Source organism: Streptomyces sp. bgisy100, from assembly GCF_057709105.1.
This window is the reverse complement of the sequence record NZ_JBYITE010000049.1, coordinates 1-54,869: the sequence shown is the minus strand read 5'-3', so window position 1 is coordinate 54,869 and position 54,869 is coordinate 1. Positions and strand designations below refer to the sequence as shown.

At 72.9% G+C, this 54,869-nt stretch carries 45 protein-coding genes, 1 tRNA gene and 1 riboswitch; of the genes, 12 read left to right on the top strand and 34 right to left on the bottom strand.

Annotated features, from left to right (window positions below):
- Positions 1-396: 396 nt before the first annotated feature.
- Genes AC3EQ1_RS26000 through AC3EQ1_RS25985 form a run of 4 tightly spaced genes read right to left on the bottom strand, consistent with a single transcriptional unit; the run spans position 397 to position 3,769 of the window.
- Positions 397-1,722 carry an FAD-dependent oxidoreductase gene (locus AC3EQ1_RS26000; RefSeq protein WP_432096758.1) on the bottom strand — a complete coding sequence of 442 codons (1,326 nt, stop codon included), beginning with the start codon at positions 1,720-1,722 and terminating at the stop codon, positions 397-399.
- A complete protein-coding gene (locus AC3EQ1_RS25995; RefSeq protein ID WP_432096757.1) occupies positions 1,719-1,961 on the bottom strand; it encodes a 2Fe-2S iron-sulfur cluster-binding protein in 243 nt (80 codons plus the stop codon). The genes AC3EQ1_RS26000 and AC3EQ1_RS25995 overlap by 4 nt, the downstream gene beginning before the upstream one ends.
- Positions 1,949-3,142, bottom strand: coding sequence for an NAD(P)/FAD-dependent oxidoreductase (locus tag AC3EQ1_RS25990; RefSeq protein ID WP_432096756.1), 1,194 nt, complete (start codon positions 3,140-3,142; stop codon positions 1,949-1,951). The genes AC3EQ1_RS25995 and AC3EQ1_RS25990 overlap by 13 nt, the downstream gene beginning before the upstream one ends.
- Before the next feature lie 39 nt (positions 3,143-3,181).
- Positions 3,182-3,769 (bottom strand): helix-turn-helix domain-containing protein, encoded by a 588-nt coding sequence (locus AC3EQ1_RS25985; RefSeq protein WP_351506144.1) that lies wholly within the window; start codon positions 3,767-3,769, stop codon positions 3,182-3,184.
- An 80-nt stretch (positions 3,770-3,849) separates the two neighbouring features.
- Between AC3EQ1_RS25985 and AC3EQ1_RS25980 the strand changes: the two genes are divergently transcribed.
- The gene (locus tag AC3EQ1_RS25980; protein WP_432096755.1) at positions 3,850-5,262 is read left to right on the top strand and encodes a type III PLP-dependent enzyme domain-containing protein; all 1,413 of its coding nucleotides are present in this window, start codon (positions 3,850-3,852) and stop codon (positions 5,260-5,262) included.
- A 157-nt stretch (positions 5,263-5,419) separates the two neighbouring features.
- On the opposite strand, the gene AC3EQ1_RS25975 is transcribed toward AC3EQ1_RS25980, so the two are convergent.
- The 3 genes from AC3EQ1_RS25975 to AC3EQ1_RS25965 form a co-directional block, all read right to left on the bottom strand.
- Positions 5,420-6,280: a MurR/RpiR family transcriptional regulator gene (locus AC3EQ1_RS25975; protein WP_432096754.1), complete on the bottom strand. Its 861-nt coding sequence runs from the start codon at positions 6,278-6,280 to the stop codon at positions 5,420-5,422.
- 225 nt (positions 6,281-6,505) lie between these two features.
- The gene (locus AC3EQ1_RS25970) at positions 6,506-7,885 is read right to left on the bottom strand and encodes an acyl-CoA synthetase (RefSeq protein WP_432096753.1); all 1,380 of its coding nucleotides are present in this window, start codon (positions 7,883-7,885) and stop codon (positions 6,506-6,508) included.
- A 449-nt stretch (positions 7,886-8,334) separates the two neighbouring features.
- Entirely contained in the window at positions 8,335-9,720 is a 1,386-nt protein-coding gene (locus AC3EQ1_RS25965) for a cystathionine beta-synthase (protein ID WP_388859528.1), read from the bottom strand.
- A 172-nt stretch (positions 9,721-9,892) separates the two neighbouring features.
- On the opposite strand from AC3EQ1_RS25965, the gene AC3EQ1_RS25960 reads away from it, so the two are divergent.
- The 3 genes from AC3EQ1_RS25960 (at position 9,893) to AC3EQ1_RS25950 (ending at position 13,998) form a co-directional block, all read left to right on the top strand.
- The gene (locus tag AC3EQ1_RS25960) at positions 9,893-10,951 is read left to right on the top strand and encodes an SGNH/GDSL hydrolase family protein (RefSeq protein ID WP_432096752.1); all 1,059 of its coding nucleotides are present in this window, start codon (positions 9,893-9,895) and stop codon (positions 10,949-10,951) included.
- 529 nt (positions 10,952-11,480) lie between these two features.
- The gene (locus tag AC3EQ1_RS25955; protein ID WP_432096751.1) at positions 11,481-12,701 is read left to right on the top strand and encodes an acetyl-CoA C-acetyltransferase; all 1,221 of its coding nucleotides are present in this window, start codon (positions 11,481-11,483) and stop codon (positions 12,699-12,701) included.
- Positions 12,702-13,137: 436 nt separating this feature from the next.
- The gene (locus AC3EQ1_RS25950) at positions 13,138-13,998 is read left to right on the top strand and encodes a hypothetical protein (protein WP_432096750.1); all 861 of its coding nucleotides are present in this window, start codon (positions 13,138-13,140) and stop codon (positions 13,996-13,998) included.
- Positions 13,999-14,394: 396 nt separating this feature from the next.
- On the opposite strand, the gene AC3EQ1_RS25945 is transcribed toward AC3EQ1_RS25950, so the two are convergent.
- On the bottom strand, positions 14,395-14,742 hold the full coding sequence (locus tag AC3EQ1_RS25945) for a hypothetical protein (protein ID WP_432096749.1): 348 nt from the start codon (positions 14,740-14,742) through the stop codon (positions 14,395-14,397).
- A 121-nt stretch (positions 14,743-14,863) separates the two neighbouring features.
- Here AC3EQ1_RS25945 and AC3EQ1_RS25940 point away from each other — a divergent pair, with 121 nt between their 5' ends.
- Positions 14,864-15,094 carry a DUF4287 domain-containing protein gene (locus AC3EQ1_RS25940; protein ID WP_351506128.1) on the top strand — a complete coding sequence of 77 codons (231 nt, stop codon included), beginning with the start codon at positions 14,864-14,866 and terminating at the stop codon, positions 15,092-15,094.
- A gap of 136 nt (positions 15,095-15,230) precedes the next feature.
- Here the strand turns inward: AC3EQ1_RS25940 and AC3EQ1_RS25935 are convergent, their stop codons facing one another.
- From AC3EQ1_RS25935 to AC3EQ1_RS25905, 7 genes are all read right to left on the bottom strand, one after another.
- Entirely contained in the window at positions 15,231-16,139 is a 909-nt protein-coding gene (locus AC3EQ1_RS25935) for a Bax inhibitor-1/YccA family protein (RefSeq protein WP_432096748.1), read from the bottom strand.
- 430 nt (positions 16,140-16,569) lie between these two features.
- Positions 16,570-17,151, bottom strand: coding sequence for a hypothetical protein (locus AC3EQ1_RS25930; protein ID WP_432096747.1), 582 nt, complete (start codon positions 17,149-17,151; stop codon positions 16,570-16,572).
- A gap of 192 nt (positions 17,152-17,343) precedes the next feature.
- Complete coding sequence (locus AC3EQ1_RS25925) at positions 17,344-17,961, bottom strand: hypothetical protein (RefSeq protein ID WP_432096746.1); 618 nt, start codon at positions 17,959-17,961, stop codon at positions 17,344-17,346.
- On the bottom strand, positions 17,958-18,545 hold the full coding sequence (locus AC3EQ1_RS25920; RefSeq protein ID WP_488187177.1) for a hypothetical protein: 588 nt from the start codon (positions 18,543-18,545) through the stop codon (positions 17,958-17,960). Before AC3EQ1_RS25920 ends, AC3EQ1_RS25925 begins: the two co-directional genes overlap by 4 nt.
- Before the next feature lie 74 nt (positions 18,546-18,619).
- On the bottom strand, positions 18,620-19,912 hold the full coding sequence (locus AC3EQ1_RS25915) for a hypothetical protein (RefSeq protein WP_432096744.1): 1,293 nt from the start codon (positions 19,910-19,912) through the stop codon (positions 18,620-18,622).
- Positions 19,913-19,918: 6 nt separating this feature from the next.
- The gene (locus AC3EQ1_RS25910) at positions 19,919-20,185 is read right to left on the bottom strand and encodes a hypothetical protein (protein ID WP_432096743.1); all 267 of its coding nucleotides are present in this window, start codon (positions 20,183-20,185) and stop codon (positions 19,919-19,921) included.
- 700 nt (positions 20,186-20,885) lie between these two features.
- Positions 20,886-20,967: transfer RNA gene (locus tag AC3EQ1_RS25905), tRNA-Leu, on the bottom strand.
- 379 nt (positions 20,968-21,346) lie between these two features.
- Between AC3EQ1_RS25905 and AC3EQ1_RS25900 the strand changes: the two genes are divergently transcribed.
- Positions 21,347-22,126: an ABC transporter ATP-binding protein gene (locus AC3EQ1_RS25900; RefSeq protein ID WP_432096742.1), complete on the top strand. Its 780-nt coding sequence runs from the start codon at positions 21,347-21,349 to the stop codon at positions 22,124-22,126.
- Between the two features lie 259 nt (positions 22,127-22,385).
- Positions 22,386-24,920 (top strand): ABC transporter permease, encoded by a 2,535-nt coding sequence (locus AC3EQ1_RS25895; RefSeq protein WP_432096741.1) that lies wholly within the window; start codon positions 22,386-22,388, stop codon positions 24,918-24,920.
- Between the two features lie 86 nt (positions 24,921-25,006).
- Here AC3EQ1_RS25895 and AC3EQ1_RS25890 read toward each other — a convergent pair whose 3' ends face one another.
- On the bottom strand, positions 25,007-26,314 hold the full coding sequence (locus tag AC3EQ1_RS25890; protein ID WP_432096740.1) for a class I SAM-dependent methyltransferase: 1,308 nt from the start codon (positions 26,312-26,314) through the stop codon (positions 25,007-25,009).
- 422 nt (positions 26,315-26,736) lie between these two features.
- Positions 26,737-28,128: an NAD(P)/FAD-dependent oxidoreductase gene (locus AC3EQ1_RS25885; protein WP_432096739.1), complete on the bottom strand. Its 1,392-nt coding sequence runs from the start codon at positions 28,126-28,128 to the stop codon at positions 26,737-26,739.
- A gap of 570 nt (positions 28,129-28,698) precedes the next feature.
- Here AC3EQ1_RS25885 and AC3EQ1_RS25880 point away from each other — a divergent pair.
- Both AC3EQ1_RS25880 and AC3EQ1_RS25875 read left to right on the top strand, forming a co-directional pair.
- Positions 28,699-28,971, top strand: a complete 273-nt coding sequence (locus AC3EQ1_RS25880; protein WP_432096738.1) for a type II toxin-antitoxin system Phd/YefM family antitoxin — start codon at positions 28,699-28,701, stop codon at positions 28,969-28,971.
- Positions 28,968-29,237: a type II toxin-antitoxin system RelE family toxin gene (locus AC3EQ1_RS25875; RefSeq protein ID WP_432096737.1), complete on the top strand. Its 270-nt coding sequence runs from the start codon at positions 28,968-28,970 to the stop codon at positions 29,235-29,237. The genes AC3EQ1_RS25880 and AC3EQ1_RS25875 overlap by 4 nt, the downstream gene beginning before the upstream one ends.
- Before the next feature lie 98 nt (positions 29,238-29,335).
- On the opposite strand, the gene AC3EQ1_RS25870 is transcribed toward AC3EQ1_RS25875, so the two are convergent.
- From AC3EQ1_RS25870 to AC3EQ1_RS25805, 14 genes are all read right to left on the bottom strand, one after another.
- Complete coding sequence (locus AC3EQ1_RS25870; RefSeq protein WP_432096736.1) at positions 29,336-30,310, bottom strand: Ppx/GppA phosphatase family protein; 975 nt, start codon at positions 30,308-30,310, stop codon at positions 29,336-29,338.
- Positions 30,307-30,861: a DUF501 domain-containing protein gene (locus AC3EQ1_RS25865; protein ID WP_351506110.1), complete on the bottom strand. Its 555-nt coding sequence runs from the start codon at positions 30,859-30,861 to the stop codon at positions 30,307-30,309. Before AC3EQ1_RS25865 ends, AC3EQ1_RS25870 begins: the two co-directional genes overlap by 4 nt.
- Before the next feature lie 59 nt (positions 30,862-30,920).
- Positions 30,921-31,406, bottom strand: coding sequence for an FtsB family cell division protein (locus AC3EQ1_RS25860; protein WP_432096735.1), 486 nt, complete (start codon positions 31,404-31,406; stop codon positions 30,921-30,923).
- A gap of 130 nt (positions 31,407-31,536) precedes the next feature.
- Positions 31,537-32,826: a phosphopyruvate hydratase gene (eno, locus tag AC3EQ1_RS25855; protein WP_432096762.1), complete on the bottom strand. Its 1,290-nt coding sequence runs from the start codon at positions 32,824-32,826 to the stop codon at positions 31,537-31,539.
- Between the two features lie 220 nt (positions 32,827-33,046).
- Positions 33,047-33,718 (bottom strand): transglycosylase family protein, encoded by a 672-nt coding sequence (locus AC3EQ1_RS25850; RefSeq protein WP_432096734.1) that lies wholly within the window; start codon positions 33,716-33,718, stop codon positions 33,047-33,049.
- 4 nt (positions 33,719-33,722) lie between these two features.
- Positions 33,723-33,894, bottom strand: a riboswitch (cyclic di-AMP (ydaO/yuaA leader).
- 255 nt (positions 33,895-34,149) lie between these two features.
- Positions 34,150-35,151 (bottom strand): LysM peptidoglycan-binding domain-containing protein, encoded by a 1,002-nt coding sequence (locus tag AC3EQ1_RS25845; RefSeq protein ID WP_432096733.1) that lies wholly within the window; start codon positions 35,149-35,151, stop codon positions 34,150-34,152.
- A gap of 104 nt (positions 35,152-35,255) precedes the next feature.
- The gene (locus AC3EQ1_RS25840; RefSeq protein ID WP_432096761.1) at positions 35,256-36,512 is read right to left on the bottom strand and encodes a cytochrome P450 family protein; all 1,257 of its coding nucleotides are present in this window, start codon (positions 36,510-36,512) and stop codon (positions 35,256-35,258) included.
- A gap of 371 nt (positions 36,513-36,883) precedes the next feature.
- The gene (locus AC3EQ1_RS25835) at positions 36,884-37,654 is read right to left on the bottom strand and encodes a lysoplasmalogenase (RefSeq protein ID WP_432096732.1); all 771 of its coding nucleotides are present in this window, start codon (positions 37,652-37,654) and stop codon (positions 36,884-36,886) included.
- 182 nt (positions 37,655-37,836) lie between these two features.
- Entirely contained in the window at positions 37,837-38,241 is a 405-nt protein-coding gene (locus AC3EQ1_RS25830; RefSeq protein ID WP_432096731.1) for a DUF6479 family protein, read from the bottom strand.
- 28 nt (positions 38,242-38,269) lie between these two features.
- Entirely contained in the window at positions 38,270-39,259 is a 990-nt protein-coding gene (locus AC3EQ1_RS25825) for a nucleoside triphosphate pyrophosphohydrolase (protein WP_432096730.1), read from the bottom strand.
- Between the two features lie 279 nt (positions 39,260-39,538).
- Complete coding sequence (locus AC3EQ1_RS25820; RefSeq protein ID WP_432096729.1) at positions 39,539-40,198, bottom strand: SurA N-terminal domain-containing protein; 660 nt, start codon at positions 40,196-40,198, stop codon at positions 39,539-39,541.
- Positions 40,199-40,518: 320 nt separating this feature from the next.
- Positions 40,519-41,340: an HNH endonuclease family protein gene (locus AC3EQ1_RS25815; protein WP_432096728.1), complete on the bottom strand. Its 822-nt coding sequence runs from the start codon at positions 41,338-41,340 to the stop codon at positions 40,519-40,521.
- 269 nt (positions 41,341-41,609) lie between these two features.
- Positions 41,610-45,158 (bottom strand): transcription-repair coupling factor, encoded by a 3,549-nt coding sequence (mfd, locus tag AC3EQ1_RS25810; RefSeq protein WP_432096760.1) that lies wholly within the window; start codon positions 45,156-45,158, stop codon positions 41,610-41,612.
- A 360-nt stretch (positions 45,159-45,518) separates the two neighbouring features.
- Positions 45,519-45,983, bottom strand: coding sequence for a hypothetical protein (locus tag AC3EQ1_RS25805; RefSeq protein ID WP_488187176.1), 465 nt, complete (start codon positions 45,981-45,983; stop codon positions 45,519-45,521).
- Positions 45,984-46,673: 690 nt separating this feature from the next.
- Here AC3EQ1_RS25805 and AC3EQ1_RS25800 point away from each other — a divergent pair.
- The gene (locus AC3EQ1_RS25800) at positions 46,674-48,233 is read left to right on the top strand and encodes an MDR family MFS transporter (protein ID WP_432096726.1); all 1,560 of its coding nucleotides are present in this window, start codon (positions 46,674-46,676) and stop codon (positions 48,231-48,233) included.
- 191 nt (positions 48,234-48,424) lie between these two features.
- On the opposite strand, the gene AC3EQ1_RS25795 is transcribed toward AC3EQ1_RS25800, so the two are convergent.
- From AC3EQ1_RS25795 to AC3EQ1_RS25785, 3 genes are all read right to left on the bottom strand, one after another.
- Positions 48,425-49,354 carry a coiled-coil domain-containing protein gene (locus AC3EQ1_RS25795; protein WP_432096725.1) on the bottom strand — a complete coding sequence of 310 codons (930 nt, stop codon included), beginning with the start codon at positions 49,352-49,354 and terminating at the stop codon, positions 48,425-48,427.
- A 281-nt stretch (positions 49,355-49,635) separates the two neighbouring features.
- Positions 49,636-52,242 (bottom strand): SUKH-4 family immunity protein, encoded by a 2,607-nt coding sequence (locus AC3EQ1_RS25790; RefSeq protein ID WP_432096759.1) that lies wholly within the window; start codon positions 52,240-52,242, stop codon positions 49,636-49,638.
- 5 nt (positions 52,243-52,247) lie between these two features.
- Complete coding sequence (locus AC3EQ1_RS25785) at positions 52,248-53,225, bottom strand: SMI1/KNR4 family protein (protein ID WP_432096724.1); 978 nt, start codon at positions 53,223-53,225, stop codon at positions 52,248-52,250.
- Between the two features lie 301 nt (positions 53,226-53,526).
- On the opposite strand from AC3EQ1_RS25785, the gene AC3EQ1_RS25780 reads away from it, so the two are divergent.
- Positions 53,527-54,033: a YwqJ-related putative deaminase gene (locus AC3EQ1_RS25780; RefSeq protein ID WP_432096723.1), complete on the top strand. Its 507-nt coding sequence runs from the start codon at positions 53,527-53,529 to the stop codon at positions 54,031-54,033.
- A 1-nt stretch (position 54,034) separates the two neighbouring features.
- Positions 54,035-54,538 (top strand): SUKH-3 domain-containing protein, encoded by a 504-nt coding sequence (locus AC3EQ1_RS25775; protein ID WP_432096722.1) that lies wholly within the window; start codon positions 54,035-54,037, stop codon positions 54,536-54,538.
- Positions 54,539-54,869: the final 331 nt, after the last annotated feature.

Sequence of the window (54,869 nt, the reverse complement as noted above, 5' to 3'; positions counted from 1 at the left end):
GGAACGTATATTTACGGCCCGGGGGGCCACAAATACACGGAAGCTTCCGGAACCCCCCACCCCTGCGCCCCCACCCCCTTGCGCTCACCCGGCCCTGCGGCCCCCGCTGCCGTCATGTTTGGAGCGGGCCGGCGGCACCGCGCCGTCACGTTCACCTCGTCCCGCTGCCCTGTGCCCTTGCTTTCGCCCGGTGCCTGTGGCACCGCGCCCTGCAGCGTCGTCGCGTCCGCGCAGCGCCCCATGTGTTGGGTTCAACTGGTCCTGCGGGGCTGCTTCTTCACGCCGGCTGGGGTGCTGGTTCGTAGCGGTCGGCGTCGAAGCGTTGGAGTGGGTCTCGTAACCCTGAGGTCAGCGCTGCGGCGGGGCCTCCGTGCGGGCCTAGGTTTCCCTGGGGCGCTACGGCGGTTGCGGAGGTGGTTCGGCCAGGTCTCCGAGGCGGATCGGTTGGGCGATCGGGCGGCGGTCCGACGGGGGGAGGCCCGCGAGTTCGGCGGTGTTGCGGCCGCAGATCCGGCCCTGGCAGAGGCCGAGGCCGGCGCGGCTGGTGAGTTTCAGGACCCGCATGCCGTCGGCGCCGCGGTCCCGGAGTGCGGCCCGCAGGTCGCCGTAACCGACCTCCTCGCAGCGGCAGATGAGGGTGTCGTCGGTGAGCCAGCCGCGCCAGCCCGGGCGGACCGGGTGGGCCGCGGCGAGCGCGGCGGCGAACCGGCGGCCGGCCCGGACGCGGGCCGCCGCGCGCGGTGTGTTCGCGCCGATGGCGGCCGCGCCCGCCACGGTGCCCTCGGCCGCCGCGAGGTCCGCGCCGCCGATGCCGGTGATCTCGCCCGCCGCGTACACCCCGGGCACCGAGGTGGCCTGGCGGGCGTCGACCGCGACGACCGGGTGGCCGTCCGGGCCGGGGCGCAGGGAGCAGCCCGCGGCGACGGCCAGTTCGAGCTGCGGGGTGAAGCCGAAGCCGACGCAGACGGCGTCCACCCCGTCGACGCGCCGGAGAGCGCGGATGTTCCAGTCCCGGTCCAGGCGGGCCACGGTCACCGCCTCGACGCGGTCCGCGCCGTGCGCCGCGACCACCGCGGTGCGGTGGCGGTACGGGACGTTCCGGCGGGCCAGCCGGGCGGTGTACGCGGCGAGTTCGGGGAGTTTGGCGCGGCCGTCCCGGAGCGCGGTGACAGGCCGGCGCAGCCAGCGGGCCGGCGTGCCCGCCTCGTACACGCCGAGCACCTCGGCGCCCGCGTCCAGCAGGGCGGACGCGACGGGGAGCAGGAACGGGCCGGTGCCGGAGAGGACCACCCGGCGGCCCACCGCGAGCCCCTGTCCCTTGGCCAGTGCCTGGGCGGCGCCCGCGGTGCAGACGCCGGGCAGGTCCCAGCCGGGGAAGGGCAGCGCCCGGTCGTACGCGCCGGGGCAGAGGATCAGCGACCGGGCGTCCAGGGTGTCCACCGGCCGGGCGGCGTCGGCGGGCCCCTGCTGGGTGTGGATCCGGTGGGTGCCGTCCGGGCCCGGTTCGACGGCCCAGACGGACGTGTGCGGGCGGTGGTAGATCCGGGGATGGGCGAGCACCGCCCGGGCGGATGCGGCAGGTGTTCCGGTGGGCGCCTGCCGGTGGAACTGGCCGCCGGGGCGGGCGCCGTTGTCGAGCAGCACGACGTCCGCGGCGGCGCCGGCGGCGAGGGCCGCCGCCATCCCGGCGGGCCCGGCTCCCACCACGACCACGGCGTTCATGACGCGGTGCCGATGGCGTCGCCGTCGGCCGCCTCGCGGAGGCAGGCGCGGACGTCCGGCAGGCCGTTGACCGTCACCAGGCAGTCGTGGCAGACCCCGATCCCGCAGAAGACGCCGCGCGGCCGGCGGCCGGTCCGGGTGGTGCGCCAGGAGGTGCGGCCCGCGGCCAGGAGCACCGCCGCCACGGTCTGTCCCGGCCGGAAGCCGCGCGGCTCCCCGTCGACGGTCACTGTGGGCACGGCGGTTCCTCCAGTCCCGGACGGTCCACCCGGAACGGCTCCGGGTCCAGATGCGGCCGCTCCCCGGCGTACAGCTCGGCGAGCAGTTCGCCGGTGGCCGCGGCCAGGCCGATTCCCGCGCCCTCGTGGCCGGTCGCGTGCCACAGCCCCGGCCGCCGCGGGTCCTCGCCGATGACCGGCAGATGGTCCGGGGTGTACGGGCGGAACCCGCCGTAGGCGCGCATCACCGGGACGTTCCGCAGGCCGGGGAAGAGGACGGCCGCCCGGCGGGCCAGACGGCGCAGGACGTCGATCCGCACGGCGTCGTCGAAGCCGGCGCGCTGCCGGCTCGACCCGATGAGGACGGTGCCGGCCCGGGTCGACTCCACCACGGTCGAGGTGCTCAGGTCCGCGTCGTCGCTGCCGACCGCGCCGACGTACCCGGCGTCGTACACCTTGTGCCGGACGGTGCCGGGCGGCAGCGGGGCGGTGACCAGGATCATTCCGCGCCGCGGCAGGACGGGCAGCGGGGCGCCGGCCGCGGCGGCGAAGGTCGCGGTCCACGGGCCGCAGGCGCTCACCACCGCGCCGCAGGGGATGGTGCCGGAGCGGGTGACCAGGCCGGTGACCCGGTCGCCACTCCGGTCGACGCCGACCGCTTCGATGCCGGTCCGGACCTCCCCGCCGCGGGCGCGGACCGCGGCGAGCAGTGCGGTGGCGGCCAGCACCGGCTGGAGCTGGGCGTCCTCCGGATAGAACACCGCGCCGCGCACCTCCGGCGTCAGGCCCGGTTCCCGGGCCGCGGCCTCGGCCGGGGTGAGTGCCTGGGCGGTGACGCCGGCGGCGCGCTGGGCCGCGGCGAACTCCGTGAGGGCGCCGGCCTCCTCGGGCCCGGTGGCGACGACCAGCCCGCCCTTGGGCTCGTACTCGCAGGCGGCGTCCGGGCCCAGTTCGTCCGCGAGGGCGGCGAGCAGCCGCGGCCAGCGGCGCAGGGAGGCCTGGGCGAGGGCGAGTTCGGGGCCCGGCGGCTTGTCGGAGACCAGGAGGTTGCCCTCGCCGCACGCGGTGGTGCCGGAGGCGAGCGGACCGCGGTCCAGGACGGCGACCCGTAAGCCGCGGCGCGTCAGGGCCTCGGCGCAGGCCGCGCCGGTGATGCCGCTGCCGACGACGATCACGTCGGGGTGTTTCCGGAGGACGAGCATGCACCGCACCGCCGTTCTCTAGAAAGAACGGCAGTGACGTTAGTGCGGCGCCGTGGAGCGGTCAATGCCCTCGGGGTACTCGATCAGCAGCACCGAGGAGACCGGCGTGTCGCCCGCGGCCTCGTAGATGTGCGGACGCGCCCCGGGCAGGCAGACGTAGTCGCCGGGCCCCAGCTCGTACGGGTCCTCCGGCGGGCCGACCCGCAGCACCCCCGCGGTGACCACCACGTGCTCCACGCCGGGATGGCCCTCGGAGTGCTGCCGGGCCCCGGGGCGCACCCGCTGGTCGTAGACCTCCAGCACCCCGCCCCGGGGTTCGATCCGGCGCAGGATCCGCAGGTCCACGGCCTCGCTGCTCAGCACTTCGAGCCCGGCGGAGCGGACGAGCAGCACGTCCGGTTCGGTGCGCTCGGTCAGCAGATCGGAGACGGGCACCTTGAGAGCGTTCGACAAACTGAACACTGTCTGGATCGTGGGGTTGCCGAGCCCCGCCTCCAGCTGGGACAGCGCGCTCTTGGCCACGCCCGACCTGCGGGCGACCTCGGACAGCGACAGCCCCCGCTCCGTGCGCAGGGCACGGAGGTTCGCCCCCAGCATCCGCCCCGCCCGCCCCTGCTCCCCGGCCACGGCTCCTCCTCGGTCGGCGGCCGCCACTGTATCCGGGTCATTTCTGGCCAGAGGTGGCGGGCGGATGGTGGAGTGGCCTTATGAGCACCTCGGACAGGAACACCACGGCGGGGGACATCGCGGCGGGAGACATCACCGGCGGGGGCATCGCGGCCGGCGGCCACGAGCAGCGCGCGGCGCGGCGGGAGCGGGCCGTACGGGCCGCCGTCGAGCAGGGCCTGATCGGGACGGAGGAGCCGGTCGTCGGGCTGCTGGACGTGGCCGGCATCCGGGAGTCGGCCGCCGCGCTGCGGGCGGCGTTCGACGAGGTCACCGCCCCCGGCACCCCTGTACTGCACGCCTTCGCGGTGAAGGCCGCGCCCCTGGTGCCGGTGCTGCGGCTGCTCGCCGAGGAGGGGGTGGGCTGCGAGGTGGCCAGCCCCGGGGAACTGGCGCTCTCCCGCGCGGCCGGGGTGCCCGTGGGCGACACCGTGCTGGACTCCCCCGCCAAGACGCCCGCCGAGCTGCGCGAGGCGCTGGAGCTGGGCATCGCCCTCAACGCCGACAACCCCCAGGAGCTGGCCCGGATCGACGCGGCGGTCGCCTCCGCGCCGAGCCGCTCACCGCTCGGACTGCGGGTCAATCCGCAGGTCGGCGGCGGTTCCATCGGCGCGCTGAGCACCGCCACCGCCACCTCCAAGTTCGGGGTCGCCCTGCGCGACGAGGGGGCTCGCGACTGGGTGCTGCGCGCCTACGCGGAGCGGCCGTGGCTGACCCGGCTGCACGCCCACACCGGTTCCCAGGGCGTCCCGCTGGAGCTCATGGCGGAGGGCGTACGGGCCACGTACGAGCTGGCCGAGGAGATCAACGCGGCGGCCGGGCGGCGGCAGGTCGACACCCTGGACATCGGCGGCGGCCTCCCGGTCAACTTCGGCTCCGACGAGACGACCCCCACCTTCCGGGACTACGCGCAGGTGCTGCGGGACACCGTCCCCGGGCTGCTCGACGGCCGGTACGGGCTGGTCACCGAGTTCGGCCGGTCGCTGCTGGCCAAGAACGGCCTGGTCCTGGCGCGGGTGGAGTACACCAAGAGCGCGGGCGGACGCCCCATCGCCGTCACCCACGCCGGGGCCCAGCTGGCCACCCGCACGGTCTTCGTCCCCGACGCCTGGCCGCTCCGGGTGGAGGCGTACGACGCGCAGGGCCGGCCCAGGACCGGACCGGCCGTCGCCCAGGACGTCGCCGGGCCCTGCTGCTTCGCGGGCGATCTGGTGGCCGAGAACCGCCCCCTGCCGCCGGTCGAGGCCGGTGACCTCGTCGCGCTGCTCGACACCGGCGCGTACTACTTCACCAACCACTTCGCCTACAACACGCTGCCGCGCCCGGCGGTGCACGGCTTCACCGGCGGGCCCGCGGAACCGGTGCGCTTCGCGATGGCACGCCCCCAGCAGACGGTGGAGGAGCTGGTCGCGGAGAGCGGGGGCGGCTTCCGGGACGCCTTCACGGGGGCGTGACGGGGACGTGACGGGGAGGGGTGACGGCGGGCGTTTGACGGCGGCGATCCGACGGCCGGGCGCGCGACCGGACGTTCCCCCGGCTGCCTGGCGGACGGGCCGGGGCGTGACGGGCTGAGGCGTGACGGGCCGGGCCGCGCACCCCGGCGGGCGCTTCTCAGTCCACGAACAGCCCGCGCGCCGCGGCCCGTGCGTCGAACTCCTCCAGGCTCGCCTGCGCGTCCGGCAGCGCGTCGCACATCGCCTCCAGCAGGACCCGCCCCAGCAGCATCGGCGCGCAGGCCGTGTCGAAGGCGAGCCCGGTGCCGACGGCCGCCGGCAGCAGCAGATCGGTGTGCCCGGCCACCGGGGCGAAGGCGCTGTCGGCCACGGTGACCACGGTCAGGCCCGCCTCCCGGGCGTGTTCCAGGGCGTCCACGACCTCCCGCGGGTGGCGTGGCAGCGCGAAGCAGAGCAGGGCGTTCGCCCCTGCCCGCGCCGCGGCGTCGATCCGGTCGGCGAGCATCGTGCCGCCCTCGTCGAGCAGCCGGACGTCCGGGTGCACCTTGGCGGCGAAGTAGGCGAAGCCGCGGGCCTGCGCGGAGGCCGCCCGCAGCCCGAGGACCGGCAGCGGACGGGATCCGGCCAGCAGCCGTCCCGCGCGCTCCACCGGCGCGGGGTCGGCGAGCAGCGCCGCGAGGTGCCGCAGATTGCCGATCTCGGCCTGGACCGCCTGCTGGTACTCGTTGAGCGCCGCCGCCTCCGCCTCCGGCCGCTCCGCGGGGGCGACCTCGCGCAGGTGCCGGCGGAGCGCCGGGTAGCCGTCGAAGCCCAGGGCGACCGCGAACCGGGTCACCGACGGCTGGCTGACCCCGGCGAGTTCGGCCAGCTCGACGCTGGAGAGGAAGGGGACGTCCGCGGCCCGCCGCACCATGCAGTGGGCGATGCGCCGCTGAGTGGGCGTCAGCCGGTGCCCCTCGAAGAGCTGTTGCAGCCGGGCGGCCGCGCCCTCCGCGCCGCCGGTGTCCGCGTCGCTCATCCGGTCCTCCTGTCCGTCGTGCGCCGAGCTCCGCCCGCGGTCCGGTGGGCGAGCGGGGATCCGGCCGCGTCCCGCCGTCCGGCCCCGGGCCGGGAGGCCGTTGCCGTCCCGGCCCGGGTGCGGCGGCGGCAACTATTCAGCCACCATGAGCTCTGCATGACCATATACAGGCAGCCCCGCTCGGCGCACCCTTCCGCGTCGCCGTGACCCGCCCGCACCCGACGCTCAGAGCGGCGGCAGCAGGCGCTTCTGCGGCTTGCCCATGGCGTTGCGGGGCAGCGCCTCCAGGAAGACCACCCGGCGCGGGCGCTTGTGGGCCGACAGGTGCCCCGCCACGAAGTTGATCAGCTCGTCCTCGCCGGTCCCGTCGGCCACGACATAGGCCACGATCTGCTGCCCCAGGTCGTCGTGCGGGACGCCGACGACGGCCGCCTCCCGGACCGCGGGGTGGTCCAGCAGGGCGTTCTCCACCTCGCCCGCGCCGACCCGGTAGCCGCCGGACTTGATCAGGTCGGTGGAGGCGCGGCCCACGATGCGGTGGGTGCCGTCGGGCTCGACGGCGGCGATGTCGCCGGTGCGGAACCAGCCGTCGTCGGTGAAGGACGCGGCGGTCGCCTCGGGCCGGCCGAGGTAGCCGCTGAACAGGGTCGGGCCGGTGAGCTGGAGCTCCCCGATCCCGCTCCCCTCCTCGGCGACGACCCGGGTCGCGATGCCGGGCAGCGGGGTGCCGACGCAGCCGGGCCGGCGGTCGCCGTCGGCCCGCGCGCTGACGGTGATCAGCGTCTCGGTCATGCCGTACCGCTCGACCGGCCGGTGCCCGGTCAGCTCCGCCAGGTCGCGGAAGACGGGGGCGGGCAGGGCCGCGCTGCCCGACACCAGCAGCCGGGCGCCGCTCAGCGCCCGTGCGGCGCCGGCGTCCCCGGCGACCCGCCCCCACACCGTGGGGACGCCGAAGTACAGGGAGCCGCCCGCCGCCGCGTACGCCTCCGGCGTCGGCCGGCCCGTGTGGACCAGGCGGCTGCCGACTCGTAGCGCCCCCAGGACGCCCAGCACCAGGCCGTGCACATGGAACAGCGGCAGCCCGTGGACCAGGGTGTCACCGGGCGTCCACGCCCACGCCTCGGCCAGGGCGTCCAGATCGGCGGCGACGGCCCCGCGCGGGATCAGCGCGCCCTTGGGGGCACCGGTCGTGCCGGAGGTGTAGAGGATCAGCGCGGTGGTGTCCGGCGCGGGCTCGGCCTTGTTCCAGTCGGCCCGCTCCCGGACGTCCACCGGAACGCCCTCCACGCCGTCCGTGCCGTCGGCCCCCAGCAGCAGTTCGGCGCCCGAGTCCCGCAGGATGTGGCTCCGCTCGGCGGGCCCGGCGTCGGGCGGCAGCGGGACGACCGGAACCCCGGCCAGCAGCCCGCCGACCACGGCCACCACGGTCTCCAGCGAGGCGTCGGCCCGTACGGCGACGGCCGAGGCCCCCGCGATCCGTCCGGCGACCGCGCCGGCCGCCCCCACCAGCTCCTCCCGGGAGGAGGAGCGCCCGGCGACGGTGAGCGCGTCGGGACGGTCGGCGCCGTACGGCCCGGCCAGGGAGGGCAGCAGAACTCCGGTCACGGATGCGCTCCTTCACCCCGGGGACTCCCCCGGTTCGGATGGGGGCCGGGGCCCCCGTTGCGGTCACCGTGACCGTAGCGCGCGGGGCGCGGCGGGCCGGAGCCGGGGAACCGTGACGCCGGGAGCCGCGCACGCCGAAAGCCCTGCGGCCCCGGCCGGAGCCGGGGCCGCAGAGGGGAAGCGGATGAGCGGGGACCGCCGCACCCCGGCCGGGAGACCGGGGGCGGGACGACGGCGGTCCCCGCGGGGGACGCGGGCCGGGTCAGGGCCGGTCTGCCACGTCCGGGCGCCATGGAGGTCCGGGAGCCGCTCCGGAGGTCCTGGGCGCCGCCTGTGGAAGCCGGTGTCGTCCTTGCCGACATCCCCTACGGTGCCCCACCCGTGTTAAGTCCGTGCTGCGGGTGCGTGACGCATACGTACCTCTTACGCGAAGGCCCGGCCCGGCAGGGTCATTTGGCGTCCTTCGCCAGGAACGCGAGCAGGTCCTGCCGGCTCACCACACCCTTCGGCTTGCCCTCCACCAGCACGATCGCGGCGTCGGCCCGCTCCAGCACCGACATCAGGTCGGCGACCTGCTCGCCGGAGCCGACCTGCGGCAGCGGCGGGCTCATGTGCTTCTCCAGCGGGTCGGTGAGCGACGCGCGCTGGGCGAAGAGGGCGTCCAGCAGCTCCCGCTCCACCACCGAGCCGATGACCTCGGCCGCCATCACATCGGGGTGACCCGCGCCGGGCTTCACGATCGGCATCTGCGAGACGCCGTACTCGCGCAGCACGTCGATGGCCTCGCCGACCGTCTCGTCCGGGTGCATGTGGACGAGCGAGGGCAGCGCGCCCTCCTTGTACGCCAGCACGTCGGCGACGCGGGCGCTGGTCCCGGCCTCCTCCAGGAAGCCGTAGTCCGCCATCCACTCGTCGTTGAAGATCTTGCTGAGGTAGCCGCGGCCGCTGTCCGGCAGCAGCACGACCACCACGTCGTCCGGGCCGAGGCCCTCGGCGACCTTCAGCGCGCCGACGACCGCCATGCCGCAGGAGCCGCCGACCAGCAGGCCCTCCTCCTTGGCGAGCCGGCGGGTCATCTGGAAGGCGTCCTTGTCCGAGACGGCGACGATCTCGTCGGTCACCTTCGGGTCGTACGCGGTGGGCCAGAAGTCCTCACCGACGCCCTCGATCAGGTACGGCCGGCCGGAGCCGCCGGAGTAGACCGAGCCCTCCGGGTCCGCGCCGACGATCCGCACCCGGCCCTCGGAGATCTCCTTGAGGTACCGGCCGGTGCCGCTGATCGTGCCGCCGGTGCCGACACCCGCGACGAAGTGCGTGATCTTCCCCGCCGTCTGCTCCCACAGCTCCGGGCCGGTGGTCTCGTAGTGCGACCGCGGGTTGTTCGGGTTGCTGTACTGGTCGGGCTTCCAGGCGCCGGGCGTCTCCCGGACGAGCCGGTCCGAGACGTTGTAGTACGAGTCGGGGTGCTCGGGGTCGACGGCGGTCGGGCAGACCACGACCTCCGCGCCGTACGCCCGCAGCACATTGATCTTGTCGGTGGACACCTTGTCCGGGCAGACGAAGATGCACTTGTAGCCCTTCTGCTGGGCCACGATCGCCAGTCCCACCCCGGTGTTCCCGGAGGTGGGCTCCACGATGGTGCCGCCGGGCTGCAGCGCGCCGGACTCCTCGGCCGCCTCGATCATCCGGACGGCGATGCGGTCCTTCACGGACCCGCCCGGGTTGAAGTATTCGACCTTGGCCAGGACGGTCGCCTGGATGCCCTCGGTCACGTTGTTGAGCCGCACCAGCGGGGTGTTGCCGACGAGCTCAATCATCGAATCGTGATACTGCACGACGTTCTCCAAGTCAGGCGGGGTCTCCGCGGTCGGGCGGGCAGCCGCTCTCGCGGGCCCGTGCCTGCCCAGCCTATTCCGCCCGGGCCCGCCGTACGGAGGCGTTGCGGGACCGGCCGCACGGGGCACCTAACCAGTGGCACGGTCGGACAGCGGGAGGCGGGCCGGACACATGTCGATGTCGAGGGCGAGGGTGGCGCGGCGGATCGCGGCAGCGGCGGCATACGGGGGCGGGGGGATCGGACTGCTGGGCGGCGCCACGGTCGGGCTGCTGATGACCGAGGTGCAGCTGGCGCGACGGGTGGTGGGCGGCTCGGGCGACCTCCCGCCGAACGCGGACGGCCGCTACGGACTGGCCTTCGCCCGGCAGGCCGGGCGAAGGCCGCTGCGGCTCGCCCTGGCCGGTGACTCCACGGCGGCCGGACAGGGCGTGCACCGCCCGCGGCAGACACCGGGCGCGCTGCTCGCCTCGGGGCTGGCGGCGGTCGCCGAGTGCCCGGTGGACCTGCGGACCGTGGCGCTGCCCGGCGCCCAGTCCGACGACCTGGAACGGCAGGTCACGCTGCTGCTCACGGACAGCAGCCTGGTGCCCGACGTCTGCGTGATCATGATCGGGGCGAACGACGTCACCCACCGCATGCCGCCCGCCCGCTCCGTGCGGCTGCTCGCGGACGCGGTGCGCCGGCTCCGGGAGAAGAACTGCCAGGTGGTCGTCGGCACCTGCCCCGACCTGGGCACCATCGAGCCGGTCTACCAGCCGCTGCGCTGGGTGGCCCGCCGGATGAGCCGGCAGCTGGCCGCGGCCCAGACCATCGGCGCGGTCGAACAGGGCGGCCGGACGGTCTCGCTCGGCGATCTCCTCGGCCCGGAGTTCGAGGCGAATCCGCGGGAGCTGTTCGGCCCGGACAACTACCACCCGTCGGCCGAGGGCTACGCCACCGCCGCGATGGCCGTGCTGCCGACGCTCTGCGCGGCGCTGGGGCTGTGGCCCGCGGAGGAGGACCGGCCGGACACCTCGCGGCACGAGGGCATCCTGCCGGTCGCGGAGGCCGCGGCGCAGGCGGCCGCCGAGGGCGGCACCGAGGTCGCGGCGGCCGCGCCGGTCGGCATCCGGGGCCCCTGGGTGCTGCTCAAGCGCCGCCGCCGGCGGCGTCTCCCGCCCAGCGAGATGCCGGGCGCCGCCCGGGCGAAGGTGCGGGGACCGGACTCCACGGTGCACGGCCCGGACTGACTCGGAGGGCCGGCCGGACGCCCGGGCGGGCACCCCGTCCCGGCCGCTCCGGTGGGCGGACCGGGGGCGGCCGGTCGGCGATCCGGACGCGCCGGTGGGCGGACGGCGGACGACAGACGGCAGACGGCAGACGGCAGACGGCGGCGGACGGCAGACAGTGGCCGACGGGCAGCGGGCCCGCGACCGGCGGAAACTGGGGCCCGCGACCGGCGGTCCGGGCCTGCCGACCGGAGCCGACCGGCGGGGCCGGGTCCGTCGGCCGACGGACCCGGACCCGCCGATTGGCGTGGCCGGGCCGCGGGTACACCCCGGTCGGCGGAGCCGGGCCCGGGCCCCGGGCTCCCGCACTCCCACCACGACACACCTGAGCGGGCGCTTAGAAAAGAGGCCCGCGTCACAGCACCCAAGCCGTGACCTCGGCAGTACGTGCAGGTAACTTCCCACACAGTTCTGCCTTCCCGCCCGCCGTGGCCCGGCCGCGCCCCCGACGAGGCGCCCCGCGCGCCACCTCATTCCCTCTGGAGCCGTGATGCCCGAAGCCGTGATCGTCTCAGCAGCCCGCACACCGATCGGACGCGCCTTCAAGGGCTCCCTCAAGGACGTCCGCCCGGACGACCTGACCGCCGGGATCATCCAGGCCGCGCTCGCCAAGGTCCCCGAGCTGGACCCGCGCGACATCGACGACCTGATGCTCGGCTGCGGCCTCCCCGGCGGCGAGCAGGGCCACAACCTGGGCCGGATCGTCGCGGTCCAGCTGGGCATGGACCACCTGCCGGGCTGCACCGTCACCCGCTACTGTTCCTCCTCGCTCCAGACCTCCCGGATGGCGCTGCACGCCATCAAGGCCGGTGAGGGCGACGTCTTCATCTCGGCCGGTGTCGAGACCGTCTCGCGCAGCGTCAAGGGCAGCTCCGACGGCCTGCCGGACACCCACAACCCGCTGTTCGCCGACGCCGAGGCCCGCACGGCCGCCCGCGCCGAGCAGGAGGGCACCGGCTGGCACGACCCGCGCGAGGACGGCCTGATCCCGGACGCGTACATCGCGATGGGCCAGACCGCCGAGAACCTGGCCCGCCTCAAGGGCGTGACCCGCCAGGACATGGACGAGTTCGGCGTGCGGTCGCAGAACCTCGCCGAGGAGGCCATCAAGAACGGCTTCTGGGAGCGCGAGATCACCCCGGTGACCACCCCCGACGGCACGGTCGTCAGCAAGGACGACGGTCCGCGCGCGGGCGTCACCGTGGAGGGCGTCCAGGGCCTGAAGCCGGTGTTCCGCCCCGACGGCCTGGTCACCGCGGGCAACTGCTGCCCGCTGAACGACGGCGCCGCCGCCCTGGTGATCATGTCCGACACCAAGGCCCGCGAGCTCGGCCTGACCCCGCTGGCCCGCATCGTCTCCACCGGCGTCTCCGGCCTCTCCCCCGAGATCATGGGCTACGGCCCGGTCGAGGCGTCCAAGCAGGCCCTGCGGCGGGCCGGGCTGTCCATCGGGGACATCGACCTGGTCGAGATCAACGAGGCGTTCGCCGCGCAGGTCATCCCCTCCTACCGCGACCTGGGCATCGACATCGACAAGCTGAACGTCAACGGCGGCGCCATCGCCGTCGGCCACCCCTTCGGCATGACCGGCGCCCGGATCACCGGCACCCTGATCAACAGCCTGCAATGGCACGACAAGCAGTTCGGTCTGGAGACCATGTGCGTCGGCGGCGGCCAGGGCATGGCGATGGTCATCGAGCGGCTGAGCTGAGTCCCGACGGCGGCCGGGGCCGGCCCGAGGAACGAGGACCGGCCCCGGCTCACCGCAGGCCAAGCGGAACGCGACCGGCAGCAGCACGCGGCTGAGCCGAGCCGCCGCAGAGGGCAGAGGCCACCCGGGGCACCGGGACCGCTCCCGGCCCGCAGCGGAAGCGAAGCGGAACCGGACCCCGGGGGACGCGCCGCCGACCGGCGCCCAACGCCGGAACAGGGGCGTCCGCACCGGCCACTCGGCCGTGACCGAATCTCCCCCAGGATGTGATGTATGTCCTGGGGGAGCTTCATTTGCGCAGGTCGAGCCCTTGCCCGTGGACGGACAAGGTCGAAGGGCCCGACCCTTTCAGGACGTTTTGCACTGCCCGAGGGAGGCGGCGCACGACAAGCTGAGGTAGGAATTCGGGGGATCCAGTCGAATCGGGAGTACGTCAGTGAGCGCCATGTCCCTTGCCCTGCTGTTGGCCGCGGTCGCCGCCACGGCTCTGGGCGCAGCGGCCCTGCACACTGCTCGTGGTCTGCGGAAGCAGCTCACCGCCCTGCGCGCGGAGCTCGCCCGACCGGCCGCGGCGGAGTCCGCCGCCGTCCCCGCCGCCCGCGCGGTGCCCGCCGAGGAGATACGGGCGGCCGTGGCCGACGCCCTCGCCGAGGAGCGCGAGCGGGAGCTCGCCGAGGCGCGGGCGTTCTGGGCGGCACAGGAGGCCCGTGACGCGGCCGACTCGCCCCCGCTGCTGGGCCCGCTGACCGGCCCGGGCGACGAGGCCCCGCTGTACCTGCCGCGCCAGACCGACTTCGCCGGGGTGGAGCCGTTCCTGGGCGCCGAGGCGCTCGACGCGCTGGACGCCCTGGAGGCGGCCATCGAGGAGCCGGGCGTGCCGGCCGAGGACGTCCCGGAGTCCGCGGAGTCCCCGGAGCTGGCCGCGGCCCGCCGTCGGCACCCCTCGCACCCCGCCAACTCCCAGGACACGGGCGGCGGCACCCCGGTGCCCGCCGTCGCGGACCACGAGCGCACCGTGACCCGGCTGGAGCAGCTGGCGGAGGACGCCACCCCGCTCACCGACGTGCGCCCCGGCCCGCTCGGCACCCTGGACGTGTACGTCTTCGCGGACGGCACCACGATCTGCATGACGCCGGGCGACCGGGAGACCGCGGAACAGCTCGCCGCGGCGCTGCGCGCGGGCAACGCGCCGGTGCTGCTGGGCGGTTCCGGTGTCTCCGGCGCCTACGCCATGACCTTCGCCTACGGCGAGGAGAGCGTGTACGTCCTCGCGGACCGCGTCATCGCCTCGCTCTGACGCCCGCGGAAGCGGCCCTCGGGGCCGGCCGCACCCGCGGCGGGCCCACGAGCCGACCGCCCCGCGCCCGGCCCTTCGGAGGGCCGTTCGGCGGCACCGGCCGCCGCGTCACCGGCCCACTGCACCACCGGGGGCCACTGCCACACCGGGGGGGGCCACTGAACACCGGGGCCGGCGCCTGCCCGTCGGCCCCGGCCCGCCGGAAAGCCACCCGGCGCCACCGTCGACGCACCACCCGGCGCACCACCCGGTCCGCCGCACCGCCGGCCCCGGGCCACCTGGCGCCCGGCACCAGTGCCGCATTCGCCGGACCACCGGCACCAGCGCCCGCAACCGCCGGGTAGCCGGCAGCAGCACCCGTCGCGCGCCCGGCGACGGCGCCCGTACCGGCACGCGTCAGAGGCCGCAGCGCTCCGCTGCGGCCTCCACCAGTGCGACGGCGTCGTCGAGGTCGGCGCCCCCGGGCGCGGGGGCGGTCGGCTGTGCGCCGGACGCGCTCCGGAGTGCCTCCGCCAGATCGTGACCCGCCACCGCCACTTGGTCGGCCACCGCGAACATGCCCACCTCGGGCATCGGCCGGGGCTCCGCCCCGGGGGACTCGATGCCGTGGGCCCGGCGGGCCAACTCCCGGGCCAGCGCCAGCCCCTCGTCGGCGGCGCCCCGCTGGAGGCGGCTCTGCGGGGCCGACCGCAGCCGGTCGGCCAGACTGTCCACGGCAGCCACCAAGGGCGTCACATCAAGCACGGCGCGAGCCTATGCGCCGCCCCGGGCCTGTTGCCAACGGACGGCCAGTCGGGCACGGTGTCCGGAAGGACCAATCCGGCACACGCAAGTGAACCGGCAATGGACGCGTCCGGAGGCGCTGATGTCCCAAGTCTTCTCCGAAGAGACCCACCGGAACCTGCTCTCCCGTATCCCCCAGTGCACTGGTCGTGAAGTCTCCGACTGGCTGCGCACCGTCGATGACGGCCCCGCTCTCCTCCGCTTCGAGGAAAAGGTCAACTGGCTGCGCGGCGCGCATGAGCTCGCCTACGGCCACGCCAAGGCGATCATCCATGAACACGATCTGAGGCGCGCAGCGCGCAAGCGCGGCTAGGAGGCGCCCGGGAGCCCGGCCCGGCAGCGGCCGCGCGCACCACCACCCGTCCGAGCACAGGCCGAAGGGCCCGGAGGCAGTGCCTCCGGGCCCTTCGCGGTGTCCGTACGGCGCGCGGCGCGCCGGGACCCGTGCGTCAGTCGCCGCGCAGGATCGAGATCAGGCGCAGCAGTTCGAGGTAGATCCACACCAGCGTCAGGGTGAGACCGAACGCCGCGAGCCAGGACTCCTCGCGCGGCGCGCCGTAGGCGATGCCGTCCTCGACCTGCTTGAAGTCCAGCGCCAGGAAGCAGGCGCCCAGGACGACGCCGATGACGCCGAAGAGGATGCCCATGCCACCGGTGCGGAAGCCGAGACCGTCACCGCCGCCGAAGGCCATGAACAGCAGGTTCACGGCGGTCAGCAGCACGAAGCCGATCGCGGCCGCCATCACGTAGCGGTAGAAGCGCTGATTCACCCGGATGAGCCGGGTCCGGTAGGCGATCAGCACACCGACGAAGACCGCCATGGTGCCGAGGACCGCCTGCATCGGGGCACCCTCGAGCTGCGCGTTGATCGCGCCGCTGAGACCGCCGAGGAACAGACCTTCGAATGCCGCGTACGTCAGGATCAGGGCAGGCGACGCCTTGCGCTTGAACGCCTGGACCAGGCCGAGCACCATCGCGACCAGACCGGCGCCGATGGCGAGGCCGAGGCCCTGGCCGGACAGCACGATCCAGCCCGCGACGGCACCGACGATGACCGTGCCGAGCGTCATGCCCGTCCGCATGACGACGTCGTCCATCGTCATCCGGCCGGCCTGCGGCGGCGCTCCCTGTACGTAGGGGTCGGCCATCTGCGTGTGCTGGTCGACGGGCTGCGCGTACGGGTTGCCCGCCTGCTGGGCGTACGGGTTGCCGGGCGCCTGCGCGTACGGGTTGCCTGCGTACGGGTTGCCCTGCTGGGCTGCGGCGGGGCCCCCGGCCTGCGGCGGGGCGTTGAAGCCCGCGTAGCCGGTGTCGCGGCTGAACTTTCGTCGCGAGAAGACCGGGTTGCTGCTCCTCATCTCATTTCCTCCATGGCCGTCGGGCGCGACCTTGCCCCAAGAGTAATGGGTAAGCAAAGGATGCACTCTAGTACCGGAGGAGGATCTTTGGGAGGGGTCGGTGATCCCCCGAGAGGATCCCGGCGCCACGTGCGCGACCGGACGGGCACGAAGGGCGCGCCCCGGGGATTGGCGAGGCACCCCAGGAGGGACCTCGACCGCACCCGCCGCACCCGCACAGCAGGACGGGGTGTTGGCGAATTGCGCAGAATGCCCGAAACGCGCCCGCGCATCGGTGGACATTTCCCCGGGACGGCCAGGTGGGTTACGGCGGCTCTCTGCACACTCACCCGTACGGGCTCCGCAGAAGGCTGTCGGATCGCCCCACTCGGGCACCCCCGTGCGGGGGCCGGAGCGGCGTCGCGCGGGGGTCGGGCCTGGCATGCGGCGGCTACCCGCGGTCCTGCCGGGACATCCGCATACTGCCCCACACGCCGAACCCCACGAACACCGTCGCCAGACCGGCGATCAGATCTCCGTGGGACCCCGGCTTCCAGGACTCGTCCTCCGGGCCGGCCATCCCGGCGGGGTCGTACCGGACGCGCACCGTGTCACCTCGCGCGATCCCGTTCTCGCAGCCGTGGGTCTCCTCGAGATCCGGCTCTATCGCCTGCCCGTGCAGCGTGCGCAAGGTGCACTGAGCGGTCTTGTTGGAATTCTCGTTCTCCACCGCCACGACCTGGGCCTCGGCCCAGCGGCCGCGCTCCTTCAACGCTGCGTCCTCGCCCGCTCCGTGTGACACGAAACCCAGCAGGGCGCCGGTGACAAAGGGCAGCAGGAGCTGCCACGCCGGCTTCCGTCGGTGGTGGGGGGCACGCCGGAGCCAGAAGATCGGCACCGCGGACGAGGCGAGCGGGATGAGGAACCAGCCCAGCACAGGAGCTGCGCCGTCGCTGATCCACGGAGCGAGCGGGACCGCAGGCGCCGACCACGTGAGCCCGATGATCCCGGCCGCGCACACGAGGTGGAACAACAGCCATGGCAGAAGTACCGATCGGCCTGCCCGGGTTCGCTCCTCGGAAGCGGCCTCCGGGCCGACGGAGAACCCGCCTTCCTCCCGCACCATGTACCAGCCCATCTACTCGTGCCACTCATCAGCCGGATGTACGTTACGTGCCCGGCCTTCAAGACCACCCGGGGAACCGGTGGATGCAGCCCCCTGCCGTCAATCGACGACCACGTCGTTCGGGTGCACCACCTTCAGGCTGCGGGCGAACGCGTCGAACGCGTCGATGTTCGCGGACACCCAGCCGAGGTCGTCGCTGATGGTCCGCATGGACAGGTCGATGCCATGGGAGTCGACGCGCCACCCGTAGTTCACCGACATGCAGAGAGCCTCGCCACCCTTCGGCACGAAGTGGCGGATGGAGCGCCGCCCCTTGCCGAGGTTGTCGGTGTCGAAGTCCTCGATCTGCGGATCCTGCGCCGCTCCGGGCTCGTTGCGTTGCACCAGCGCGTCCAGAACCTGCTCCACGGGCCCTTCCGACCGAGCCGCGTAGAAGAAGAACGGCACGAGGTGCCTGCTGAGATCCGGCGCGTACACGAACATGTACTGCATGGGGATCTTCTGCGGAAACTGCTCGGAGAAGCCCTCGAGCATGCGCGCGAGCTCTTTCACCTGCGACTTGTCACGAGGACCCTCGTCCTCGAGGGCCCAGCGCAATTCGGCGGACTTCTTGGCCCACTTCCGCCGCTGCCGGTCGGCGCCCCTCCCTTCGAGAATGGGGACGGCAATCCATTCTTCCGGATCTTCGGTGAAGTCGAGTGCGTACGGAATGCTCATGCTGGGCTCCAACGGAAGGTGGTCAGGACGGCGTCGAAGAGCTCGGTGAGGATGTCGAGGAACTCCTGCGGGATGCCTTCGGGCGTGAGTGCGGTGAACGAGACGATGAGCCATTCGCTCACGCCCTCCGGATCCGGCACCGGCACCACGTAGTTGACTTGCCTGCTGGGCACCGAGTCTTCCTGCTTCGGGTCGGCGGGGACGGATCGTTGGCACCGAACGCCGGCCACTTCGTCCAGCGTGATGTCCTCCGACGGCCCGAAGTCCTTGGTCAGGTGGCCCATGGTCTCGCTCGGCGACGTCTGCGCGGCGAAACCCGGGGAGACCTTGGAGACCAGGAAGGAGGCGGGCACGATGAATCCGTGGATCGGCTCCACGGGAAGGTAGATGTCGATGCCGTTCCGGCGCCTGGCGTCGGCGACGGCCCGGTTGAGCCGACCGTGCAGCTCGAGCCGGGCCTGCGTCACCTTGTCCTTGGGGGTCCCGGAGTCCAGGAAGGTGACAGCGTGATCCACGATCCCCTTGATCGAGTCCTGCGTCTCGGACTTCGACCTCAGTGGGATGCGGTCCCATCCCGGGGGCATCAGGAGCGTATAGCCGCTCACCGCCGTCTCAGGGGTTTCCACAGTGCTCTTTCCTCGCGTTTCGAAGGGGCCGATTACCATGCCGACGAGGCAGGCACTTTCCAGGTGTCGCCCTTGAAATCGTTGTAGGCGCCCCAACTGGGCTTGTGGGCAATATCCGTATCGAACACGTCGTTGGTGAGGTCGACGCCCGCATTGAGAGTGTCATTGTCGCCGACGGCCTTGTCGCCGACGTCCGCGACGAATCCGGTCCACTGCATGCCGACCGCGGCGCCGTACGCCGCGTGTCCACCGGCCACTGTCGCTCCCGACACGGCACCCGGGTGCGCAGCGGCGTTCGACCGGAGCCCCTGGAGCATGCCGATGGCTTCGTCGTCACCCTGGTTCAAGGCCTTGCCCCACGTCCCGATATCGGCAGCGTCGTCCGCAACCTTTCCGCCGTCACGGGAGATCAGCTTCAGCAGGGTGTTCCGCTCCTGCCTGATGGCTTCCTTCGCGGCGTCGTCCTCGGCGCCGGCGAGGGCCTTGGCGATCCGGTTGCGCATGCCCTTGGTGGCCGCGAGGCCTTCCTTGAGACGAGCCGTGCGGCTCGTCGCGGCCGCGCCACGAGCGGTCGTGCTCGCTGTCTTCAGCCCCTTGACCGCGAGCCCACCGGCGGCGAACGTCACCAGACCGATGCAGTCGAACGCCACATCCATCCAGCTCGCCTCCCCAGCGGCCACCAGCATCGTTCGGCCGAGGACCACCGCGATACCGATGGCGAGGCCGATCCCGACGAGGATGTTCACTCCGGGTATGAACATCGACACGATGGCGAGTGCCGTCCCGATCCAACCGAGGATGTCGAGGAACAGCTTGAATCCCTCGGCATGGTCCTTCACCCAACCGACGGCATCGTCCCAGAGGCTGTCCTCGACGTCGTCATCGAGCGCATCCTCGATCTGGCCGCCAATTTTCGCGCCCAGGCTGATGTAGTGGTCCACGGCCTTGTCCATACGGGACTTGGCCTTCTCCACCGTGTCCTCGTCCTTCTCGTCCTGCTGCGCCTGGGTGCGCGCCTTCAGGGTCTCCCCCTGGGCGTATTCCAGCTCCTTCGCCCATTCCTTCAGCAGGCCGGACACCTTCTTGTACCTGCCCTCGACCTTGCTGAGCTTGTCGGCAAGATCCTCGGAGCCCTCTTTGAGCTTCTCCGTGTACTTGCCCTTGAGGTTCTCGGACTTACCGACCTCACGGAGGCCCCGTGACTGCTCCCGGATGGTCTCTGCGATGTTTGCCAGCCGCCGGGCTTCTTCGCGGATCTCGTAGGGGTCACCGGGAGTCGGGTCGCTCTCGGCTATGGGGGACCAGTCGACCGGACGCTTGGCCACGATTCCTCACTCCTTCTCGCCGTCGGCTGCCTTGAAGCCCTTGATGACTTCCTTGACCCGCTTTTCGGCGTCCCCCATCTGCTGCAGCAGCTCTTTCCGGTGGTCATCCCAGTTGTCGACGAATTCCTCCATCGCCGAGATGATGTTGCCGTTGCCGTAGGCGCCCGCCATGGAGTCCTGTTTGGCCCCGCACGACGTGAACTCCCGGCTGAGTTTGGCGAAGTTCTTCTTGATTTCCACCAACTCGTCGTAAGAGACCAGCAGGTCGCTCATCCAATGCCCCCCGTTCGGTTCTCTGGAACGAATTTCTTCGCGCGCTGAAGCCCGCGCCTCCACCCCACCGGAACCGTGAACGCCTCCCCGCTGCCCAGGTGCAGCAGGACCTTGCCCGAGGTCAGGCCGGTGAACGAGGGAGAGAATATCGCCCCGGTAACTCGGCCGCCCACCTGCGATATGCCACAACAATGTCTGATTTGGGATCGCTTAATGGCCGCCGTGACGGCGCCTATTGACCCGAAACTCACATGTCTCTATTCAAGGGCGTAGCAGACATGTGGGGGCCGCCGAAGCAGCCGCGGACGGTGGGCGGCTGCCCTGGGCGGCGATGGAAGGCACCCGTCCCAGGCTTCGATGACGGCGATCGGCACGCTCTCGGCACTGCCGTAGCGCTCGACGGCGCACCGGGAGACTGCGGCGGTGGCGGCCCCGCTCGCCGACGGCATCGCGGAACACGGCGCACACGTCGCCGCGAAGTCCTCATCGTCGAAGCGCTCTGCCTGCCGCGGCGGCGAACGGCCCACACCCAGTGGCCACTTCACCCGGTGACCGGCGCTCTCGCCATCCGCGTCCCGCCCGGTGTGACGTACGCCCTCCGGGCACGACCGCGCCGCGTGCTCCCATCGCGCTCCCGCAACGAGAACTCGCGGCGTTCCCCTCCTACCCTTCGCCCTGGTAGGCCCCGCATCCTGCGAGGTGCCCGGAGCCGGACTCGAACCGGCACGGCCCGAAGGCCAGTGAGGTTTAAGCTCACCGTGTCTGCATTCCACCATCCGGGCGGGCTTCCCGAACCGTCCGAACGTCTTACGGTCCTCCCCAGAGCGCAGCCCGAGCCTATCCGGGCCCGTCCCCCGAACAGCCCTGCCACAGAGCGAAGTTGTCTGATTTTATTGGCAGCTGAGAGGGCGTCAGCAAGGCGCTGGCAGTGGTAGAGACCTTGTCGGGCCGGATGGCCCGGGTCACCGCTTCGGCCGGGATTGACGGAAAATGGCCGCCCCTCTCAGGGGTGCTGTCATCCCCAAGGAGGACCCGGCGACGCCGGGCTACCTCCCAGGACTGCCGACGGAACCGGCGTCGGGACTGATTACGGAGGGCCCCCTCGGCCAGCACGATGGAGAGGTCCTCACGAACAGCACCGTCCGACAGGAGCACCCTCCCGTGACCACCACCTCTTCCGGCGTACAGACCGCCTCCCGCACCGCGGTGGCCGCCCGCGCCACGGATCTGACCAAGGTCTACGGCGCGGGCGAGACCCAGGTGGTCGCGCTCGACAGGGTCTCCGTGGAGTTCCGCAGCGCCGAGTTCACCGCGATCATGGGTCCTTCGGGCTCCGGCAAGTCGACGCTGATGCACTGTGTCGCGGGCCTGGACTCCATATCGTCCGGATCCGCCCTCATCGGTGACACCGAGCTGACGAGACTGAAGGACAAGCAGCTCACCCGGTTGCGCCGCGACAAGATCGGCTTCATCTTCCAGGCCTTCAACCTGCTGCCGACCCTGAACGCGCTGGAGAACATCACCCTTCCGATGGACATCGCCGGCCGCAAGCCCGACGCGACGTGGCTCGATCTGGTGGTGCAGACCGTGGGGCTGTCCGGACGGCTGAAGCACCGGCCGACCGAGCTCTCCGGCGGTCAGCAGCAGCGCGTGGCCGTCGCCCGCGCCCTGGCGGGCAAGCCCGAGATCATCTTCGCGGACGAGCCCACCGGCAACCTGGACTCGCGGTCCGGCGCCGAGGTCCTCGGCTTCCTCCGCAACTCCGTGCGCGAGCTGGGCCAGACCGTGGTGATGGTGACCCACGACCCGGTCGCCGCCTCCTACGCCGACCGGGTGATCTTCCTGGCCGACGGCCGGATCGTCGACGAGCTGCACGGCCCGACCGCGGACGGCGTCCTCGACCGGATGAAGCGCTTCGACGCCAAGGGCCGCACCAGCTGAGCCCACGGCCGATCCGCCGACCCGCACCACAGGCCGCCCGCACCACCGGCCCGCCTCGCACCACAGGCCGCCCGCACCACCGGCCGCCGAGCCCGACGCCTGGCACCTTCGCCGTTCCGCGTCGCGCCCTTCCGCGTCCGCCGTCGCGCGCCGCCCGGATCTCCCGCGGCTCCGCCGCGCTCCGTCGTCTGCCCTCCGCCCCTGCTGCCACCGGCACGTCCCGAGACCGGGGCGGGGGCTTCTCCCTCAGGAAAAGCCAATGTTCCGAACCGCCCTGCGCAATGTGCTCGCGCACAAGGCCAGACTGCTGATGACCGTGCTCGCCGTGATGCTCGGCGTCGCCTTCGTCTCCGGCACCCTGGTCTTCACCGACACCGTCGGCGACGCCTACAAGAACAAGATGTCCCGAAGCTTCGACCACACCTCCGTGTCGGTCCGCAGCAACGCCGCCATGCCCGAGGACGGCGCGTCCGAGCCCGAAGCCGTGCTCACCGACGGCCTGCTGACGAAGATCCGGAAGCTGCCGGGCACCGAGTCCGCCACCGGCGTCGTCTCCGGCTTCACCGCGCTCGCCGACAAGCAGGGCAAGCTGGTCGGCGAGGACTGGGGGACCACGGGCGCCAACTACGTCCCCGGCCCCGACGGCAAGGACGCCCGCTACTCCTTCTCCACCGGCCGGGCCCCCCGGTCCTCCGGGGAGATCGCGCTGGACAGCGCCACCGCCTCACGCACCGGCTACCGGGTCGGCGACACCGTCCGGCTGTCCACCAACGGACCGGTGATGAAGCCGAGGATCACCGGCGTCTTCCACACCGACGACGGTCAGGTCATGGCCGGCGGCAGCCTCGTACTGTTCGACAACGCCACCGCCCGCACGGCGCTCGACAAGACCTCCGAGTACGACGAGATCACCGTCGCCGCCGCCCCCGGCACCTCCGAGGCCGCCCTCAAGAGCGCCGTCGAGAAGATCCTGCCGAAGGACGCGGAGGCCGTGACCGGCCGGACCCTCGCGGCCGAGCAGGAGGAGATGATCGCCGAGCAGACCGCGTCGATGAGCAGCACGCTCCTCTACTTCGCCGCCATCGCGCTCTTCGTCGGCATCTTCATCATCGCCAACACCTTCACCATGCTGGTCTCCCAGCGCACCCGGGAACTCGCCCTGATGCGCGCGGTGGGCGCCTCCCGCCGCCAGGTGACGCGTTCCGTCCTGGTCGAGGCGCTGCTCGTCGGCGTGGTCGCGGCGGTCTCCGGCTTCCTGCTGGGCATCGGCGTCGCCGTGGGCCTGCGCTCGCTCATCAGCACGACCGGCGCCTCCCTGCCCGACGGGCCGCTGGTCATCGCACCCGCCACCGGGCTCGTCTCGCTGATCGTCGGTGTCGTCGTCACCATGCTCGCCGCCTGGCTGCCCGGCCGCCGCGCCGCGAAGGTGCCGCCGGTCGCCGCGATGAACAGCGTCCACGCCACGCCCACCACCCGCAGCCTGGTCGTCCGGAACATCATCGGCTCGGTCATCACCGCGCTCGGCGGCGCGCTGGTCTTCCTGGGCGCCTCGATGGGCGAGGACGGCAACCCCGTCATGGCGGGCGGCGCCGGGGCCCTGCTCATCGGTGTCATCGTGCTGACGCCCCTGCTGTCCCGCCCGGTCATCGCGGCCGCCGCGCCGCTGCTCGACCGCCTCGGCGTCCCGGGCAGGCTGGCCCGGCAGAACGCGCTGCGCAACCCGCGCCGCACCGCCTCCACCGCGGCGGCGCTGATGATCGGTCTCACCCTCATCACGGCGATGACCGTGCTGGCCACCTCCACGCAGAGCGCCCTCGACCGGATGGCCGCCGACTCCCTGAAGGCCGACTACACCGTCGGCATGGCCAACTACCAGCCGCTCGCCCCGGAGGTGGGCGAGAAGCTGGCGGAGCTGGACGGTGTCGCGGCGACCAGCCCGGTCCGCAAGGCGTACGGCGAGGCGGACGGCAGCTTCTCGGCCTTCAACGGTGTCGACCCGAAGTCCGTCGACCGGCTGCTCGGCCCGGACTTCACCAGCGGCTCGTTCGCCGGCCTGGCGGACAAGGGCGCGGTGATCGACCGTGAGACCGCCGACGACCTGCACCTCGGGATGGGCGACCCGCTCCCCGTGAAGTTCGACGACGGCAAGAAGGACCGGCTGAAGGTCGTCGGGATCTACCACCCCAACGACATGGTCCGCGGCATCTATGTGGCCACGTCCGTGGTCACCCCGCACCTGGAGAAGCCCGGCGACGAGCAGGTGCTGGTCAAGATGGAGAAGGGCGCCTCCGAGGCGGCGCAGACCGCCATCGTGAACGAACTGGGCAAGAACCCCGGCATCCAGATCATGGACAAGGAGGACATCAGCAACAAGGTCGGCGAGATGATCAACCTGATGCTGAAGATGCTGTACGGCCTGCTCGCCATGGCGGTGCTCATCGCGGTGCTCGGTGTCGTCAACACCCTGGCCATGTCGGTGTTCGAGCGGAAGCACGAGATCGGCATGCTGCGGGCGATCGGCCTGGACCGCGCCAAGGTCAAGCAGATGGTCCGGCTGGAGTCGGTGGTGATCTCGCTGTTCGGCGCCCTGCTGGGGATCGGGCTCGGCGTCTTCCTGGCCTGGGCGGCCGGCCGGTCCATCAGCGAACAGGTGAAGACCTACGCGATGGAGATCCCGTTCGACCGGATCGGCATCTTCCTGGCGGCAGCCGCGGTGGTCGGCGTCCTGGCCGCGGTCTGGCCGGCCCGGCGGGCCGCCCGGCTCAACGCCCTGGAGGCCATCAAGGCCGAATAGCCCCCGGCGGCAGGGCCCGTCCGCACGGTACGCACCGTGCGGACGGGCCCTGTCCGTTGCGCCGCCCGCACGGCAGGGGCGGCGGGTCAGCTCCGCCAGTCGCGGCTGCGCAACGGCAGCCCCGCGTCCCCGGAGCCGGAGGTCCGGACCGCGAGGACCTGGTTGACGCCGATCCGGTTGCGCTCGAAGGAGAGCGCGGACGCGGCCATGTAGAGCCGCCAGACCCGGGCCCGGCCGGGCGAGGTGAGGCGGACGGCGTCCGTCCAGCCCGCTTCGAGGTTGGCCACCCAGCGGCGGAGGGTGTGGGCGTAGTGCTCGCGGATCGCCTCCAGGTCGCGCACCTCGAACCCGGCCTCCTCCAGCAGCGAGACCGTGCGGCCGACCGGCGCCAGCTCCCCGTCCGGGAAGACGTAGGCGTCGATGAAGGCGTCGACCCGGTAGCGCTCCTCGTCGCCCACCGGACGACGGGCGATCTGGTGGTTCAGCAGCCGCCCGCCGGGCTTCAGCAGCCCGTACAGGGCCGCGGCGTAGTCCCGGTAGCGGGCGGCGCCCACATGTTCGGCCATCCCGATCGAGGAGACCGCGTCGTACGGGCCGTCGGTGACGTGGCGGTAGTCCTGGACGCGGATCTCCACCCGGTCGGTGAGGCCCGCGTCGGCGATCCGCTTGCGGGCGTAGGCCGCCTGCTCGGTGGAGAGGGTGATGCCGACGGCCTGCACGCCGTACTCGCGCGCCGCGTGCAGCACCATCGAGCCCCAGCCGCAGCCGACGTCCAGCAGCCGGTCCCCCGGCTGGAGCGCCAGCTTCCGGCAGACCAGGTCGAGCTTGGCCCGCTGCGCCTCCTCCAGCGACGCCCCCTCCTCCCAGTAGGCGCAGGAGTAGACCATGGACGGCCCGAGCACCAGCTCGTAGAAGTCGTTGCCGACGTCGTAGTGGTGGCTGATGGCGGCCTTGTCGCGGCGCGGGCTGTGCAGCACTCCGGTGCGGCTGCGCATCTCCTCGGGCGGCGGGGCCGGGGGCAGGCCCGGTCCGGCCAGCGTGATCAGCTCCCGGACCGCGGCCCGCGCCCCCGGGTCCCGCAGGGCGGCGAGCCGGCCGAGCGCCCCGCCCCCGTCGGTGCCGGGGTCGCGCTCCCAGAGGAGGCCGGCGAGCCGGTCGAGTCCCTCGTAGAGATCGCTCTCGAAGTCGAGTTCACCGGCGACCCAGGCCCGGGCGAGCCCCAGCTCCCCTGGCCGCCACAGCAGCCGGCGCAGGGCGCGGCGGTGACGCAGCACCAGGGTGGGGGCGCCCGGTGGGCCGGCCTCGCTGCCGTCCCAGGCCCGCAGGCGGACCGGGAGGGGTGATCCCAGCAGTTCCTCGGCAAGTGCGGTGAGCCGCGACGCGGCTTCGGCCATGTCGTACACCTCCGTGACGGCGGATCGACGGGGTCCATCACCTGTATCAACGCCAACGGACCCGGAACGCAGTCCTGTTGCCGCGTAAGAGAACGGCAAAGAGCACCTACAGTCCATACGCCGAAAAGCGCCCGCAAACCACCCCGCACCGGGGGCGCCCGGCGCAGAAGCCAGTGTCGGCTCGGGGCCCACGGCATCCGGCGAGGCTCGGGGCCGGGACCGCCAAAAGCACCCGAACGGGCGTCCGCACCGGAAGCGGCCCCCACGGGCCGAAGGGATCCCGCAGGCCGGGGTGCCGCCGGGGTGGCCGGACGCACCGCGGGACCGGTTCGGCGAACCGGCCCCGGAAACGCCCGAAGGGACGTCCGCACCACGGATGGCGGACGTCCCTTCGGACTACTGCTCTGTGCTGCCCTGCGGCGTCAGGCCTTGGCCTTCTCCGACGGGCCGGCGGCCTTCTCGGCGGACACGGCGGCCGGCACCGGGCGGGCGGCCTCGTAGAACTCCTCGCGGGGGTTCTCCATCGCGCCGAGGGAGACGACCTCGCGCTTGAGGAACATCGCGAGGGCCCAGTCCGCGAAGACCCGGATCTTCCGGTTCCAGGTCGGGACGGCCAGACCGTGGTAGCCACGGTGCATGTACCAGGCGAGGCGGCCACGGAGCTTGATCTTGGCCTTGCCCATCACGATCATCGCGACGCCCTTGTGCAGGCCGAGACCGGCGACGGCGCCCTTGTTCGCGTGCTTGTACTCGGTCTGCGGGAAGCCCCGCATGCCGGAGATCACGTTGTCGCCGAGGACCTTGGCCTGGCGCAGCGCGTGCTGCGCGTTCGGCGGGCACCAGGCGTTGTCGACGCCGGCGGACCGGGCGGCGAGGTCCGGCACCTGGGCGTTGTCGCCCGCGGACCAGATGTAGTCCGTGCCGTTGACCTGGAGGGTCGGCGTGGTGTCCACGTGGCCGCGGGGGCCGAGCGGCAGGCCGAAGCGGGCCAGCGCCGGGTTCGGCTTGACGCCGGCGGTCCACACGATGGTGCTGGAGTCGACCTCGAGGCCGTTCTTGAGCACGACGTGGCCGTCGACGCAGGACTCCATCGAGGTGCTGAGGTAGATCTCGATGCCGCGCTTCTGGAGGTGCTCCAGGCCCCACTTGCCGAGCTCGGGACCGACCTCGGGGAGGATCTTGTCCGCGGCGTCGACGAGCACGAAGCGCATGTCCTCGCGCTCCACGTTCGGGTAGTACTTCGCGGCGTCGCGGGCCATGTCCTCGACCTCGCCGATGGTCTCCGCGCCGGCGAAGCCGCCGCCCACGAAGACGAACGTCAGGGCCTTGCGGCGGACGTTCTCATCGGTCGTCGAGTCGGCCTTGTCGAGCTGCTCCAGGACGTGGTTCCGCAGGCCGATGGCCTCCTCCACACCCTTCATGCCTATGCCCTGCTCGGCCAGGCCCGGGATCGGGAAGGTGCGGGAGACCGCGCCGAGGGCCACCACCAGGTAGTCGAACGGCAGGTCGTACGCCTCGCCGACGAGCGGCGTGATCGTGGCGACCTTGCGGTCCTGGTCGATGGTGGAGACCCGGCCGGTGAGAACCTCCGCCTTGGGGAGCACGCGTCGCAGGGGGACAACGACGTGCCGCGGGGAGATGCTGCCGGCGGCGGCTTCGGGAAGGAAGGGCTGGTACGTCATGTACGAGCGCGGGTCGACGACCGTGACGGTCGCCTCGCCGTACCGCATCTTCTTGAGGATGCGGCGTGCCGCGTACAGGCCTACGTACCCACCGCCTACTACGAGGATCCTGGGACGCTCCGTGGTGCTCATGATTCGAGTATCCAGCACCCCTCGGGGGGGTGCTCGTGAGCCCCTTCACAAGCATCGGGCACCCCTCTGCTACACTCCGCCGCCGCCGTGACCGAGGTCATGGCGGCGGACGGAACCTCAGTGTAGGCAAGGGCGTTGAACACCCCCCTGAACTGGCATTGTGTCCACCGACACACCATGAGGCCCGAAGCGGACCGACGCGGCGCAACACTCCCGAAACCGGGCGGCGACCCTGACTTCGGAGGCGGAGCGGGCGCTTATCCGGGGTTTACAGCCCTCGAGGGCGGTCGCGGGGGCACTTTTTCATGTGAAGAGTTTCACGAAGCTTTTTCGGCAGGGGCCTCCCAGACCCCTTCCGGGGGCCCCGTCGGGGCGGTTTCCACCCCCGGCATCGGCCCGTCGGAAGAGGTCAACGGGCCGTTCACCAGGGGCCCGAAGGTGCGTCGGAACGCCGCCCCACCGACGCGCCTCCGGACCTCTGATCCCCGGGCGACTCGACGGCCGGCAGCCCTCCCGCCGGAGAGGCCGACCAGCGGGGCAGGTGTACACGATCCCGCGTACACTTTCTCCATGGATGAGAACGCGGTGACGGTGCGCGAAGCCCGCGCACACCTTGCGGACCACATCAACCGTGCCGAGCAGGGCACCCCGACCGTCATCACGCGCAACGGCGCTCCCGTGGCGGCTCTCGTACCGATCGCGGACTTCGACGCGCTGGAGGAAGCGGCCGACGAGTTGCTCGCGCGCCAGGCCGAAGCGGTGCTGGCCGAGGGCGGCCCGACCGTGACCATGGCCGAGCTGCTGGCCGACCTGTTCAGCGAGCGCAGCGAAGACGCGGCATGAAGTATGCGTTCCGGTTCACCGCGGCGGCACAGCGGCAGCTCCGGGCCATCGACCGGCCCGCCGCCATGCGCATCCTCGCGGCCCTGACCGCGCTCGGCGACGATCCGTACCGCGAGGACGCCGACATCAAGAAGCTCACCGGGCCCTCGGGGCTGTACCGGCTCCGGGTCGGCAGCTACCGGGTGGCCTACCAGGTCCTGGACGGCGAGCTGGTGGTCCTCGTCGTCAAGGTCGGCGACCGTCGCGACGTCTACCGCGCCCTCTGAACATCAAGGCCGCCCTCTGAACACCAGGGCCCCGCCGAACGCCGAGGGCCGCCCCCGAGCCCATGGCTCCGAGGCGGCCCGTGCGGCGCTGTGGACCGTCAGTGGGCGTCGGCCGCCACGCTCCACGCGATGCCGTCGAGAATGTCGTGCTCGCTGACCACGACGTCCCGGGCGCCGGTCCGCTCCATGATCGAGAGCAGTACCAGGGCACCCGCGGCGATCACGTCGACCCGGCCCGGGTGCATCACCGGGCTGGCGGCGCGCTGCTCGTGGGTCGAGGTCAGCAGGTCGCCGGTGATCTCCCGGACCTTCTCCACCGGGATGCGGGCGTGGTGGATCGCGGCGGGGTCGTAGGAGCTCAGGCCCAGGGCGACGGCGGCGACCGTGGTCACCGAGCCCGCCAGTCCGACGAGGGTGCGGGCCTCGTGCAGCGGGACCGTCTCCTCGACCAGGTCCAGGGCGGCGGCGATGTCGGCCTTGATCGCGGTGACCTGGCCGAGCGTCGGCGGGTCGACGACCTTGCCGTCCCGGACGAGGTGCCGCTCGGTCATCCGCACACAGCCGATGTCGACCGAGCGGGCCGCGCGGACCGTGCCGTCCCCCACCACGAACTCGGTCGAGCCGCCACCGATGTCCACGACCAGGTACGGCTCCTCGAAGGGCGACGTCCCGTCGCCCGCGCCGCCGAGCTCCTTGGTGGCACCGGTGAAGGAGAACTCCGCCTCCTGGTCGCCGGTGATCACCTCCGGCTCCACTCCGAGGATGCCGACCACACCCCGCACGAACTCCTCGCGGTTCTCCGCGTCGCGGGAGGCGGAGGTGGCGACGAAGCGGAGCCGGGCCGGGGCCTCCACACCGAGGTCGCGTATCACCTCGGCGTACTCGCGGCAGGCGGCGAAGGTCCGCTCCAGCGCCTCGGGCGCCAGCCGTCCCGTCCGGTCCACGTCCTGCCCCAGCCGGACGATCGTCATCCGGCGGTCCAGCTCGGTCAGGCTCCCGGTGGCCGGGTCGGCGTCCGCGACGAGGAGGCGGATGGAGTTCGTACCGCAGTCGATCGCGGCGACCCGGGTCACTGCGCCTCCTCCGCGGCCTCGGCCGGGCCGTCGGCGGGGCCGCAGCCCGCGCACGGGCCCTTCCGCCACCACTCGGGCAGCATCGCGATGGCCTCGTCGCCGAGCGGGTTCACCCCGGGACCGGCCGCCAGGGAGTGGCCGACCAGCACGTGCAGGCACTTCACCCGGTCCGGCATGCCGCCCGCGCTGGGGAAGCCCTGGAGCACCTCGATCGCGTCCCGGCGCCGGATGTAGTCCTCGTGCGCGGCCCGGTAGGCGGCCGCCAGCTCGGGGTCCTCGGCCAGCCGGGCCGTCATCTCCTTCATGACGCCGTCCGCCTCCAGCGTGCCGATGGCGGAGGCGGCGCGCGGGCAGGTCAGGTAGTACAGCGTCGGGAACGGGGTGCCGTCCTCCAGGCGCGGCGCGGTCTCCACCACGTCGGGCAGCCCGCACGGGCAGCGGTGGGCGATCGCCCGCAGCCCGCGCGGAACGCGGCCGAGCTGCTCACCGATCGCCGTGATGTCGGCGTCGGTCGGCGGGGTGGGGTCGGTCGGGGGAGGGGGCGTGTCCATGCCTGCGCAGATCTCTTCGTCGGTTCGGTCGGTTGATCGGGACCGGTGTCCCGCGTCGCCTATCGGGTTCGGTGCCCCGCGTCGGCGCGGTCGACGCCGTCCCAGAGCTCGCTGTACCAGGGGCGGGCGGCCGCCTCCTCGTCACGGCTGCGGACGGTGTCGGGGCCGCCCTCGCGGACCACGGTGTAGCCGGTCTCGCCGGGGCGCACATAGTGCAGGTGCTCGCGGGCCTGCCGCTCGACGTACGCCGGGTCCTGCCAGCGGGCCTTCTCGTCGCGCAGCCGCTCGACCTCGGCCCGCGCCCGCTCGGCACGGCGCTGCTGTTCGGCGATCCGGGAACGCTGCGAGACGAACTGCCGCATCGGGTAGGCGAGCGCGACGACGAGGGAGCAGACCACCAGGGCCAGCAGTGCCGCCCGGCCGGTGAGCCGGCTGCGGCGCGGCGGTCCGGCGCGCCGGCCGGCCCGGTAGACCCGGGCGGCGGCCTGCTCGCCGAGAGCCTTGAGTCTGGTCGCGGTGGAGAACCGCTCCCGGTCTCCGGCCACGTCGCCTCCCCTGTCGCTCCCCGTACCGGCTCTCCGTGTCCAGTACGAACGTCCCCGGCCACGGTACGGGACCGGGGACGGGGACGTCCGGATGCCGGGCGGGGCCGTGTGCGGCGGCCCCGTCGTGGCCTTACTGGAAGCGGAACCGCGGGAAGGCGGAGCGGCCCGCGTACACCGCGGCGTCGTCGAGGATCTCCTCGATGCGCAGCAGCTGGTTGTACTTGGCGACGCGCTCGGAGCGGGCCGGGGCGCCGGTCTTGATCTGGCCGCAGTTGGTGGCGACGGCCAGGTCGGCGATGGTGACGTCCTCGGTCTCACCGGAGCGGTGGGACATCATGCACTTGTAGCCGTTGCGCTGGGCCAGCTCGACGGCGTCCAGGGTCTCGGTCAGCGAGCCGATCTGGTTGACCTTGACCAGCAGGGCGTTGGCCGTGTTGCTCTCGATGCCGCGGGAGAGGCGCTCCGGGTTGGTGACGAACAGGTCGTCACCCACCAGCTGGACCTTGTCACCGAGCTGCTCGGTGATGGTCTTCCAGCCCTCCCAGTCCTCCTCGTTCAGCGGGTCCTCGATGGAGACCAGCGGGTACGCGGCGACCAGCTCGGCGTAGTAGGAGGTCATCTCGGCGGCGGAGAGCGACTTGCCCTCGAACGCGTACGCGCCGTCCTTGTAGAACTCGGTGGCGGCGACGTCGAGCGCGAGCGCGATGTCCTGGCCGGGGGTGTAGCCGGCCTTCTCGATGGCCTCGACGATCAGGTCGAGGGCCTCACGGTTGGAGTCCAGGTTCGGGGCGAAGCCGCCCTCGTCGCCGAGGCCGGTGGACAGGCCCCGCTCCTTCAGCACGGACTTCAGCGTGTGGTAGACCTCGGCGCCCCAGCGCAGGGCCTCGGAGAAGGACTCCGCGCCGATCGGGGCGATCATGAACTCCTGGATGTCCACATTGGAGTCGGCGTGCGAGCCGCCGTTGAGGATGTTCATCATCGGGACCGGCAGCAGGTGGGCGTTGGGGCCACCGAGGTACCGGAAGAGCGGCAGGTCGGACGCCTCGGAGGCGGCGTGCGCGACGGCCAGCGAGACGCCGAGGATGGCGTTGGCGCCGAGCGAGGACTTGTCCGGGGTGGCGTCCAGGTCGAACATCGCCTGGTCGATCAGCCGCTGCTCGGTGGCGTCGTAGCCGACGAGCTCCGGGCCGATCTGCTCGATCACGGCGAGGACGGCCTTCTCGACACCCTTGCCGCCGTAGCGGCTCTTGTCACCGTCGCGGAGCTCGAGGGCCTCGAACGCTCCGGTGGAGGCACCGGAGGGGACGGCGGCACGACCGGTGCTGCCGTCGTCGAGGCCGACCTCGACCTCGACCGTGGGGTTGCCTCGCGAGTCGAGGATTTCCCGGGCTACGACGACGTCGATGGACGGCACGAGCATCTCCTTCATGGGTGTGACGCAGATTCGCAGTGTCTGGGTGGCGCTGCGCCACGAGCCTAACCGGACCGGCCGCATCGGTCGGCCTCTGCCCGCCCGGCGAGACGAAAAGGCGCCCATAGACCCGCAAAAGCACGCCCCGGCCGGGCGCGTCCGGGGGCAGGGCGCTCGGCCGGGGCGGCACGCCCGCTGCCCCGGCCGGGCCGGGGCAGCGGGAGGCGGGTCAGCTCAGGTGGAGCCGCTGGCCCGGGTAGATCACATCGGCGTCGTCCACGATGTCCTTGTTCAGGTCGTAGACCTTCTTCCAGCCGCCCTTGACGTCCTCGGCCTTCGCGATGGTGCCGAGGGTGTCGCCGGACTTGACCTTGTACTCGCCGTCGCCCTTCTTGACGGGCTTGGGCGCGGCCTGCTTCTGCGGGGCCGCCGCCGGGCGGTCGCTGCGGTCGGCGTGCTCCGGGGCACCGCGGTCCTCCGTGGCGTCGCCGGAGGAGGAGCCGGTGTCGACACCGGCGGCCGGGCCGCCCGCGGTGAGGCCGCCGGCCCCGGCGCAGGACCAGGCGCCCGGACCCTGCTGGGCGAGCAGCTTCTCGGCAGCGGCGATCTGCTGCTCCTTGGTGGCCTGGTCGGCGCGCGGGGCGTACTGGGTGCCGCCCGCGGCGGCCCAGCTGGACTGGGAGAACTGCAGGCCACCGTAGTAACCGTTGCCGGTGTTGATGGACCAGTTGCCACCGGACTCGCACTGGGCGACCTTCTCCCAGGTGTCCACGGAGGCTGCGGAGGCCGAGGTGGCGCCGATCAGCGGGGCGGCCACGGCGGTGCCCGCCAGACCGGCGAGCGCGGCCATACGGACGGCCTTGGACGGACGGCGATGCTTGTTCTTGCCGGAAAGCAGCATGGAACGGTCTCCTCACCGACGCCTGCGAGGTGAGCTGTCGGGTTCGGGCTGTGAGTGCCCGGCCCGGTGCCTGCGCACCGGGCTTCACCCCTAGCCGGTCGGCCCGTTCATCCTTCAACGGACGTGTCCGGCACTTACCTTGGGTCCCCCGCTCCTGCCTACGGCGCTTTCGCGACGATTCCCTCCGGCCGCCGGCAGGATTCGGCGTGACGGTCGGAGGCGCCCGCGGTGGCGAGCGGACACGACGGTAAGCACACCCGCCCCGCAGGTTCAAAGTGCGACATCCCGCCCATCAAACCCCTCCCTGCCCGCCCGTCACTCACATCACCGCAGGTGAGGGCGGGTACAGGGCCATCCGACCGTCCAGACAGGTGCGTTGGGCCGATGAGATGCTTCTCTCACGCACCCACAACGGGCGGAAAGGGCTCGAACTACCCTTCGGAATCGCTCAGATCGAGGTCCTGGCCTGGGCGAATCACGTCCGCGTCGGAGCCGACGACGTCCTCGTTCGACGCGTACAGCGCGCTCCAACCACCGGGAAGGGCGTACTCCTGAGCGATATCCGACAAACTGTCACCCGGTTGGACGGTGTACCGGCCGTCCGCGGACGTGTCGGCCCGGTCCTCACCACGCGAGGCGTGCCGTCCGCTGTCGCGCTCCTCGTCCCCGGACTCCTGCTCGTCGGCGGGGGCGCCACGGTGCCGGCCGGTGCCGTCGCCGCCCTTGTCCGAGCCGTCCTCGTCCGAGCCACCCTTCCCGCCGGACGCTCCGTCACTTTCGTCGGACCGGTGGGCGTCGGCCTTGTCGTCGCCGCTCTTGCCGTCGTCCGCGTCGCCGTTCTTCGCGTCGTCGCTCTTCGCGTCGCCGTTCTTGTCGTCCTCGCGCTTCCCGCCGTCGCCCTTGTCGTCATCGGCGTCGTCGCTCTGCGCGCGGTCCGCGTCGTCGTCGGCTCTGCCGGACGACGACGCGCCGTCGGAGTACTCCGGGTCGAGCGGCAGCAGGGACTCCAGCGGGCCCGGCGGCTCGGTGCTGCCGGGGTCGACGTCGGGGGCCTCGCCCCCTTCCTGGAGCCGCGCGTTGGTGGCACAACTGGGCCAGGCCTCCGGCCCGCGGTCGGTGAGGATCTTCTCGGCCACCGATATCTGCTGGGAGCGGCTGGCCAGGTCGGCGCGCGGCGCGTAGTCCCGGCCGCCGTACTCCTCCCACATCTCCTGGGTGAACTGCAGACCGCCGTAGAAGCCGTTGCCGGCGTTGGCACTCCACAGCCCGCCGCTCTCGCACTGGGCGACCCGGTCCCAGGTGTCGGCGTCCGCCGCCTGGGCGCCGGTGGCCCCGAGCAGCGGCATCGCGATGCCCGCTCCGGTCATGCCGACGGTGACGAAGATGGCGGGTGCCTGGCGGGGGCGGCGGTGTCGACCGTTCCCGGAACGCATGCGGTTGCCTTTCGAGCGAGTGACAGAGGGCCGTGGGGGGACCGCTTGAAAGTAACGGCGGCCCACGGCAGTCACAAGACGATGTAGCCGAGATCACGTATTGGTCACGTAGTTGACAAACCTTCACTTCCCGTAGGGCTGAACTCCACCGGAAGGGTCCGCAGTCCCCGCATGATGAGCCCGCCACGCCATCGCAATTCATCCGTTTCCACCGCAAGTCGCATATCCGGCAGACGGCGCAGCAGGGTGGCCAGCGCGGTCTGTGCCTCCAGCCGGGCGAGCGGTGCGCCCAGGCAGTAGTGGATGCCGTGGCCGTAGCCGAGGTGCTGGTTGTCGCGGCGGGCGAGGTCGAGGGTGCCGGGCGCGTCGAAGCGCTCCGGGTCGCGGTCGGCCGCGGCCAGTACCACCAGCACCGGCTCCCCGGCGGCGATCCGCTGCCCGCCGAGGGTCAGCGGCTCGGTGGCGAACCGCCAGGTCGCGAGCTCGACCGGGCCGTCGTAGCGCAGCAGCTCCTCGACACCGGTGGCGAGCAGCTCCGTTTCGCCGGCCGCCAGGGAGCGCTGCAGCCGCTCCCGTTGAACGGGATGGCGCAGCAGCGCGTACATACCGTTGCCGATGAGATTCACCGTGGTCTCGAAACCGGCGAACAGCAGGATGAACGCCATCGCGGCCGCCTCGCCCTCGGTCAGGTGCTCACCGTGGTCGCTGGCGCGGATCAGGCCGGAGATGAGGTCGTCGCCCGGTTCCGCCCGCTTGCGGTGGATCAGTTCGGCCAGGTACGACCGCATCTTCTTGACCGAGCGGGCCACTCCCCCGCGCGGTCCGCCGCCGTGCCGGATCATCATCCCGGCCCAGTCCCGGAAGTCGTCCTGGTCCTCGGCCGGTACGCCCAGCAGGTCGCAGATGGCGTAGATGGGGAGGGGAAAGGCGAATTCGTGGATGAGGTCCGCGGAGCCCTTCCCGGCGAAGCCGTCGATGAGCCCGTCGGTCAGCTCCTGCACCCGGGGCGCGAACTCCGCCACCCGGCGCGGGGTGAAGGCCTTGGACACCAGGCGGCGCAGCCGGGTGTGGTCCGGCGGGTCGATATTGAGCAGATGGGTCATCAGATCGGCGCTGCGCTCGCCGGGAATGCCGACCTTGCCCTTGGCGTGGGCGGACTCGCTGTGGTGGACGGGGTTCTTGGAGAGCCGGGCGTCCGCGAGGGCCTGCCGGGCGTCGGTGTACCGGGTCACCAGCCAGGCCTCGACGCCGCTGGGCAGCGCGGTCCGGTGCACGGGGCTGTGCTCGCGCAGCCAGGCGTACGCCGGATACGGGTCGGCGGCGAACTCCCAGCCGAAGAGCTGGGGCGGGGAGTCCGTGATCGAGGCGTCCTGGGCCCGGGTGGCGGGGGTCTCGGGCGCCGGGGCGGTGACGTCCGGAGGCGAGACGTGCGGGGCGGTGGCCGCCGGTGGCCGGCGGTCCGCGGTGGAGGCATCCGGGGCGGTGGCGTCCGGGGTCTCGTGGGCCGGGGCGGTGACGTCCGGGGTCGGATCGGGGTTTTCCTGGGGCACGCTTCACCGTAACCGCCCCGCCGGGAGGCCCCGCGGCCCGTCCGCGGGGACGCCGGGGCCGGGGGCTTGGGAGCCGGGGCCGGAGGCCGGCGTCCGGGAGCCGAGGCCGCGGGGGCTTGGGAGCCGGGGCCGGAGGCCGGCGTCCGGGAGCCGGACCGGGACCCCCGGGAAGCCGGAGGGCGTTACGCGGTCTGCCGGGCGTCGTGGTGCTCCAGCCAGCCGGAGGTGAGGAGGTACTGGCCGAGGAGGTATCCGGCCATGATCAGCACCTCCTGGGAGGGGACTTCCCGGCCCGCCTCCTTGAGCCCGATCAGCAGGTCCGAGCCCAGGAAGGCGGCGGCGCCCGCACCGACCCGGCCACCCACACCGAGCGCGGTGACCGTCATCGCGACCAGCGCGAGGCTGTAACCGGCCACCGGCAGCCGCAGCTGCTTGTCGAGGGTCGGCGCGAGGGCGGCGTTCACCGCGGCCCAGCCCGCCAGACAGCCGACCGCCGGCCAGGGCTTCCGCGCGATCCCGCGGAGTGCGCCGAGTCCGGTACAGCCCGCGGTGTAGCTGACCTGGGTGCCCAGGAACGCCGCCATGCCGAGGAGGAACGCGGGCTTGTGCTCGTCGAAGAGGAGCGCCGTGTCACCGGCGGCGGCGAAGGCGAGCCCGGCGACGAGGGCCTTGGGGACCGGCGCGGAGGTGTCGGGCCGGCGGCGCAGCACATGGACCGCGAGCGCGGGCATGAGCAGCGGCTTCGCGGCCCGGCGCAGTCCGCGCGGGCTGCTGTTCACGCCCGCCAGGTCGGCCGCGGAGAGCACTCCGAACGCCGCGAGCGCGCCGCGCCCGTGACCGTCGGGCCGGGTCAGCTGCTGTGCGGCCGCGGCCGCCGCCCGGAGTACGCCCTGCCGCCGGGAGCCGCCCTGCCCGGTCCGCCTGCGCTGCCCGCCCTGCCCGAAGATCGCCATGGCAGGCAGTCTCGCGATGTCGCTGATGCCCCGTCAACGGTGGGGTGATGTGATGTGCCGCTCCCACCGGGCCCGTCGGGTGGGTGGGCCGTCGGTCCATGGGCGCAACTCTCCCCGGCCCGCGGCCCGAGGCGGGATCCCGCTGGGCGGGCGCGCCGTCCGGGCGCGTCCCGCGCGCCGGGTCATCCCGTGCCGTGGCCGCTGCCGCCGTGGTCCCACTTCCGGGGCTCCCCGTCGTCCTTGGTCCGCGACCCGGAGCCGAATTCGTACGGCATGTGCCGGATGCCGTCCCGCGGGACCTCGTCCCCTTCGCGGTACTCGGACACATCCGTGCGCGGCCGGGCCACGTCCTGGTGGCCGGGCCCGTGGTTGGGCGGGGCCTCCCCGCTGCGGTGTTCGACCTGGGTCTCCCAGGCACCGCCGCGCGGCTGGGGCTGCTGCGGCGGGTCGGGCTCCCGCGAGCGGACGCGGTAACCGAGCCACACGGCCCCGATCAACAGAATCACCACGATGATTCCGACCACCAGTGGGGCGATGCCGACCAGGTAGTCCCGGAGTGCGATGTCCGAGCTCAGCTGCTGGTACATATCGGACGAGTACCCGGGTCGCGGGGGGTCACTCGGCTTGTTCGGCCATCCGGATGGCGTCCCGGTAGGCGCGGGCCGCCGCCCGCAGCGCCGATTCCGGATCGATGCCCTCCGCCTCCGCCCGGACGGCCAGGGACAGCAGCCGCTCGCCGAGGTCGCCGCCGCCCCCGGACACCGGCGCGGCCACCTCCAGCCCCGCCGTCCGTACCCGGGAGGCCAGCTTGGTGGCGAGGGCCAGCGCGGGCTGCCCCAGCGGGATGCCGTCCGTCACGGACTCCCGCTGCTTCTCGGCGGCCTTCGTCCGGCGCCAGTGCGCCTTGACGTCCTCGGCGCTCTCGGCGGTCTCCGTCCCGAAGACATGCGGGTGCCGGTGGATGAGCTTCTCCACGATCGTGCCCGCCACGTCGTCGATGGAGAACGGCTCCTCCGCGTCGTCCTGCGCGATGCGCGCGTGGAACACGACCTGGAGCAGGACGTCGCCCAGCTCCTCCCGGAGCTCCTCGCGGTCCCCCGCCTCGATGGCCTCCACCAGCTCGTAGGCCTCTTCGATGCCGTACTTCGCCAGGCCCTCGTGGGTCTGGGCGCTGCTCCACGGGCACTCGGCGCGGATGGTGTCCATGACCTGTACCAGGTCCAGGAGGCGTGCGCCCGGAAGGTCGTAGGAGGCGGGCAGCAGTTCCAGGTCGGGCATCTGCACCCGCCCCGATCCGGCGAGCCGGGCGAGCCCGTCGGTCAGCCGGGCGTCGCCCTCACCGGACGGGATGACGACGAGGGTGCGGCCGCCCGCGCTGTCGTCGACCAGCTCCTGGGCGTCCGCCGCCGCCTCCTCGACCGTGATCCCGGCCTCGCGCAGATACGGCAGCTGCGGGTGGGCCGGGTCGGCGCACAGCACCCGGTCGGCGCCGTGCAGCACCTGCCAGGCGGGCCAGGACAGCAGCCCGGGGGCGACCCGGTGGCTGGTGGTGAGAAGGACGATTCGGCCGGGGGCATCTGCAGTCACGCGTCGAACGTAACCCACCGGGCGGGGGCCCCAGGCCCCGGTCGGGGGTCGGCAGGGGGCCGTACCCGGTGATTGCGGTGCGCCCCGGGCCCGGTGCTTGCCCGGTCCCTCTACTCCCCGGCCCCTTTGCTGCCCGGCCCCCTTGTTCCGCGGCCCGGTGGGCTCTGCGCCCCCGGCGGGCTCCGCAACCCCGGTGGGCTCGGTGGTCCGGGGCCCGCGGACCCGATGTGCGGTGGTCCGGAGGCCGCAGATCCGATGTGCGGTGGTCCGGGGGCCGGCGGTTGCGGCGGTGCGGCGTCAGGCCGGCTCGCCGGGGGCCGGCGGGGCCTTGCGGAGCCAGCTCTCCTTCACCGTGCCGAGCAGCACCTTCTTCTCGTCCCAGGTGCCGTAGCGCGGATTGACGTCGATGCCCATCGTGGCGGAGGCCCGCTGCAGGGCCCGGCCGAGCTTGGTCTGGCCCTTCGGGTCGTTGGGCTCCACGCCGAGCGAGCGCGCCAGCCGGTCCATCATGAGCTGGTTGCGGACGGTGTCCGTCACCTGGCCGGGGCCGATGGCGTACTGCTGGAGCCAGAGGGCCCGCAGCCGCGCCGCGCCGCCCGCGCCCTGTTCGGCGGCGGTCTGCGCCCGCTGGATGTCGCGCCGGCTGACCGCGATCCCGGCGTCCCCGGCCGCCCGGGCCAGCACCCTGTCGAAGATCATGCTGTTCAGGGTGGCCCGGCTGAGCTGCCCGGTGTCCTGGATGAGCTGGGCGGACTGCGGGACCTTGCGCTGCGCCTCCCGTACGCCCTCCACCGTGTCCTGGAGCTGGGACACCGTGATCCGGTCGCCGTCGACCACGGCCGCGGCCCCGGGGTGCGGATTGCTGCCGCAGGCGGTGAGCAGCGGAGACGCGGTGAGCAGTGCGGCGGCGGTCACGGAGAGCGCGGTCCAGCGGTTCCTCGGGCGGTACGGCAGCATCAAGCCTCCCGGCAAAGATCGGCACAGCGTGCGGGCGAAACCCTCCATGAGGGACGGTGGCGTGCGACGAGCGGGCATATCGATCCGGCGTTGATCGATGTTAGGGAGTCCGCGGGACCGTAGCCACTGATTCGACCAACGATTCCGCGGTCACTTGGGTACGCGGCCCGTCCGGAACGCCCGGTACCGGGGTACGGGCGGTACGGGCACGGGGTCTGGTCAGTAAGGGGACCGGGACAGAAGGCAGTACGGGACGGTACGGGGGCCGGGCACGGGGCAGCACTTGGCCCGGCCGGGTCAGGGCAGGGAGCGTGCCCGGGTCACCCGCCGCACTGCCGCAGCATCATCCGCTTGTCGGCGGCTGTCACCGGGAGGTCGTACTTCAGCGACACCTGGGCGAAACGGACCGAATACGAGCAGCGGATGCGCTTGTTCGGCGGCAGCCAGGACGCGGGGCCGGAGTCGCGCTTGGCGCTGTTGGCCGGCCCGTCGACCGGTATCAGGTTCAGCGGATCGTTGGCGATGGCCTGGCGCCTGCCCTCCGGCCAGCGGGCGGCGCCCAGCTGCCAGTCGTACGAGAGCGGCATGACGTGGTCGATCTGGACGGCGATGGCGTGGGACTTGGTCCAGTCGATCGTTCTGCCGGTGTACGGGTCGTGCAGGGTCAGGGAGGTGACGACGCAGTCCGATCCGGAACGGAAGCGGACCTGCTCCCCGTCGCGCTGGAGGAGATCGTTCCGGGTGTCGCAGCCGTTGCGCGCGAACGGGATGCCGCCGGGCGCCGAGTCCATCCACGCGTAGCCGAACGCGTCCCGGTCGTATCCGGTCCGCGGGCCGCGGCCTTTCGTCGTGAGCTTCTCGATGACGGCTCTGGCCTGCGCCTTCTCGGCCGCCGAGGTGATGGCGGCGAGCCCCGGTTTCGTACCGTCGGGATTCCGCAGCGGGCTGACGGCGCGTCCGGACCCGGTGGCCGGGGCCGATGCCGAGGAGCCGCCGTCCCCGGGTGGGTCGATCCCCTTGCAGCCGGTGAGCAGGAGCCCCGCCGCCAGCAGCACCGCGGCACCTGCCGCGCCGAGTCCCGCAGCAGGCTGTCCGTGATCCGCAGCAGACCGTCCGCGATCCGTGTACCCCTCGGTGTGCATGGCCCGGCCCCCCACGATGAGCTGCGACGATCCAGCGATCCGAAGGGCAGCATAGAGCGGTCCCGCCTGCGCACGGCGGCCGCCGGTCGATACTGCGGCACGGCTGTTGCGGGGGCGGCGGTAGGAGTGGCCGCGGGCACGAGGGCGACAGCGTGTTCAAGCCGGGGCCCCTGACGGGGAGTTGATGCCGGAGAGGCCCTCCTGAAGAGCCTGCCGGGTCGAGTCCGGCGCACCACCGGGGCATGCCGCCCCGGTGGCCACCCCCGGGATCAGGAGCCGAGGATCGTCGTCAGGAACTCGCCCGTCCAGGCCAGCAGATCGCGGCCGACCAGCGGCTTGCCGCCGATACGGGCCGTCGCCGGACGGGGCACCAGGATCTGCTGCGTGTTCGGCTTGAGCACCGTCCGCGGGTACAGCCGCTTGAGCCGCAGCTCCTGCGATTCGCGCAACTCCACCGGCGAGAAGCGGATGTTGGGGCCCTGGAGGGTGATGTCGGTGACCCCGCAGGAGCGGGCGAGCATCCGCAGTCCGGCGACCAGGAGGAGGTTCTCCACCGGCTCCGGCAGCTTGCCGTAGCGGTCGGTGAGCTCCTCGCGGACCGCGGCGATGTCCTCCTCCGAGGTGGCGGCGGCGATCGACCGGTAGGCCTGGAGCCGCAGCCGCTCGCCGGGCGCGTAGTCGTGCGGGACGTGCGCGTCCACCGGCAGCTCGATCTTGACCTCCAGCGGCGGCTCCTCCTCGGCCCCGCCCTCGATGGATGCCCGGTAGTCGGCGACGGCCTCGCCGACCATGCGGACGTACAGGTCGAAGCCCACCCCCGCGATGTGGCCGGACTGTTCGCCGCCCAGCAGGTTGCCCGCGCCGCGGATCTCCAGATCCTTCATCGCGACATACATGCCCGCGCCCATCTCGGTGTGCTGGGCGATGGTCGCCAGCCGCTCGTGGGCGGTCTCGGTGAGCGGCTTCTCCGGCGGGTAGAGGAAGTAGGCGTAGCCGCGCTCCCGGCCCCGGCCCACCCGGCCGCGCAGCTGATGGAGCTGCGAGAGGCCGAAGTTGTCGCCGCGCTCGACGATCAGGGTGTTGGCGTTGGAGATGTCGATCCCGGACTCCACGATGGTGGTGGAGACCAGCACGTCGAACTTCTTCTCCCAGAAGTCCACCACGACCTGCTCCAGGGCGCCCTCCGTCATCTGCCCGTGCGCGGTGGCGATCCGCGCCTCGGGGACGAACTCCCGCAGCCGCGCGGCGGCCCGGTCGATCGACTCCACCCGGTTGTGGATGTAGAAGACCTGGCCCTCGCGCAGCAGTTCACGGCGGATGGCCGCACCGATCTGCTTCTGCTCGTACGGGCCGACGAAGGTCAGCACCGGGTGCCGTTCCTCCGGCGGCGTGGTGATCGTCGACATCTCGCGGATGCCGGTGACCGCCATCTCCAGCGTCCGCGGGATCGGGGTCGCCGACATGGTGAGGACGTCGACATTGGCGCGGAGCTTCTTCAGCTGCTCCTTGTGCTCCACACCGAAGCGCTGCTCCTCGTCGACGATGACCAGCCCCAGGTCCTTGAACTTGGTCTCGGACGAGAACAGCCGGTGGGTGCCGATCACGATGTCGACCGAGCCGTCCTTGAGCCCTTCCAGAACGGCCTTGGCCTCGGTGTCGGTCTGGAACCGCGACAGGGCGCGGGTGACCACCGGGAACTGGGAGTACCGGTCCGAGAAGGTGCCCATGTGCTGCTGGACGAGGAGCGTGGTGGGGACCAGGACCGCCACCTGCTTGCCGTCCTGCACCGCCTTGAACGCCGCGCGGACCGCGATCTCCGTCTTGCCGTAGCCGACGTCGCCGCAGATCAGCCGGTCCATCGGGACCGACTTCTCCATGTCCTCCTTGACCTCGGCGATGGTGGTGAGCTGGTCGGGCGTCTCCGCGTACGGGAAGGCGTCCTCCAGCTCGCGCTGCCAGGGGGTGTCCGGGCCGAAGGTGTACCCGGGGGCCGCCATCCGCGCCGAGTACAGCTTGATCAGGTCGGCTGCGATCTCCTTGACGGCCTTCTTGGCCCGCGCCTTGGTCTTGGTCCAGTCGGCGCCGCCGAGCCGGTGCAGTGTCGGGGCCTCGCCGCCGACGTACTTGGTGACCTGCTCCAGCTGGTCCGTCGGCACGAACAGCCGGTCGCCGGGCTGGCCGCGTTTGGCCGGGGCGTACTCGACGAGGAGGTACTCGCGGGTGGCGCCCTGGACGGTGCGCTGCACCATCTCCACGTACCGGCCCACGCCGTGCTGCTCGTGGACGATGAAGTCGCCCGGCTCCAGGGTCAGCGGGTCGATGGTCTTGCGGCGGCGGGCCGGCATCCGGCCCATGTCCTTGCCCGCGGCCTTCTGCCCGGACAGGTCGGTCTCGGTGAGCACCGCCAGCTTCAGGCCCGGGTCGATGAAGCCGTAGTCGATGGAGCCGCAGGCCACATGGACCACGGACGGGGCGATCTCGCCGAGGTCGCCCGCCCGGCCCCCGGCGTCGGCGAGCCGGGCGGCGATGCCCTCGCCGCCCAGGACCTCGACGGTACGGACCGCCGGGCCGTGCCCCTCGGTGACGTAGACGGCGCGCCAGCCCTCGGCCAGCCAGCCCTTGGTGTCGGCCAGCGCCCGGGCGGTGTCGCCGCGGTAGCTCTCGGGGGCGTGCATGCCGAGCCGGAGCGCGTCCCCCTCCAGCTCGGAGTCGGTGGTGAACGGGCTCACCGTCCACCACATCATGCCCAGCTCGCGCGCCCGGTCCCGGACGTCGGCGATGCCCCACAGCGAGGCGGCGCCGACATCGATGGGGGCCTCGCCGCCGCCGGCGGTGGCCGCCCAGGACGCCTGCAGGAACTCCTGGCTGGTGGCCACCAGGTCGGCGGCCCGGGTGCGCACCCGCTCGGGGTCGCTGACGACGGCCATGCTGCCCGCGGGCAGCACGTCCAGCAACAGCTCCATCTCGTCGACCAGGACGGGGGCCAGCGACTCCATGCCCTCGACGGCGATCCCCTCGGCGATCTTCCCGAGGAGTTCGGTGAGCTCGGGGTGCCGCTCGGCGAGGGCGGCGGCGCGGGTGCGCACCTCCTCGGTGAGCAGCAGCTCGCGGCAGGGCGGCGCCCACAGACCGTGTTCGGCGACTTCGAGGCTGCGCTGGTCGGCGACCTTGAAGTAGCGGATCTCCTCGACGTCGTCGCCCCAGAACTCGATCCGGAGCGGGTGCTCCTCGGTGGGCGGGAAGACGTCGAGGATGCCGCCGCGCACCGCGAATTCGCCGCGCTTCTCGACCAGCTCGACCCGGGAGTACGCGGCCGCGGCGAGGGCGTCCGTCACCTCGCCGAGGTCGGCGCTGTCCCCGCCGCGCAGGCTCACCGGCTCCAGGTCGCCCAGGCCCTTGACCTGCGGCTGCAGTACGGAGCGGATCGGCGCCACCACGACGCTGACGGGCCCGGCGGTCGGGTCGTCCGGGGCCGGGTGCGCCAGCCGCCGCAGCACGGCGAGGCGGCGGCCCACGGTGTCGGACCGGGGCGACAGCCGCTCGTGCGGCAGCGTCTCCCACGACGGGTACTCGACCACGCCGTCCGCCGGCAGCAGCGACCGCAGGGCGGCGGCGAGGTCCTCGGCCTCCCGCCCGGTGGCGGTCACGGCGAGAACGGGCCGCTCGGCCGAGCGGGCCAGAGCGGCGATGGCGAAGGGACGGGCGGCGGGCGGGCCGACGAGATCCACCTGCGGGCGATTGCCGTCGGCGGCCGCCTTCACCGCTTCCGCGAGCGCGGGATCGTTGACGACGACGTCGAGCAGACCGTGCAGGCTCATGAAGCTTTCCCGTCCCGGGGTGGACATGACGAACGTGTGGACATGACGAACGCGGCGGACAACGCACGCCGCCCGACACGTGGAAACGGGCCGGGGTGGTCCAGAGTACGTCGCTGCACCGACAGCCGGGGGCGGGCAGCGGGAGAGGGGCGGGGGCCTGGGCTGTGACCTGCGGGGACACCGGGCAGCGGGCCTGGGGACGGGCTCGCGCCCTACGCCCCGACGTGCCGGGGTGACGGGCGCAGGGAACCGGGCGCGACAGTGAATCCCGAGCCCACGGCCGACGCCACGCCGCCAGGAGTGGGGTGACTCAACCGGCCTCGCCGGTGTGACCGACGGCGTTCGACGCCATGCGGACGGTCACGGCCTGCATTCCTTCACTCCCTCCGTCACGTAGACGGAGGAGACCTTCCAGACTCCTGCGGCGCCCTTCTCCAGACGCATCGTGTAGCGACTGGCGTTGCGCTTCGCGTGGGGGTCGTCCCTGTAGACCTTGTTCGTCTTCCTGTCCTTGCTGAACACCTTGCTCTGATCCCGGCACGTCACCAGTCCGGCGGTTCCGCCCTCGACAGCAACCTTGCCGTCGAAGTACCGGTCCTTCCCGGTGGGAGCCAGGTTGTCCTTGATGTTCAGACCGATCTGCGTAGCGGCGTACTTCGTGCCACCGGCCTTCGAGTAGAAGAGGTAGGCAGGGTCCTTGAGGTCATTCCGCGCACTGGCTCGCTTCATTGCCCGGAAGAACTGTTCGGCGTCCTTGAAAACCGCATCCTCGGCAGGTTTCCCGGTTCCGCCCCAGGCGAAGTTCATTTCGAGGTCGTCGGGCAATTCGACGCTCGGCCTACCCTCAGGGACCGAGGGCGACGCACTCGGAGTCTCCGATCCGGCCTTCTTTCCCGTCGATCCCTTCCGGGGAGGGGTCGGACTTTCCTCCGCAGGCTGTCAGCAGCATCGTCGAAGCCGCCAGCAGGACAGCCGCGGGGATTCGTGCTCGCTGTCGCATTTTCAACTTCCGTACTTTTGCTGGTAGTTGGACCGTCCAGCACGGTACTGCACACGCATCCGACGCCGTCCGTGAGGCTTCTCAGGCAGCTCGACAGGAAGGGGCGATATCCGCATCGCAGATCGCGCCGGGGCCGGGAACGTGCCGCGGCCCGGGTGCGCTCCCCCGCAGCGCACCCGGGCCGTCGTCATCGCGTTCAGTGCCGGCTTTGCTCGGCACCGATTGCGCCCCCGGTCGGGCCCCACCTCCGGGTCGGGCCCGCTCCCACAGGTTAGGGAGCGGCGGACATCGCCCACCTCCTCCGCCGGGACGAGACATGGGAGGGGAGAAGGCGTGGGCCTCCCCCTAAGGGATGACCGGCAGGAGATGACCGGCGGCAGGAGGTGACCCACAGGACACGTCGCCCACCCCGCCCTGACGGCCAGGGCCTCCCCCAGCGACGCCCCTCCGGACCGTTCTCCGGACTCGTCCGGCATGGAAGGGTGTGGGGTACACAGACCGGTGGAGGGGGAAGCATGGGCGGGACCGCGGGACGTATGAGCCGGGACGCGGCGCCTGCCTCCGGCTCCCCGCCGGCGGCCCGCCGCGGGCCCGTGGTCGCCGCGCTGATGCTCGCGATGGCGCTGGCCGCGCTCGACGGCACCATCGTCTCGACCGCCGTCCCGCAGATCGTCGGCGACCTCGGCGGCTTCTCCGTCTTCTCCTGGCTCTTCTCCGGCTATCTGCTGGCCGTCACGGTCACGCTGCCCGTCTACGGCAAGCTGTCCGACACCTTCGGCCGCAAGCCGGTCCTCGTCTGCGGGATCAGCCTGTTCCTCGTGGGCTCGCTGCTGTGCGCCGGGTCCTGGAACATGGCCGTCCTGATCGCCTTCCGGGTGGTACAGGGGCTGGGCGGCGGGGCGATCCAGGGCACCGTCCAGACCATCGCCGCCGACCTCTACCCGCTGAAGGAACGGCCCCGGATCCAGGCCCGGCTGTCCACGGTCTGGGCCGTGTCGGCCGTCGCCGGCCCCGCCGTCGGCGGGCTGCTCGCCGCCTACGCGGACTGGCGGTGGATCTTCCTGATCAACCTGCCGGTCGGCGCCGTCGCGGTGTGGCTGATCCTCCGTCACCTGCACGAGCCCCACGGATCCCGCGACCGGAAGCCGCGGATCGACTGGGCCGGCGCCCTGGGCGTGTTCGCCTGCGGCGGGCTGCTGCTCACCGCGCTCGTCCAGGGCGGGGTCGCCTGGCCCTGGCTGTCCACCCCGTCACTCGCCCTGTTCGGCGCCGGAGCGCTGTGCGCGGCGGCCACCGTGGCCATCGAACGGCGGGCGGCAGAACCGATCATTCCGGGCTGGGTCTGGAAGCGGCGCACCATCGCGGCCGTCAACCTGGCGCTCGGCGCGCTCGGCCTGCTCATGATCGCCCCGACGGTCTTCCTGCCGACCTACGCCCAGTCCGTCCTCGGCCTCGGCCCCATCGCCGCCGGATTCGTCCTCTCCGTCATGACGCTGAGCTGGCCGCTGTCCGCCGCGCTCAGCAGCCACGTCTACAACCGCATCGGCTTCCGGCAGAGCGCCCTCGTCGGCATCGGCGCGGCGGCCCTGATCCTGCTCGCCTTCCCCCTGCTCCCCTACCCCGGAGCCCCCTGGCAGCCCGCCCTGATCATGCTGCTGCTCGGCGCGGCCCTCGGCATCTTCCAACTGCCGCTCATCGTGGGCGTGCAGTCGACCGTCCGGTGGGCCGAGCGCGGCACCGCCACCGCATCCGTCCTGTTCTGCCGGCAGGTCGGCCAGAGCGTCGGAGCGGCGCTCTTCGGGGCCGTCGCCAACGCCACCCTGGCCCGGCACCTCGCCACCGCACCGGCCGCGATGCGCTCCGGACTCCCCGGCGACCTCGACTCCGTCTCCCACGCCCTGGAGCACCCCGGGTCGCTCAGCGCCCCGGCAGCGGACTACCTGCGGCGCGCGGTCGACACCGCCGTCGACCATGTGTACGTGGGGGCCGCCGCGGCGGCCGCCCTCGCCTTCCTCGTCCTGCTGTTCCTGGCGCCGCGCCGCTTCCCGGTTCTGCCCGACGGCGAGACGGACTGAGCGCGGGCCCGCCCGGCCCCCGTGACGTCCACGCCCCGCCGGACCTTCACCGGCAGGGGAGCCCGACGGAGTACGGCGTCGGCACGGCACCGCCGGGACCGGCACCTGCATGTCCTGGAGAACGCCCCGAGCAGCCGTCCGGAACACCCACGCCCACCGCTCACCGCCCGCCGCCCCGCCCCGCCCCGCCGTCAGCCTTCCGGGCGCGGCGCCGGACCCGGTACCGCGCCCGGATCCCGCTCCATCCCGCCCGCGAGCCCCGACAGCGTGCTGCGCACCCGCGCCATGTGCTCCCGCAGTTCCTCCCGCTGCTCCTCGTGCTCCTTCAGCAGCCGCTCGGTCTCCTGCTCCACCCGCTCCTCCCACGCCCGGGCCCGCGCCACCAGCTCCGCGCCGCGGGTCTCCGCGTCCTCCTGCCAGGCGCGCGCGGCCCGCTCCACCTCGGCGTGCGCCCGCTGCGCCTCCCCCAGCGTCGACTCCGCCCGCCCGAACAGGCTCTCGATCCGGGCGTCCGACTCCGCCTCCGCATCGGCGATCGCCCGCTCGGCCTCCGCCGCCCGCTCCGCGATCTCCTGCTCCTGCGCGGCGAGCAGGGTGGCGGTCCGCCGGCGCACCTCCGTCAGCACCGCCGTCGCGTCCGTACGCCACTCCTGGGCGTCCTGCCGGGCCCCGGTCCGCAGATCGTCGACCACCCGCTGGGCCGCCACCGCGCACCGCTCGGCCCACGCCTCCGCCTCGCCCCGCACCTCGACGGCATAGGTCCGCGCCCCGTCCTGGACCGCCAGCGCCTCTTCCTCCGCCTCCTCCCGGAACTCCCGCGCCGCGGCCTCCGCCCGCTCCCGCAGACCCACCGCCTCGGCCTCGGCGATGGCGAGCATCTCCTGCGCCCGCGGCCCCAGCGCCTCGTACGTCTGCGGCGGCAGGGCCGCGACCTCGGCCTGCAGCCGCTGGACTTCCTCCTCCAGCTCCTTGGCGAGGACGGTGAGCCGCGCCGCGCGCTCCCAGGCCTCGTCCCGGTCGGCCGACAGCCGGCTCACGGCACGGTCGACCTGCGCGGGACCGTAGCCGCGTTCCCGGCCGCGTACGACGGCGAAGCCGTGAGGTGACACAGACGCACTCATCTTGAAGCCCCTTTTGGTCCGTCATGCAACGCTCTGCGCGCCATCTTTCTGGATCGGAGCGATCCACTCATAACGCGACACTCCGCCACACTCCTGCCCAAGGATGCGCCGAGCGCACTCGAATACGGAACCGCCCCACCGGCCGCACCACGGCCGGACGGGGCATCCGGGGCGCCAACGGACCCGGCCCACCGGACACCGGCAGCACAAAAAGGACCGGGCGTCCGGCCTGTTTCCACAGGCCGGACGCCCGGTCCGGCACACCGTTCCGCGGGGCGGGGCTACAACAGCCCGTCCCACATCTGCTCGAGCAGCACCGCCCACCAGTTGTCCGGCGACGACAGCGCCGCCGGGTCCAGTGCGGCCAGCTGCGCCTGGAAGTCGACGGTCCAGCGGCCCGCCTGGTCCGGCGTCAGCCCGAACCGCAGCCGCCACATCCGGCCCAGCAGCGCCAGGCAGCGGACGAACTCCGGCAGCCCGGAATTGACGAACTGCGGCGCCACCGGCTGCCCGCCCGGACCCGCCTCCACCGGCACCGCCACGATGGCCGCCGTGCCGTACTGCACGCACAGCTGACGGCCGAAGTCGCTGCCCATCACCAGGTACGACGCCGCGTCCGGGGCCGGCTGCACCGCGCGCTCGGCGGCGAGCTCCGCCAGCGTGGGCACCGGGCGGCCCGGCTGGGCCTGCGCCCAGAAGAACGGGCCCATGTCCAGCGGCAGCCCGGCCCAGACGAGCGTCTGCCCGACCACGTCCGGAACGCCCTGCCGGGACACCGCACGCTGGTCGAAGCGGAACACGCCCTGCGGACCGAACGCCTGCATCAGCTCCTGCGCCAGGCCCTCCGCCGGAACCGGGGGAACCCGCTGCACCTGGCTCGGGTGCGGCAGCGGCACCCGGTTCGGCGCCGGCCGCGCGGGCCCGTCCGCCACCTGGTGCAGCTCACCCTGATGATCGATCAGATGCCGGACGCCCTGCTGACGGGAGGCGTGATCGAGGCCGTACGCGGCGGTGTGGCTGATCCGCACCTGCGGCCAGGTCTCCCGGATCATCCGGGCGCAGTAGCCGCCCGGCAGATCGCAGGACTCCAGCTCCGTGTGCAGCTCCAGCACCTGCTGCGGCGGCACGCCCATGGCGCGCAGCTCGTGCAGGATCTGCCACTCCGGATGCGGGGTGCCCGGCGCGGAACGGCGGATGAGCTGCTGCTCGGAGCCGTCCTGCGCGCGGTAGCGGAGGACGGCCATGTAGCCGGGGCCGACCATGGGCTGACCGTTCGGGGCCTGCGGGTAGCCGTACCCGCCCGGCGGCACACCGGGAGCACCCGGCTGCATGCCGGGCGCGCCCTGGGGCGGCTGGGCACCGGGCGGCATCCCGGGAGCACCGGGCGGCTGCGGGGCGCCGGGACCGCCCTGCGGAGGCATCGGCGCGCCGCCGGGCGGCGCGAACACGGTGGCGGCGGCATGCACCCCACCCGGCGCACCCGGCTGGCCCTGCGCACCCGGTACGCCCGGCTGTCCGGGAGCACCCGGAGGGCCCGGAGGCTGCGGGGCGGCCGGGCCCGGAGCGCCCGGCGGCGGACCCGGAGGCTGCGGAGCACCCGGACCACCGGTGCCCGGACCGGCCAGCATCGTCGCCGCATGATGCACACCACCCGGACCACCCGACTGGCCCGGCGCACCCGGCTGACCGGGAGCACCCGGAGGGCCGGGGGGCTGCGCGCCCGGCGCACCCGGAGCACCCGGCGCCGGCGGAGGCTGCGGACCGTTCGGGTCCGCGCTCTCCGGCGGCAGCGCCGGAGCCAGCTGCGTCGGGATGTAGCCGCCCGCCGGCGCGCCCGGAGCCCCCGGGCCCGACGCCGGAGCGCCCGCCCCCGGCGCACCCGGCGCCGGCGGAGTACCGGGCGTCACGCCCGGTGCGCCGTGCGGCGGAGTACCGGGGCCCGCACCGCGCGGAGCACGCGCCGTGTCCGCGTCCGCGATGTCCGCGGCGTCCGCACCCGGCGGCCGGCCCGTACCCGGAGCGCCCGGCGGCTGCTGCGGAGCCCCGGCGGCCCCCGGCCCGCCCCACCCCGGATCCGCCTCACTGCCCAGCGCCGGGGACACCGCCGTCGGCGGCAACTGGCTGCCGCCCGACATCAGCGCGGTCTTCGCCTCGGCACTCGCCGCGGGCGGCGGAGTGCCGCCCCCGTCCACATCGGACAGCGGCGGCGCGAACACCGTCTGCGGCAGGCCCACGGACCGGTCGTCGTCATCGCCCCGCGGCGTCGCGTCGGCCCACGGCGTACCCTCCGACGACGCACCCGCGCCGTCCGAGGAACCGCCCGGCCGCGCGGGAACACCGTCCGAGGCCGTCGGCTCGTGGTCCGCCGACGCGCCCCCACCGGACCCGGCGCCCGAACCCGCCTCCGGCCACTGCGACGCACCCGCGGCCGAGGACGAACCGCCCTCGCCCGCCGCCGGGGCGCCGCCCCCGAGCGACCCGGACCCCTGCGACCGCTGATCCGGAATACCGATCGCGTCCGCCGCGTCCTGCAGCCACTGCGGCGGCGTCAGCAGGAACGACGTCGCCTCCAGATCGATCCGCTGCGGCGGCACATCCGCCGCGGCGTCGTCCTCGGCCACGCCGTACAGCTCCTCGTACCGGCGGATCACCTCGCCCACCGGCAGCCCCGGCCACAGCGTGGCCTCCCCGCTGTCCCGGGCGATCACCATCCGGGCCCGGCAGCCGTCCGAGGAACCGCCGTCCCCCGGACCGCCCTCCCGGCCCTCGGCCCACACCACGAAACCCAGGTCGAACTCCCGTACCCGCACCTCACGCTGCTGGTACGGGGCCACATCGGTGTTGACCCAGCGCTCCCCGCGCTCCTGCGCCTGCGCGAACGTCACCATCGCGCTCACCCCTCCACCGGGACGGCACGCGCGAAGCCGCCGTCCACCATCAGGTTCGCGACGGTCTCCAGCTCCGGCGGGCTGCCCGCCAGCCGCTGCAGGAAGTCGTCGAAATCGTCACCGCAGGGCAGCAGCAGCGACTCGACCCGCTCCTGCACCGACAGGCCGTCCCGGTCCCGCGCGTCGTCGTACGCGCAGAACCACACCGAACCCGCCGCCTGCCCCTTCACCTTCACCGCGACCACGCCGCCCTGCACGAAGGCCACGCCCAGATAGTCCTTGGTCAGGTGGTCCCGCAGACACTTGTTGACATACACCAGGTCATTGACCGCGGCCTCGTCCCGCACCGCCAGGAACGGCTGGTCCACCAGCAGCCCCAGCTCCGCGTCGAGCGCCACCCCCACCGGCGCGCAGCCGCCCGCCGCCTTCAGGAACGCCCGGTACGCCCCCGGCAGCCGGTAGCCGAGATCCTCCTCCACACCGGCCACCTGCTCCTCGGTGACCGCCAACGACCGCGCCGGCAGTCCGAAGTGCGCCGGCCGGGTCTCCTGCAACGGCCGCGTGCCGCGCTTGGCCTGGTCCACCGCGGCCGTCGCCAGCCCGCCGTGGTGCCGCAGCAGCGCCTTCACCTCGACCGGGACCAGCTCCATCCGGCGCGTGCCCGCCACGTGATGCCACGTCCAGCCGTGCGGCGTGGCCACCGGCGACAGACTGCCCCACAGCTCGTGCCCGTCGGCGTGCAGCGCGGCGTTCGCCGACACGTAGTCCGTCAGCCGCAGCTCGTCGACACCGAAACCCTCCGGAGGATCGGCGATCTCCGCGGCAGCACGGGCATACGGGGAGAAATCCGGGAAACCGTCCCCGTCCACCCGCACGCCCTTCGGGTGCCGAGCGGCCCGGACCGGGTCCGGAAAGTGCACGGCCTGCCCGGCGTAGGCCGTGTTCGGTGGCGCGGCCTGCTGCCCGAGCCGACCTGTCGTCATGGCGGATGCCCCCTGCTGCGTCTGGCTGAATGCGCACAGCCTATGCGCTGCCGACGCACGCGGGCCCGCCCCCGCGGACCACGGCCCGCAGCCCGCCCCGGGGCAACCCGCACCGCACGGCACACCGCACCGGCCGGGCACAGCCCACCCGGACGAGCGTCCATCGGTGACGGCCCGTCACCCACCCGTGACCACCGGTCGAACGACGCGCCGCAGCCTCCCCCTCGGCTTCCCCATCCGCCTGCCCATTTGGCAGGCTGTCCCCGCAACTCGGGGGATTGCACGGGAGGGAAGCACCACCATGAGCGCAACCGAAGCAGCACCACCGCCGGGCGACCCCCGGCTCAGCTGGAGCAGCACCGACGACACCGTCGGCCCGCCCCCGCTCCTCCACCGCCGCGACGGCATCCTGCCCGCCGTCGCAGCCGCCCTCTCCGTCCGCGGCGAAACCCTGACCGCCACCGCGCCGAAAGTCAGCCGGCCACCCGCCCTCCACCCCCTGGTGCAGGACTTCCTCGACACCCTCCCCACCGACCGGCGGGAACGCTTCACCGGCCGATGTCCCGAAGCACTGCTGCTCTCCCGCTACCTGACCGGCACCGAATCGGCCCGCAGCAAACGCGCCTCCCGAAAACCCCTCACCCACGGCGAAGCGCGGCGCGCCCTGAAACAGTCCAAACTCACCGCCCGGCGCATCCGCGAGGACGGCGACCCGCAACACGGCGCCTACGCCCCGCCCTGCCGCTCCTGCGCCTCACTCCTCGCCCACTTCGGCGTCCGCGCCATCGACCCGACGCACGGGAGCTGATGTGCGCGCCTTCGACCGCACCGCCGCCACCCGCTTCCCCGTACCCGTCGACGCCGCCCTGCGCGAAGCGGGCTGGGAACCCGGCCGCTGGAACATCCCCCAGGCCGAGATCTGGGCCGACGCGCTGCGCGCCCACACCTCCCCCGTCGGACACCGGCACACCGTCTTCCCCGCCGCCGTCGAGGCCTGGGCCGAATTCGGCGGCCTGCGCATCGTCCCCGCAGGGCCCGGACGGCACATCGCCCCCACCCCGCTCGTCGTCGACCCGCTGCGCGGCCTCCACCTCGCCCGCACCCTCGCCGACCTCGGACGCGCCCTCGGCACGGAGATCTGCCCCCTCGGCGAGGAGACCGGCGGCACCGGAGCCGCCCTCGCCATCGACACCGAAGGCCGCGTCTACAGCCTCGACCACACCGGCGACTGGTACCTCGGCGCCGACGTCGACCAGGCCCTCGCCACCCTCCTCACCGGCACGGGCCCCACCCGCCTGACCGCCACCCGCTGACCGACCCACTGCCCCCGGGACGCCCGACCGCCGCGTGAGGACGAGCCCCGGCATTCACTCGCGCAGCCCCCGCACCGAAGCCCGGCCGCAAGAGGCGAAGCAGCAGGGCCGCGTGAACGCCAGGGGCACCGCCCCGACGGTCCGGACGCAAGGGAGCGGGCGCACAGCGCCGGGTGAACGCAAGGGCGCGGGGCCGCAGGGCCGGATAAACGCAAAGGCGCGGAGTCGCAGAGCCGTGTGAACGCAAAGGCGCGGTGCCACCGACCCAGCGGCCCGGACGAAGCAGGTAGGGCCGCAGGGCCGGGTGAAGGCAAGGGGGTGGGGGCGCAGG

Excerpts from the sequence above, each read along its gene's own strand:
- AC3EQ1_RS25920 (WP_488187177.1), bottom strand. The coding sequence starts at position 18,545 with ATGCCCCCGGGATGGGACCGCATCCCACTGAGGTCGAAGTCCGAGACG.
- AC3EQ1_RS25790 (WP_432096759.1), bottom strand. The coding sequence starts at position 52,242 with ATGGTGACGTTCGCGCAGGCGCAGGAGCGCGGGGAGCGCTGGGTCAAC.
- AC3EQ1_RS25990 (WP_432096756.1), bottom strand. The coding sequence starts at position 3,142 with ATGCTCGTCCTCCGGAAACACCCCGACGTGATCGTCGTCGGCAGCGGC.
- AC3EQ1_RS25910 (WP_432096743.1), bottom strand. The coding sequence starts at position 20,185 with ATGAGCGACCTGCTGGTCTCTTACGACGAGTTGGTGGAAATCAAGAAG.
- AC3EQ1_RS25800 (WP_432096726.1), top strand. The coding sequence starts at position 46,674 with ATGGGCGGGACCGCGGGACGTATGAGCCGGGACGCGGCGCCTGCCTCC.
- AC3EQ1_RS25980 (WP_432096755.1), top strand. The coding sequence starts at position 3,850 with ATGAGCACCTCGGACAGGAACACCACGGCGGGGGACATCGCGGCGGGA.
- AC3EQ1_RS25820 (WP_432096729.1), bottom strand. The coding sequence starts at position 40,198 with ATGCTGCCGTACCGCCCGAGGAACCGCTGGACCGCGCTCTCCGTGACC.
- AC3EQ1_RS25960 (WP_432096752.1), top strand. The coding sequence starts at position 9,893 with ATGTCGATGTCGAGGGCGAGGGTGGCGCGGCGGATCGCGGCAGCGGCG.
- AC3EQ1_RS26000 (WP_432096758.1), bottom strand. The coding sequence starts at position 1,722 with ATGAACGCCGTGGTCGTGGTGGGAGCCGGGCCCGCCGGGATGGCGGCG.
- AC3EQ1_RS25830 (WP_432096731.1), bottom strand. The coding sequence starts at position 38,241 with ATGTACCAGCAGCTGAGCTCGGACATCGCACTCCGGGACTACCTGGTC.
- AC3EQ1_RS25845 (WP_432096733.1), bottom strand. The coding sequence starts at position 35,151 with ATGCGTTCCGGGAACGGTCGACACCGCCGCCCCCGCCAGGCACCCGCC.
- AC3EQ1_RS25815 (WP_432096728.1), bottom strand. The coding sequence starts at position 41,340 with ATGCACACCGAGGGGTACACGGATCGCGGACGGTCTGCTGCGGATCAC.
- AC3EQ1_RS25975 (WP_432096754.1), bottom strand. The coding sequence starts at position 6,280 with ATGAGCGACGCGGACACCGGCGGCGCGGAGGGCGCGGCCGCCCGGCTG.
- AC3EQ1_RS25925 (WP_432096746.1), bottom strand. The coding sequence starts at position 17,961 with ATGAGCATTCCGTACGCACTCGACTTCACCGAAGATCCGGAAGAATGG.
- AC3EQ1_RS25890 (WP_432096740.1), bottom strand. The coding sequence starts at position 26,314 with ATGGCCGAAGCCGCGTCGCGGCTCACCGCACTTGCCGAGGAACTGCTG.
- AC3EQ1_RS25850 (WP_432096734.1), bottom strand. The coding sequence starts at position 33,718 with ATGCTGCTTTCCGGCAAGAACAAGCATCGCCGTCCGTCCAAGGCCGTC.
- mfd (WP_432096760.1), bottom strand. The coding sequence starts at position 45,158 with ATGAGCCTGCACGGTCTGCTCGACGTCGTCGTCAACGATCCCGCGCTC.
- AC3EQ1_RS25835 (WP_432096732.1), bottom strand. The coding sequence starts at position 37,654 with ATGGCGATCTTCGGGCAGGGCGGGCAGCGCAGGCGGACCGGGCAGGGC.
- AC3EQ1_RS25935 (WP_432096748.1), bottom strand. The coding sequence starts at position 16,139 with ATGAGGAGCAGCAACCCGGTCTTCTCGCGACGAAAGTTCAGCCGCGAC.
- AC3EQ1_RS25940 (WP_351506128.1), top strand. The coding sequence starts at position 14,864 with ATGTCCCAAGTCTTCTCCGAAGAGACCCACCGGAACCTGCTCTCCCGT.
- AC3EQ1_RS25895 (WP_432096741.1), top strand. The coding sequence starts at position 22,386 with ATGTTCCGAACCGCCCTGCGCAATGTGCTCGCGCACAAGGCCAGACTG.
- AC3EQ1_RS25885 (WP_432096739.1), bottom strand. The coding sequence starts at position 28,128 with ATGAGCACCACGGAGCGTCCCAGGATCCTCGTAGTAGGCGGTGGGTAC.
- AC3EQ1_RS25780 (WP_432096723.1), top strand. The coding sequence starts at position 53,527 with ATGAGCGCAACCGAAGCAGCACCACCGCCGGGCGACCCCCGGCTCAGC.
- AC3EQ1_RS25955 (WP_432096751.1), top strand. The coding sequence starts at position 11,481 with ATGCCCGAAGCCGTGATCGTCTCAGCAGCCCGCACACCGATCGGACGC.
- AC3EQ1_RS25875 (WP_432096737.1), top strand. The coding sequence starts at position 28,968 with ATGAAGTATGCGTTCCGGTTCACCGCGGCGGCACAGCGGCAGCTCCGG.
- AC3EQ1_RS25880 (WP_432096738.1), top strand. The coding sequence starts at position 28,699 with ATGGATGAGAACGCGGTGACGGTGCGCGAAGCCCGCGCACACCTTGCG.
- eno (WP_432096762.1), bottom strand. The coding sequence starts at position 32,826 with ATGCTCGTGCCGTCCATCGACGTCGTCGTAGCCCGGGAAATCCTCGAC.
- AC3EQ1_RS25865 (WP_351506110.1), bottom strand. The coding sequence starts at position 30,861 with ATGGACACGCCCCCTCCCCCGACCGACCCCACCCCGCCGACCGACGCC.
- AC3EQ1_RS25785 (WP_432096724.1), bottom strand. The coding sequence starts at position 53,225 with ATGACGACAGGTCGGCTCGGGCAGCAGGCCGCGCCACCGAACACGGCC.
- AC3EQ1_RS25795 (WP_432096725.1), bottom strand. The coding sequence starts at position 49,354 with ATGAGTGCGTCTGTGTCACCTCACGGCTTCGCCGTCGTACGCGGCCGG.